Source organism: Pseudoduganella buxea, from assembly GCF_009720835.1.
In the GTDB taxonomy this organism is placed as follows: Bacteria; Pseudomonadota; Gammaproteobacteria; order Burkholderiales; family Burkholderiaceae_D; genus Rugamonas; species Rugamonas buxea.
On record NZ_WNKZ01000014.1, the window covers coordinates 1 to 57,329 of the forward strand.

Below are 57,329 nucleotides of genomic sequence, written 5' to 3' on the forward strand. Positions count from 1 at the left end.
CGCGCCGCTGGCTGCCGACGCCACCGCCGCGCCGGACGTCGTCAAGCTGGCCGGCAGCCCCGACGGCTGGCAGCAGCCGCTGCGTGCCGCCCTGGGCGACCGCCTGCAGCTGCAACTGCAGCGCAACAGCGAACACGCCGTGATCCGGCTCGATCCGCCCAACCTGGGCAGCATCGAAATCTCGATCCGGCACAGCGCCGGCTCGCTGCAGGTGAACCTGTCGGCCAGCAATGGCGAGGTGCTGCGGCAGCTGAACGCCGTGGGTGACAATATGCGCCAGGACCTGTCGACGCGGCAATTCAACGACGTCGCCGTGACGGTCTCGGCATCGAACAGCCGCGGCCTGGCCGACGGCAGCGGTCGCGGCAATGGCGGCGAACGCGAACAACAGCAACGCGGCCCGGGCCGTGCGCTGAGCGAAGGCGACGAAGTGCCGTCCACCTTTGCCATGCAAACCGAGCGGGAGTAAGGAATAAATGAACAAGAAGCTCATCATCGCCTTCGCCGGGGTCGCACTGCTGTGCGCCGGCGGTGCCGGCGGCGCCGTGTGGTATTTCTCGGCCCAGAAGGCCGAGGCAGCGGCGGCCGAGCATGCCACCGAGGGCGATGCGAAGCACGCCAAGGCGGACGGCAAGGCCAAGAAAAAGAAGAAGGAAGACAAGGACGACGAGGAAGCCCAGCCGCTGAAGTACCTCACCGTCGACAAGGTCATCGTCATGCTGCGGCGCGCGCCGGGCGACAACGTGTCGCACTACCTGTCGGCCGACCTGGTCGTGGCCACGCCCGTCAAGCAGGAAAAGGAAGCGAAGGAACACCTGCCGCTGCTGCGCAGCGTGGCCGTGCGCCAGCTGTCGGGCCTGTCGATGGAAAAGGCCCAGGCCATGACGATCGACCAGTTCGCAGAAGAGCTGAACAAGGCCTACGAGACGACCTACGAGGAGGCAGGCCGCGAGCAGCCCTTCACGGAAGTCATGATCGGCAAGCTGATCATTGAGTGATGCGGCGTTACGGACAGTGAGGCAAGCATGGCTTTTGTAGCTACCGAGAACTACACCGAAAGCTATGGCGCAAGCTATGGCGAAAGCTACGGCGAAGCATTCGCCGCAACCAGCGCGACCGCCGAGATGAGCCCGGCGGCCGAGCAGAAACACCTGCTGGCGTATTCGCCCCTGGTGAAGAAGATCGTTCGTCAGCTCAACTCGCAGATCGCCGGTGCGATCGACCGCGAGGACATGGAACAGATCGGCCTGATGGGCCTCCTGGAAGCGCTGCGCCGCTACGGCGAGCCGGACGCTGCCTTCGGCAGCTATGCCAGCCTGCGCATCCGCGGTGCCATCCTGGACGAACTGCGCCGGCAGGACTGGCGCCCCCGCGCCGTGCGCCAGCAAAGCCACAAGCTGCGCGACGGCGTGCGCCAGCTCACCCGCAAGCTGGGCCGTGAACCGTCCGAAGCGGAAGCCATTGCCGGCCTGGGCATCACGGCCGACGAATACATGGCCTACCAGCTCGACGAGAGCGCCGAAGTGCTGGCCAGCTTCGACGACCTGCTGCAGGAGCAGCAGGCGACCGACGGCAGCGGCGGCAGCTCGCCCAGCCCGGAAGACCAGCTGATGCTGCGGCGCAGCCTGGAACAGGCCCTGAACGGCCTGAACGAACGGGAACAGCGTGTCGTGCAGATGTACTACGAGTTCGAGCTGAGCTACAAGGAAATCGCGGCCGTGCTGGACCTGACGGATGCCCGCGTGTGCCAGCTCAACAAGGCGGCCCTCAATAAGATGAAAGCGGTGTTGCAGGCATAGGCCGCGCACGCTAAAAAAAGGATTTCACCATGCAGCAGATTATTGGCTTTCTGATTATTTTCGGCAGCGTCTTCGGCGGTTACACGCTGATGGGCGGCACCTTCGCGGCCATCTGGCACCCGATCGAGATTCTCGTCATCGCCGGCGCCGGCGCGGGCGCCCTCGTGCTGGGCAACCCCGGCCACGTGCTGCACGAGCTGACCCACCAGCTGAAGAAGATCGTCGTACGCAAAAAATACGACTCGGAATTCCAGCGCCAGCTGCTGCTGCTGATGTACGAGCTGCTGCAACTGGCCGCCGGCGGCCTGAAGGCCCTGGACGCCCACGTGGAAGCGCCGAAGGACAGCGCCATCTTCCAGCGCTACCCGCTCGTGCTGGAAGAACAGAAGCTGCTCTCTTTCATCGTCGACAACTTCCGCCTGATGGCGATGGGCAAGATCAACGCCCACGAGCTGGAAGGCGTGCTGGAGCAGGAACTGGAACTGATCCACGAAGAACTGACGCAGCCGGCCAAGTCGCTCAACAAGATCGGCGAAGCCATGCCCGGCTTCGGCATCCTGGCCGCCGTGCTGGGCATCGTCATCACGATGGGTACCGTGGGCGGCGGCGCCTCGTCCGGCGAAATCGCCGAGAAGGTGGGTGCGGCCATGGTCGGTACCTTCATCGGTATTTTCCTGTGCTACGGCCTGATCGATCCGATCTGCAATATGCTCAAGCAGCTGGTGGGCGAGGAAGCGTCGACGATGGAAATCGTCAAGGTCGTGCTGGTCACGCACGTGGCCGGCAAGCCGGCCCTGCTGGCAATCGACTCGGGCCGCCGCCTGGTGCAACTGAACACGAAGCCGAGCTTCGCCCAGCTGGAAAGCTGGATCACGGCAATGGAAGGCGGCGGCGACGATTCCGGCGGCGATGCTTCGCGTCGAGGAGGTGGCCGTGCTAAAGCCGCATGAGAAACACCATGAAACCACCATCGTCAAGCGCGGGGGCGGCAAGCATGCCCACGACGAGCACGGCGGTGCCTGGAAGGTAGCCTTCGCCGACTTCTGTCTGGCCCTGATGTGCCTGTTCCTGGTGCTGTGGCTGATGGCCGCCCGCAACACGGAAAGCCTGGAACAGATCCTGACGGAAGCGGACGGCAACAAGACCAACCAGGGCAAGGGCGTCATGCCCGAGCAGGTGGGCGGTCCCCGCGGCAGCATGATCGACCGCTTCCCGATGCCCCGCACGGGCAATACGGACACGGACGGCAAGGCCGAGAAAAGCACGGAAAACAGCCCTCAGGCGGCACCGTCGAAGGTCAGCTATGAAACGCCGGACGACCTGCAACTGCTGGCCAAGGCCCTGGCCGAAATGAGCAAGGATGCCGGCCTGGCCAGCAATCTGCAGTCGGTGGTGACGCCGTACGGCCTGCGCGTGATGTTGCACGATACTGATCGACAAGGCATGTTTGTCCGGGGCAGCGCAGTGCCGACGGGCAAATTTACGACACTTATGCGCAAGATGGGCCCCCTATTTGCACGCATGGAGAACCAAATGCTGATCGTTGGGCACACGGATTCGTTACAATATGCGGACACCAGCCATTCCGCATTTTCGAACTGGAACCTGTCGTCGAACCGTGCCATGTCGGCCCGGGCCCAGCTGCTGGCCGGCAGCATGCCGACCGGCAGCGTGCTGCAGGTGGTCGGCATGGCCGACCGGGCACCCCTCGATACCAAACATGCCGCCGCCGGCGTCAACCGCCGCATCGAACTGCTGATCCTGACCCGCGGGCAGGCCGGCGCGATCGCCGCGATGTTCGGCATGCCGGGCAACAAGGAAGAACTGGCCCCGGGCATCGACGCGGAAATCCCCGATGTCGGCGCCCTGAAGCAGCTGCGCGACAAGCTGCAGCCGGGGAGTAACTGACATGGCAATTGAAACGAAGTCAAGAGGTCAACGTATGCGTATTTCAAGTGGTGCGCCAGGCAGCATGGCAGTGCAGACCGTGACGGATTCGGCCCCGGCCGACACCGTGCGCGCACCGGCCCGCGTGGCCGGGGAAACCCTGCAGTCGGCGGTCATGCAGCCGGCCCTGCAGGCGATGAAGGAAATGCCCGACATGGACCATGAAAAAGTGGCCATGTTGCGCGATGCGCTGGCCAAGGGCGAGCTGCCGTTCAATGCCAACAAGCTTGCCGGGTTGATCCAGCGCTTTCACGGAGAGCATTGAGTGAAGCCGCTTGGTGCCCCTGCGCCGCTGTCGCGCCAGGAGGCCATGAAGCAGTTGCTGCAAGGCCTGCTTGACGACCGCGACGGCTACGGCCAGCTGCTGGGACTGCTCGACGAGCAGTTCGACGCCGCCATCCGGCACCAGCGCGAACGGCTGGGCGACATCGCCGCAGCCATCGGCACGCTGGTCGATACGCTGGAAAGCCGGCGCGCCCGGCGCGTTGCACTGGCGACAATACTGACCGGCCCCGAGCCGACGATGGAAGCCGCATTCGCCCTGCTCCGGGCCGATGCGCGTGCGCGTGCCCTGTCCGACTGGACGGCACTGGAACAGATGGTGGGAGCGGCCAAGGCGGCCGGCAAGCGCAACGGCGAATTGCTGGCTGAACAATTCACGATCATGCAGCGCGTGCTGCACGGAGATGATCAACTCTATGAACCGGTCTGATTTCACGTTTGCCACCGTGCCGACCCAGGCGACCGCCGCCACGGCATCGAATATGTCGGCGGCCCGCCCCGCCCTGCCCGCCGGCTTTTCCGCCGGCACATCGGCCGGCGCCGGCTTTTCCGCCGCCTTCCGCCAGGTGCAGGGCGACGTCGCCAATTTCATTGACAACGGCGGCGGCAGCTTCACGGGCCAGTCCGACGGCACGCTGACGGCCGACGGCGCCGCACTGCGCGCCCGCCTGGCCGCCAGCGCGCCGGACAGCAGCGGCGTCATCGATGGCGACATGGCCAACAGCGGCATCGACGGCGACCTGCAGCAGCAGTTCCTCGCATCGATCCGGCCGTATGCGGAAGAAGCGGGCCGCAAGCTGGGCGTGTCGCCCGATCTCGTCGCCGCCCACGCTGCGCTGGAATCGGGCTGGGGCCAGCGCCCCTTGCGCAACGGCACGGCCGACAGCAACAACCTGTTCGGCATCAAGGCCGGGGGTTCCTGGCAGGGCGACGTGGCCGCCAACGTCACTACCGAATACGAGCACGGCGCGGCCCTGAAGAAAGTGGAGAAGTTCCGCAGCTACCCGGACCAGGCCAGTGCCTTCCGCGACTACGCCACCCTGCTGGCCGATAATCCCCGCTACAGGAATGCCCTGAACACGGGCGCCGACGCCCATGCCTTTGCCACCGGCCTGGCCAAGGGCGGCTACGCCACCGACCCGGCGTATGCGCAGAAGTTGTCGAAGCTCGCTGCCAGGGTCGCTTCGGGGTCTGTCCCCGTTAAGTGAAGGCCGCAGCGCTCGCCCTCAGCGTAACAAGGGGACTGACCCCATTTTTTTTGCTGGATCAGCCTACCCAGCAGCAAAAGCAAAAAATGGGGACGGTCCCCGTGCGGGGACAGTCCCCTTCCGCCATAACCCCAGCCCCACCAAGCCCGCCAGCAGCATCGCGTACGTGCTCGGCTCGGGCACGGGCGTCATGACGATATCGCGGCCGAACAGGGTGACGTTCGAATAGTCCGGCACATTGCCGCCGCCGTTGACCCACTCGATCTGCCATGTGCCGTCCAGCGTCTGCTTCGCCAGCACGGTCTGGTTGTCGAACAGCCAGGCCCCGCCCGAGCCGCCGGCATGGATGGCAAACACCAGGTCGAGCGTGACGTTCATCGTCGTGCTGGGATTGGTGACGCTCCACAGGCCGCTCGTGCCCGTATCCTGCGTCAGCGTGAAGGTGAGGACGCCCGTGCCGTCGAAACCGTGCGTCGTGTCGGCCCGGTCGATCATCGTCCACGCCCCGGCGCCGTAAGCATCGAAGGCGGTCCCGAAGCCGCTGGTGTCGCCGTTCGGGCCCGCATGGGGGTTCCAGCCGTCGGCGAAGGCAAAAGCATCGGCCGGCTGGCCGGCCAGCGTGACGTCGGAAGAGTCGGCATTGCCGATGGCGGCGTGGGCGGACGCGGCAAGCAGCAGGGAAGCGGCGGTCGCGGCAAGGGCGCGGCCGACGTGGTGCATAAAGCCGGCGTGGTGCATGGTGCGTTGGGCAAGCGTGTACATGGTGGCTCCTCGAGTTAGTGTGGGCGATGCCGGCACCGTACCGGCATACGCCTTCAACTTAGCAGCCGCGGCCACGTCTCACAGGAGCGTGTGGCGTGCCTTTGATTCCCTTCTAAGTGTCTGATTTTTCGACATAAATTGCTTTTCGGCCAGTCCCTATTCGACCGGCTCGACCTGCCCGATGTCCGTCACGCGGGCGCGGATGGTAACGCCGCTGGCGTTCTTGACACGGATGCTGGCGCCGCGCGCGCCCGTGTCCAGCGCCTCGCCGGCCATGCTCACTTCGATCTGGTCGCGCTTGGCGACGATGCGCACCGGCTCGCCGCGCTTGACGAGGGTGGGTGCCACCAGCATGTTCTGGCGCAAGACGGAGCCGGCGCGGATCGTGCGGCGGGTTGCCATGTCCTGCACGGCGGCCAGATCCGAGAAACTGTCGGGCATGCCACTGATATCGTGGCGCTCCAGCAACACGTCTTGCGTGGACAGAGTTTTCCCACTTGACAAGTCACTTGCCGCCACAGCAACTTCGGCGGATATCCGGGCCCGCGTGAGGAATTCATAACGCCAGCCGCCCTGGTCTGGACAGATTGCCACGAAACGCATCCGCGCCGGCGAGCGCGCATCGACCGTCTCCACTCTGGGGGCCGCATTGCACGGGCCGATGGGACGGGTATTTTTGACAACCTCGATTTCGAAGCGCGGCGCGGCCCAATTGGCCAGTTCGGCATGCCGCTTCAGCTCGCCTTGCGCCGCTTGTTGTACCTGGGCGACAAGCCGCTCGGGTGTCACTGTGGCGGCGCCCGAAATTTCAATCGTGCCGACGAGCAACAACACGGGAAACCAAGGTAAAATTCGTTTATTGAACATGGGCAATACCTTTAAAACAGGTGTTCGAGGTCGTAACGTTTGATGCAATCCAGGTCGTGGCCATTTTACATGGGCTGTTCCGCCATGTAGGCGGCCCATTCAGGAGAGAAACAAATGGGAATCAATTTTAAGGAAGCAACCGGCGTGCACGCCAACGCGCTGCAATTGCGCTCGGAGCGCACCCGCATCCTGGCATCCAATATCGCCAACGAGAACACGCCGGGCTACCAGGCCCAGGACATGGACTTCGCGGCATCGATGGCACAGGCACAGTCCAGCGCCGATGGCGGCCTGGCGCTGCTGTCGGACAGCGATCCGCTGTACCGCGTGCCCTTCCACCCGACCGGCGACGGCAACACTGTCGAGATCGGCATCGAGCAAGCGGCGTTCTCGCAGAACGCCACCGATTTCCAGACCAGCTTGACCTTCATCAATATGAAGCTCAAGGGTCTGGCCAAGGCCATCAACGGCCAGTAAGGGAGGTACCGCATGAGTTTCAAGGATATTTCGCAGATCGCCGGTTCGGCAATGGCCGCGCAAACGGTACGGCTGAACACCGTCGCATCGAACCTGGCCAATGCCGACTCCGTGTCCGGCAACGAAAACGACACCTATCGTGCCCGCAAGCCCGTGTTCGCGGCCGTCATGAACGAAGGCCCGAACGCCGAAGCAGGCGGACGGGTGCAGGTGCTGGACGTGGTGCAGAGCGCCGAGCCGCTGCGCAAGGTATACGAGCCGGACAACCCTGTCGCCAACGCCGAGGGCATGGTGTTCTACCCCAACGTCAACCAGGTGGCCGAAATGACGGACATGATGTCCGCCTCGCGCGCCTTTGAAACCAATGTCGAAGTCATGGGCCGGGTACGGTCGATGCAGCAATCTCTGCTGAAACTGGGTGAAATGTAATGGAAACCAATCTCTTCACGAACGCGACCGGCAGCGGCGCCAATTCCACCGGCGCCTCGCCGCTGGCCAACGGTACCAGCGAAAGCAAGGAAATGTTCACCAAGCTGCTGGTGGCGCAGATCCAGAACCAGGACCCGCTGGAGCCGTCCGATCCGTCGCAATTCGTCCAGCAGCTGACCCAGCTGTCCCAGACGGAAGCGTTGCAGAGCCTGGCTTCCCTGACCAGCAACAACGCCAGCGTGCTGCAAAGCATGCAGGTGCTGGCACTGGGCGGCCAGGTCGGTTCCGAAGTGATGGCCAATGTCGGCACCGTCCAGCTCGATGGCGCCAAGGTCAACGGTGCCGTTACCCTGTCGGGCAACAGCAGCAAGACCACCCTGGTGCTGACCGACAGCGGCGGCCAGGACCACGAACTGGCACTCGGTCCGCTGTCCGCGGGCAGCGTGCCGTTCTCGATCGATCCGACGGCAATGGGCTTGCCGGCGGGTTCCTACAAGATGAAGGTCGTCACCAGCTCGGGCGAGCTGCCACCGGTGGATATCGCCGGACGCCTGAACAGTGTTCGACTCAGCTCGACCGGCAGCATTGTGCTGAACATCGCCAACGTGGGCGAAGTCGCACCGAGCAACGTTACCGCTTTCAACGGTAAGCCCAATACCGTCGCCGCTGCCGGCGCCGTCACTTCTACTTTGTAAGGACTTCCCATGAGCTTCAATATCGCACTGTCCGGCATCCAGGCCATCAACGAGCAACTGAACAGCATTTCGAACAATATCGCCAACGCGGGCACCTACGGCTACAAGGCCCAGCGCGCCAACTTCTCGTCGATGTACGCAGGCAGCCAGCCCACCGGCGCCCAGATCGGTTCGACCACGCAGAACATCGCCCTGACCGGCGGCGTGCTCAACACGGGCCGTTCGATGGACGCGTCGATCGACGGCCGTGGCTTCTTCATCAGCAAGACCTCGTCCGGCCAGGAAGTCTACAGCCGCGTCGGCATCTTCACGAAGGACGGTTCCGACTTTCTCGTCGACAGCGCCGGTCGCCGTGTCCAGGGCGCCAAGCTGACCCCGGGCGTGGCCGCACCGGGCCCGAAAGGCGACATCCTCGTGCCGACCACGACCCTGGCAGCCAAGGCATCGACGGCGATCGATTTCGCCGCCAACCTGTCGGCCGACTGGAAGGCACCCGTCGGTACCTTCCCGGCCGCGCCGACGGCGGCCACGCCGCCCGACCCATCGACCTACAATATGTCGAAGACGACGGTTGCATTCGACACCCAGGGCGTGGCCCACACGGTGACGCAGTACTTCGCCCGCACCGGCGACGCTTCCCTCGACGTCACCGTGCACACGCTGGTGGACGGCGCGCCGGCCCTGACGGGTGCCAGCACCACCCTGAAGTTCGACAGCTCGGGCAAGCTCGACACGACGACGGCCACGAATGCCATCACGTTCGCCGCGCCGCCGGCCGCCAACGGCGCCATCACTGTCGACTACACGGGCACCACCTTCCAGGCCGGTGAAGCGACGACGTCGACCAACGTGGCCGACGGCTACACGACGGGCCAGTACGTGGGCGTGGAACTGGGCAGCGACGGCAAGGTCATCGCCAAGTACTCGAACGGCGAGCAGCAGGCCGTCGGCCAGATCCTGATCGCCACGATGTCGAACGAAGATGCGCTGACTCCCGTGAACGACACCAGCTGGAGCGCCAACGGCGACGTCGGTACGATTACCGAGAGCAACCCGGGCGAAAGCGTCGCCGGTGGCCTGGCCATCGCCACCCTGGAAGGCTCGAACGTGGACATCACGTCGGAACTGGTCGGTCTGATGGGTTCGCAGCGCAATTACCAGGCGAACTCGAAGGTCATCACGACCGAGAACCAGATGCTGCAGTCGCTGATGCAGGCACTGTAAGCGGAGCCGGCTCATGGATGCGCTGATCTACACCGCGATGAGCGGCGCCGAGCGGGCCCTGCGGGGCCAGCAGGTGCACGCCAACAATCTCGCCAATGCCGACACCACCGGCTTCCGGGCGAATATGGAACTGGCCACGGCGCAAGCCCTGCCCGGCTACGGCTACGACGACCGCCACATGACGCAGTTGCAGGCCAATGCCGTGTCGACCAAGCAGGGCACGTTGCGCCCCACCGGCCGCGACCTCGACGTGGCCATGTCCGGCCCCGGCATGTTCGCCGTGCAGGGCCCGACGGGCGAAGCCTATACCCGCGCCGGCAATATCACGCTGGACGCGGACGGCACGATGACCGTCAACGGCATGCAGCTGCTGGGTGAAGGCGGTCCCATCACCCTGCCCCAGCACAGCAGGATCGAAATCGGCCAGGACGGCACCGTGTCGATCCAGAGCCCGGGCGGTATCGGTGAAATGCAGGTGATTGACAAGCTGAAACTGGTTCGGGCCGAAGGCAGCGAACTGACCAAGAATGAGGCAGGCCTGCTCGTCGCACGCGACGGCCAGCCCCTGCCCACGGATAACACGGTGGAGGTGCGCGCCGGTCATCTGGAAGGAAGCAATGTGTCGGCCGTCGAAGAGATGGTCGCCACGATGAGCTTGACCCGCACCTTCGAAGTCCAGATGAAACTGTTCAAGGCCGCCGACGACATGACGCAGGCGGGCAACCGCCTGATCGGTGGCGGCTAAGCCACGGCAGGAAGTTTATTTCCTACTGCTGAGTAAAGTTGCCCAGCAGCATGCCGTAAAATGAACTAGCGCAACACTTACACGGAGTAATCGATGAATCCAGCAATGTGGATCAGCAAGACGGGCGTGCAGGCACAAGATGCCAAGCTGCAGGCCATCGCCAATAACCTGGCCAACGCCAACACGGTCGGCTTCAAGAAGGACCGCGTTGTTTTCGAAGACCTGTTCTACTCGGTCGAAGGCCAGCCGGGCGCCCAGCGCGCGGACAACAACACGCTGGCGCCGACCGGCGTACAGCTGGGTAACGGTACCCACGTCGTCGGCACGCAGAAGGTGTTTACGACGGGTAACGCGCAGATCACCAGCAACCAGTATGACGTCATGGTCAGCGGTAACGGTTTCCTGCAGGTGCGCCGCCCGAACGGCGAAGCGGGCTTCACCCGCGCCGGCCAACTGGGCCTGGACGCGAACGGCGTGCTGATCAACGCTCAGGGCCTGCCCCTGGTGCCGCAGATCACCGTACCGAACAATGCCACGTCGATCACGATCGCCGAGAACGGCACCGTGTCGGCCACGATTCCCGGCAACACGACGCCGACGGAACTGGGCCAGCTGACCTTGACGTCGTTCATCAACCCGGCCGGCCTGCAAGCCCTGGGCGAGAACCTGTTCATGGAAACGGCCGCCTCGGGCGCCGCCACGGAAGGCCGCCCCGGCGACGCCCAGTTCGGCAAGATCAAGCAGGGTGCGCTGGAAGCGTCGAACGTGCAGGTCGTGGAAGAAATGGTCGACATGATCGCGGCCCAACGTACGTACGAAATGAACACGAAAGTCTTGTCCGCAGCCGACAATATGCTGCAATACCTCGCCCAGGCAGCCCGATAATGATGAAAGCGCAACTGAGCGCAATGGCCGCGTTGTTGCTGGCCGGTTGCGCCACCCTTCAACCGCCGGCAGTGCGCCCCGGTCCGTTCGACGACGCGCCCACCGTGGCCCGCTCGGCCGCGCCGCGCGGCGTCTCCGGCGGCGTGTTCTCGGCCGACAGCGGCCTGTCGCTGACGTCGGACAGCCGCGCCTTCCGTGTCGGCGACCTCGTCACGGTGATCCTGCAGGAAACCACGCAGGCGTCGAAAAGCGCCGGCACCAAGCTGGGCAAGGACTCCGGGGTCGGCGTCGCCGCCCCTTCCCTGCTGGGCAAGGTGTTCCCGAAAGCCGGCGTGGAGCTGAACTCGACCCACTCGTTCCAGGGCGACGCCACGGCGACGCAACAGAACGCCCTGTCCGGCGCCATCACCGTCATCGTCCAGGAAGTCATGCCGAACGGCCTGTTGAAAGTGGCGGGCGAAAAAGGCCTGACGCTGAACCAGGGCGAGGAATTCGTGCGCCTGCGCGGCTACCTGCGCGCGGCCGATATCGACGCCAACAACCAGGTGTCGTCGCAACGCATCGCCAATGCCCGCATCGCCTATTCGGCGCAGGGCACCCTGGCCGATACCCAGCAGCCGGGCTGGCTGCAGCGCTTCTTCCTCGGCCCGTTGATGCCGTTCTAAGGTGCAGATGAAAAACCGTGCTCTGAAAAACCTCGTTGCCGGCGTCCTCGCCGGCAGCGCCCTGCTGCTGGCCGCCGCGCCGGCCCACGCCGCCCAGGTGCTGCGCAACCTCGTCTCCATCGAGGGCGTGCGCGAGAACCCGCTGGTCGGCTATGGCCTCGTCGTCGGCCTGAACGGCAGCGGCGACTCGACCCAGGTGAAGTTCGCCAGCCAGTCCGTCGTCAACATGTTGAAGCAGTTCGGCGTCAAGATGCCGGACGGCGCCGACGCGAAAAGCAAGAACGTGGCGGCCGTGATGGTGTCGGCCGTGTTCCCGCCCGGCTACCGCCGCGGCCAGCCGATCGACGTGACCGTCTCGTCGCTGGGCGACGCCAAGAGCCTGCGTGGCGGCTCCTTGCTGCTCACGCCACTGCGCGCGGCCGACAATGAAACCTATGCACTGGCCCAGGGCAACGTGGTGGTGGGCGGCCTGTCCGCCGCCGGCAAGAGCGGCTCCTCCGTCACGGTGAACACGCCCACAGCCGGCCGGATTCCGAATGGCGCCATGATCGAACGGGAAATCGCCACCGATTTCTCCACCAGCGCCACCGTGCGCCTGTCGCTCAAGCGCCCTTCGTTCGAGACGGCCACCAATATCGTCGACTCGATCAACAAGAAATTCGGCAATGTCGCCAGCACGGACGACGCCACCAGCATCGCCGTGGTGGCACCGGAAAACCCGACCCAGCGCGTGGCCTTCATGGCCCGCCTGGAAAGCCTGTCGATCGAACAGGGCCAGGAAAATCCCCGCGTCGTGTTCAATTCGCGCACGGGCACCGTCGTCATCGCCGACGGCCTGCGCGTGAAGGCCGCGGCCGTCACGCACGGTTCGCTCAAGGTGGTGATCTCGGAAAGCTCCAAGGTCAGCCAGCCGGGCGCGTTCTCGGGCGGCCAGACGGCCGTCACACCGAACTCGAACGTCAGCGTGGACCAGGGCTCCGGCCAGATGTTCAAGTGGCCGGCCGGCGCCAAGCTGCAGTCGATCATCGACGTCGTCAACAGCCTGGGCGCGACCCCGGACGACATCATGGCGATCCTGCAGGCGCTCGACCAGGCCGGCGCCATCGAAGGCGAACTGGTGGTGATCTGATGGACAACCGCCTGCCCGCCCTCCCCGCCTCCGGCCTCGGCCTGGGCCTCGACAAGGCCGACACCGGGCTGGCGAAAACGGTGGCCCCGGCCGCCGCCTCGCCCCAGGATGCCGCCTTCCTGAAGAAGGCCGACGAGGCCGCCGTCAAGTTCGAAAGCTTCTTCATCGGCCATATGCTCAAGCAGATGCGCAGCTCGACGAAGGAAATGGCGGGCGAGGACAGCATCTACAAGGACTCGATTAACAGCGACATGCTGGACATGGCCGACAACCTCGTGGCCGACCAGCTGGCCGGCCAGCGCGCCTTCGGCGTGGCCGACGCCATCCTGCGCCAGCTGCTGCCGCCGGCCGTCAACAAGGTTGACAACGGCACCAATAAAATTGTCGACGCGAAAAATTCGCCGGCGGTTTAATAAATCCCAAGGCCCTGTCGCCTTATACAAGTAACGGTGCTGACGGGAACGATTCCTGGCCGGCACGCCGAGACCAGGAATTCCGCCATGACCATTATCAACAACGCACTGTCGGGTGCCGTCGCCGCCCAGGCTTCGCTGAACGCCGCCAGCCAGAACATCGCCAACCTGCAGACGCGCGGCTACACCCGCCAGGGCGTGCTGCTGACGGCGGTCACGGCCGGCTACAACGCGCAAGGCGCGGGCTCCGGCGTCGAGGTCAGCTCGATGCTGCGTTTTTCCGATTCGTACAAGACCCAGCAGATGTGGCGCTCCAACGCCGAGCTGGGCCAGCGGACCCAGGTGCAGCCTTACCTGACGCAGCTGGAACAGGTGATGGGCGACGACCAGTCCAGCCTGTCCAACGGCATTGACAACTTCTTCAAGGCCCTGAACGCCGTCGGCGAAGACCCCACGTCCGGTCCCCTGCGCGGCCAGGTCGTCACGGCCGCCCACGCGATGACGGAAAGCTTCAACAGCATCTACGCCGTCACCCGTACCCAGCAGATCTCGGTGCAGCAGCAGCGCGAATCGGTGCTGCCCAAGTTCAATACGCTGACGGCGAACATCGCTTCGCTGAACGAACGCATCACGACGGCCGGCTCGCTGGGCACGAACACGTCGGGCCTGATCGACGAGCGCGACGTCGCCATCGACGAGCTGTCGAAGCTGGCGGCCATCGAAGTGCTCGAGCAGCCGGACGGCTCGCGTACGATCTCGCTGAAGACGGGCCAGCCGCTGGTGGTGGGCAAGCTGGCAGGTTCCCTGAAGATCGACACGACCAGCGGTTCGCCGCAACTGCAGGTGGCCTTCACCAACTCCACCTACGCCGTCGACGATTCGAAGATGGGCGGCCAGTTGGGCGGCCTGGGCAATTTTGAACGCAATACCCTGCTGCCGCTGCAGCAGTCGATCCGCGAACTGGGCGAGCAACTGGCCACGGCCGTGAATACCCAGCTGGCGGCAGGCACGGACCCGGCCGGCAATCCCGGCAAGGCCCTGTTCTCGGCCAGCGGCGGCGGTGCCGGCGGCATCCTGTCCGTGCCGGACGACTTCACGGCGGCCGACCTGGCATTTGCCGAAGCGGGCCAGCCGGCCGGCGACAGCACCAACCTGCAACTGCTGGTGGCGATCAAGCAGTCGACCGTCACGCTCGGTTCCATCGGCACCGTGTCGATCGGCGACGCCGACACCCAGCTGGTGGGCAAGCTGGCCATCGACAGCCAGCAGAACCAGTCGCTGATGAACACGGCCAAGACGATCCGCCAGCAGGCCGAGGACGACTGGGCCGCCACGAGCGGCGTCAACCGCGACGAGGAAGCCATCAACCTGGTGGAGTTCCAGAATATGTACCAGGCCAATATGAAGGTGCTGTCGGTGGCGAACCAGCTGTTCGATTCCACCCTGGCCATGTTCGGTTAAGGAGTCCACCATGCGTATCGCAACCACCCAGTACCAGGCCACGATGAACCGCTCGCTGGAGCTGAACCAGACGATGACGTCGCGCCTGACGCAGCAGATGGCCACCGGCAAATCGATTATCGTGCCGTCGGACGACCCCGTGACGAACGTGCGCATTTCGCGCCTGACGCGCGAGGAAGCCATCGTCGGCCAGTACCGCGAGAATATCGGCGCCGTCAAGATTCGCCTGACGAAGAACGAAAGCTACCTGTCCGGCATGGTTGGCGACCTGGGCGCGGCCCACGACCTGCTCGTATGGGCGGCCGATGGCAGCAACACGCCGGACGACCTGAAGTCGATGGTAAACAGCCTGGAAGCCTTGCGTGACAGCGTGCTGTACAACGCCAACACGCGCGACCAGGAAGGCAAGTACATCTTCTCCGGCACGGAAACGACGAAGCCGCCCATCGTGCTGGACACGGACGGCGTCACCTACAAGTTCGACGGCAACACGAAGGAACAGAAGGTCGTCGTCGGCAATGGCATCACGCAGACCGTCAATGTCGACGTGGGCGGCGTGGAGACCCTGCTGAACGATTTGAACACGGCCATCGACGCGTTGAAGAACACGACGACGGATTCGTCGCACGATCCGCTGAAGAGCATCCTCAGCAACGCCATGGGCAGCGTCGAGGCCACGCAGGAAATGCTGTCGGGCAAAATCGCCAAGTTCGGCGGCGCCCAGAACGTGCTGACGACCCTGGACGGCAACCACGCCAACGTCAGCCTGTCGAACCGCACCGCCATGCACGATTTGGGCGCACTCGACTACGGAGTCGCCTCCAGCGAGCTGGCGGGATACAATATGGCACTCCAGGCCAGTTATCAATCGTACGCAAAAATCAGCAATTTATCGCTGTTCAGCGTGCTGTAACCATGTAGTAATTTCGCACTGACATCGCCATGCAAATCATCCAGCGCTCCAGTACCTCCGGCATCGCCACCGACTCCTCCGGCTCAGCATCCTCGCTGGACCAGGCCGGTGTTGCGAACGCGGGCGCTGCCCAGGACCCCGGTTCCTCGCTCACCGCCAGCACGCCAGCGCCGCTGCGGCGCGGACTGAGCAACTGGGACCAGCCCCTGCAGAACGATATTTCCAGCGCTCAGCAGGCGGTCGATTTCCTGGAACAGAGCGCGGCGCAGTTGCGGGCCCTGAAGTCGGACCTGTCGGCCAAGCTGGCCGCGCGCCAGATGCGCGACGGCCAGGTCGAGCAGCAGGTACGCCAGTTCAACGACACATGGCGCACGCGCCGCGAGGCCACCGGCGGCTCGCTCGACGCACGCCTGAACTTCAACAAGGGCGAGCCCGCCAGCCAGCGCTTCGCCGTGCGCGGCATGAACCTGGCCAACCTGCGCAACGGCGGGCGCGAAACCCTGGCCATCTCGGTGGGCGGCGGCACCCAGGGCATGCGCTCGGTGCACCTGGGCCCGGGCCTGTCGGACAGCGAGATCGTCAGCCGCTTCGACCAGGCCCTGGCGCCGGCCGGCGTGCGCGTGTCGATGGGCCAGGATGGCGAGCTGACCTTCTCCACCGACGAAGCCAACTACCCGGCCGTGCGCGATGCGATTGCCGTGCAAGGCAGCGGCATCCGCTTCCCCACGGGCCAGCTGAACCGGCTGAAGGTGGAAGCGGAAGCGCCGGCCGTGATGCCGGAGAACTGGGGCACGGGCGATATCGAAGCCATGCGCGAGACGCTGCAGCAGGTGATGCAGGCGCTGTCGCACGTGGAAGCGGCGTTGTCGAAGGTGCGCCAGGAGCTGAACGCGGCGACGATGCGCGCCGAGAACAGCATGCCGGAAATCGAAACAGCCGGCGTCGAGGATATCGCCGACAAGTTCGCCACCATCGCCAAGGAACCGGGCTACCAGTCGCTGCAGGCCCTGACGTCGGCCCTGGTGGGCATCAACCGCGAGCGCGTCGTCTCGCTCCTTACGCTGCGCTGACACCGTTGCGGCCGACGCCGCCGTCGGCCGTCAGGGCCGGCACGGCGCCGGCGCGTGCCAGCGCCAGCAGCTCCGACGCGGGTGCCGGCCGGGCATACACATAGCCCTGCGCGTAATCGCAGCCGGCTTCCCGCAGCAAGCCCAGCTGCGCTTCGCTTTCCACCCCTTCGGCCACCACCTCCAGTCCCAGCTTGTGGGCCAGCACGATGATGGCTTCGCACAGGGCCAGGTCGCCGTCGTCGCCCGTCAGGCCGGAGACGAAGCTGCGGTCGATCTTCAGGTAGTCGATTTCCGATTTCTTCAGTTGCGACAGGGCCGCGTGGCCCGTGCCGTAGTCGTCCAGCGCCACCTGCAGGCCCATCGCTCGCAGACGGCGCAGTTGCGCCAGCGCCTCCCCGTTCGGTTCGTTCAGCAGGTCTTCCGGCACGTCGATGACGATGCTGCGCGGCGGCAGGGCCAGGCCCGTCACATGGCCCTGCCAGCGCTGGTTGTCCGTGCGCAGCTGGCCGGGCGACTGGTTGATGCTGATCGAGAACGGCCGGCCCAGCTCCTTCTGCCACGCCTGCACCTGGTCGGCCGCGCTGCGGAAGGCCCAGTCGCCGATTTCCTGCAGCACGCCGGACGATTCGGCGCCCGCGATGAACTCGCCCGGGTTCAGGAGGCCCCGTTCCGGATGGTGCCAGCGCAGCAGGGCCTCGGCCCGCTCGATGACACCGCTTTGCAGGTTGATGATGGGCTGGTAGTACAGTTCGAATTCCTGGCGCGCCACTGCGCGGCGCAGGTCGGCGGCCAGGCGCATGCGCTGCTGGGCCTGGGCCTGCATGTCCGGCGTGAAGTAGCTGTAGCGGTTGCGCCCGCCGTTCTTGGCCGCGTACATGGCCTGGTCCGCGTGGCGCAGCAGTTCCTCGGCATCGGCCGCGTCGGACGGATACAGGGCGATGCCGACGCTGCCGGAGATATGGCCCTGCTGGCCGGACAGGTCGAACGGGCGGTTCAGCACGCCGATGACGTCCTCGGCCACGCGCTCGGCATCCTGCACATGGGCCAGGCCCGGCAGGATGGCGACGAACTCGTCGCCGCCGATGCGGGCCAGCGTGTCCGAGGCGCGCATGCAGTCGCCGATGCGGCGCGTCGCTTCCACCAGCAAGGCATCGCCCTGGTCGTGGCCGAAGCTGTCGTTGATCTGCTTGAACTGGTCCAGGTCGATGAACAGCAGGGCCAGGAAGGCGCCGTCGCGGCGCGCCTTGCGCATTTCATGGCGTAGCCGGTCATGGAACATGTTCCGGTTCGGCAGGCCCGTCAGCGAATCGAAATTGGCCTGGTGCCAGGCCAGGTCGGCCGACTCCTTGTGCTCGGTGATGTCGCTGGCCAGCGCCAGCGCGCCCCGGTAATTGCCGCGGGCGTCGAAGATGGGATTGCTGGCCAGGTGCACCCACAGCTCGGCGCCGTCCTTGCGGATGAACTTGAACTCGCGCCGCTGCGCCATGCCCTGCTGGCGGCGGGCGATATTGCGTTCCAGGATCGAGCGCCCTTCCGTGTCCATGAAATGCACCAGCGGCTGCTCCAGCATTTCCTCGATGCGGTAGCCCAGCATGTCGGCCATGCGCGGGTTGACAAAGGTGGTGCGGGCCGACGTGTCGAGTTCCCAGATGCCTTCGCTGGCCGTCTGCACGATGCGGCGGAAGCGTTCCTCGCTCTGCTCCACCAGGGTCAGGCGCCCTTCGGCCGGTTCCACCGTCAGGCTCAGGTACTGGCTGCCGGCGTGGCCGATCAGGGTAACGGGAATGCCCTGGTCGCCGCGGCGTGCCGTGAGCTGCAGCTGGCAGCGCAGGGGCTTGCTGCTGGAGCGCACGCGCGCCAGCCACGCATCGAAGTCGCCCAGGAAGCGCGGCGCGACGAAACTGCGGAAGCGGTGCCGGTCCGGCGCCAGGCGGTCGATGCCGATCTGGTCGGCGCCGACCAGGTTGGTCTGGAGGATGGTGGTGCTGTCGCCGTCGAGAAGGAAATAGCCGATCGGCGCGAGCAGGTGCAGTTCGCCGAACAGGGCCTGCTCGCGCTCGACGGGCACGCGGCCGGGCACGCCTTCGGGGCGCACCGCGGCGCCGCCGCCGATGGCCATCAGCATGGCCTCGTGCGGCAGCAGGCTGGCCAGGCTGCCGAGGTCGGCCAGGCTGCCGGTCGTGCTGGTGGAGGATGACGACTTGCGTTCGTGATTGTCCATGCGTGCCCTGGAAGTCTAGCGCCCGAATGCCCTCCCGCGCCTGTCGAGAGTGCCGGATCAGACTACCATGCACGATTGAACAAGTCGAGCGCGCGCGGCCCGCGCCTGTCAGAACATGCGGCGGCGGCTGAACGGGTGATCGACCACCAGGGTCGTGCTGGCGATCAGGCTGGACAGGCCCATGATCAGCTGCACCAGCTTGTCGTCCGGCAGTATCCACAGCGAACCCTTGGGCGGTTCGGCGCGGGCAATGGCCGTAATCAACGGCGCCACCCAGTCCGCATCCGGCGTAACATCGAGGACGATGGCATTGTCCACCGTCTGCATGAAGATGTCGCCGCCTTCGGCCAGGGTGAACTTGACGCCGAAACCGGTCTCGTTGGGGCGGATATGCTCCTGCAGGGCCAGGTTGTGTTCGGCAATCCACAACTCCACGTCGGCCGGCGTCTCAAGGCCCGTCCAGGGCACTGGCCGGAAGCGTGGCCGGGCCGTTTCGTCTTGATCGGGAGAGTCGTGCATGGGGCGAACCTGAAAGGATGACAGGCCGGCAGTGTAACCGAAGAAAGGAGGAAAAATGAAGCTGACCCGCTACGTCTCGGAATATGAGCAGTTCCTGGACAGTTATATCGCCGAGCACCCCGCCGTGGTGGAAGACCAGCGCCGGGGCTGGCAGATCTGGTGGGACCGGATCGTCGACCTGGACGCGCAGAAGCGTCAGGCCAAGGACAGCGTGCCGCCCAAGCCCTACTATTATTCTTGAAGGGCCCGGGCCCTTCCTCTATTGCAGGACGGGCGCCAGTCCTTCCACTGTTGCTGAAGGGCCCGGCCCTGCCACTATTGCAGCACGGGCATCAGCCCTTCCACGTGCGCTTCAGGCCCGTGTCGGCATGGATCCAGCCGCCGCGCGGGCCGCCCCGGTAGTAGAAGCCGACGCCGCCCTGGCGGAAGCTTTTCACCAGGCCGCCCAGCACTTCCTCGTTCAGGTTGGCGATGCGCACGTCGGCCGCCTTGCCTTCCATGTGCAGCGACTGGCGCGCGGCGGGAATGCCCTGCTCGCGCAGGCGCTGGTTCGACGCGGGCGTGCGGTAGCCGGACAGGATTTCGACGGGGCTTTCGATGCCGTAGCGGGCCACGAAAGCCTGCGCACCCCACAGCGTTTCCAGCAGTTTCGGGTCGATCGGCGCCGTTTCCTTGCCGTTCACGTCGCGCAGCAGGTGGCACAGCTGCTGATAGGCCGACTCGATCACTTCGCCGTCCTTCCAGTACAGCACGGAGGCCTTTTCGCCGCTTTGCGGACGCGTCACCGTGATGGTGCGGGGCTTGACCCAGAACTCCAGGTCCAGGGCCTGGGCATCGAAGATGTCGGGCGGAGGCGCCAGGCCGCCGTCCTGCTGGGCGGCCCTGGCCGGCGCGAGGCCGACCAGCGGTGCGCCGATGAAGCTTGCGGCCGTCAGGCCGAGGGTTTTGTTCAGAAATTGTCGTCGCGTTGCCATGGCTATCCCGTAAAGCGAAATCGTTCGCCACATTTGTCCGCCACTATAGCCGATCGGGCCCACACTTGAGAAATCACTTTAACTGTGTGGCGACAATTGCATCGCCTTTAAGCCTCGTTTAAGCCGCTTGTACAGCCCATGAGTCGTGATAAACTTGCTAACGTTTAACTTTTTCAAGGCGGATGATGCAGACCGGTAGTACCCCGATGCCCAGGACCACAGGGGCCTTGCTGATTCTCGCCGCCGGCCTGACGCTGGTCGTCGGCCTGTGGCTGGCCTGGCCCGGCGAAATCATCGGCTGGGTGTACGGTAAGGTTCAGGCCAATATTCCGGCAGCCACGCCGCCAGCCGCCGGGGCCGATGCCAAGCCCGGCTCGGCCGGCGGCGACAAGGAGGGCAAGGACGGGACGGAAAAGAAACAAGAGAAGGTCCCGGACGCCGAGCTGTACGCCCGCTATGGCCAGACGGGCGATCTGTTCGGCGGCCTGAACACGCTGCTGGCCGGCATTGCCGGCGCCGCCGTGCTGTGGGCCGGTTATATGCAATATCACACGATGAAGAAGGCGCTGGCCGATTCGGAAGACGAACGGGCCCACCGCTACCAGCAGGAATTCGAGTCGTTCTTCTTCCAGCTGTTGCAATTGAGCGAAGCCACCACATCCAAGCTGGTCTATACGCGTGCCGGCGAGGAAACCCGCAAGGGCTCGCGTGCGCTGGACAAGCATGCCTACGAGATCCACGCTGCCGTCAAGGCCGGGCGCCTGGACGACCCTGCCGCCGTACTGGAAGCGCTCGTCACCCACTTCATGATCGATGCGTATGACCGCCGGCCGTCGCTGTTCGGGCCGCACTACCGGCTGATCGTCCAGACGTTCGAGTATGTGGCCCGCTCGACGTTGGCGCGGGAAGACAAGTGCCGCTATGCCGATATCGCGCGCGGCCAGATCGGCGAAGGTGCCGTGCTGATGCTGGCCCTGTACGGCCTGACCGCCGAGGGCCAGGCGCTGCATCCCCTGATCGAGGAGTTCAACCTGCTTGAACACCTGCACCGGCGCTACCGGCACGCGTACAAGGATGCCTTGTCGCTGGCGTATCGATCGACTGCCTTCGGGCGTACGCCGAACACGGCCGGCGCGACGCCGATGCACTCCCCAAGCCGCAGTGTGAAGCTCGATATCAGGCGCCGTGTGGCCCAGCGCGTGGCCGACGACAAGTATGAGGCGCAGCGCACGACCTCGGGGCTGGGCGGCAACTGACGTTCAGGCGGCGATCCTCGCGGCAGCCTGCCCCAGCGGCGGCAGCACGGCCCGGGGCTGGTCCAGCGCATAGCCCTGCACCAGCGGCACGGCCGCCGCCCCGTCGGCGACGGCATGCAGAGCCGTCAACGTCTCGGGCCGTTCGGCGTGGTGGAACAGCACCTTGCCGCCCGCGTCGGACGCGGCGTTGATCAGGCGGACCAGCGCCGCGCCGTCCTGGCCGTTGCCGGCGCCGCGGGCGTCGATGCGCACGATGTCGGGGCGCACCCGCGCCACCAGCGCCAGGCCCTCGTCGGCCGTGGCGACATTGACGGCGAAACGGAAGCCGTTGCGGCGGTAGTTGTCCGCCACATAGCCCAACAGCCAGGTCTGCTGCGGCACGGTGGCCGGCAGTTGCAGCACCACCCGGGCCAGCGGCAATTCCAGCGCGTCGAGGATGCGACGAAAGGCATGGCCATGATTGGTGCTGACGGCGCTGAGCAGGCGGCCGTGCACGTTCAGGTGCAGGTCCGCGTGGGCGCTCTCCGCCTGGCGGAAAAAGTTAATGGCGTGAAGCATGCGGCACAGCCGGTCCAGCGCCACGGATTCGTCGTCGCTGGCCGCGTGCTCCAGCAGGCGCCACAGCGACAACCCTTCATCTTCGGCCGACACGCCGCGGGCCAGGCCTTCGCAGGCCAGCAGCGACCCGCTGTCGAGCGAGCGCACGGGCTGGAACACACTCGTCATCATGCAGTTGAAGAAGCGGCCCTGGGCCCGACCCGAAGAGTCCAGCCACAGCGAGGACGACGCATCGGCCCGTTGAACGAGCCCCGCCAGATATTGATGAAGGATGGGATAGCGCATTACTGCCTTTCGCAACAAGGATGTCATGCAGGACAGCGTACGCTGCCCGGCCCGAACGCAGAACGAATCAATTCGCCGTTTCTTATGCGCAGGCTGAATAACCGCAGCGCAAACGGAGACAAGCACGGCGCGGCATTGTCTGGCATGCTGGCAGATCCGCTCAGTTTACTTGTCAGCTTTGAATCATCACCTTTGAAAGGACCGCCGCGTCGCTGCCGCCCGCCCCCGCCACCTTCCCCGCCGCCTGGCAACCCATCGTCGACCGCGCCGCCGACGCGCTGCGCGCTCTCGCGCTGGACGAAAGCGCCAAGGCGCGCTTCTGCACCGATCCGGCCCTGCTGCCGTTCATGCACCGCGTGGCCGAACGCTACGTGGCCGGCGCCACGGTGCCGGAGGCGGTGCGGCGCGTGGCGGCCAGCGCCGCCCGGGGCCACCGGGGCTCGGCCGAATACATGGGCGAGAGCGTGCAAGACGAGGCCGTGGCGATGGCCGAGACGGAAGTCTTCCTGGAACTGGTGCGCGCGCTGGACGAAGCCGGGCTGGACTCGTCGATCTCGTTCGACCTGTCCCATATCGGTGCCAGCGTCGATCCGGAACTGGGCTATCGCAATGCCGTGCGGCTGGGCCAGGCGGCGCGAGCATCCGGGCGCGAGCTGATGATCTCGATGGAAAACATCGAACGGGCCGACGCCATTTACGCCACCTATATGCGGCTGCACGACGAAGCGGGACTGGCCAATGTCGGCATCACCGTGCCGGCCAGGCGCCGCCGCTCCGTGCAGGACCTGCCGCGCCTGCTGCGCTATCCGGGCCGCATCCGGCTCGTCAAGGGCGCCTTCCATGAAAGCGCGGCCCATTCGCATGCCCGCAACAGCCCGGAACTGGCCGCCGCCTACCGCGAACATGCCGCCACCTTGTTGGGAAGCGGCCACCTGTGCTCGATCGCCACGCACGACCGCGCCATCCAGCATGACCTGGCCCGCCTGATCGACGACATCGCGCCGGACCCGGCCGCCTTCGACGCATTTGAGTTCGAGTCGCTGATCGGCCTGGGCACGGAGCAGATCGACACCCTGCGGGCGCGGGGCCTGCCGACGCGCGAATATACCGTGTTCGGCCACGAGCATTTCCTGTACGTGCTGAACCGCATCGCCGAGGAGCCCGTGCGACTGTACCAGGCCGTCACTGATGCGCTGGGGCCGTGGTTGTTGCCCGCCGCAGACGGCGCCGGCGGCGATGTAGTTGACGGGCAACAACACACATAAGCATATTGGAAAAGATTCGTTTTCATCCCAGCCGTGCAAGGGTATTGTTACCCTACATCAACGCGCGAGGTCGCCCACAGGGCGCCGCGCACTACACGGATCGGGTGTCCCATGTGCCAGCTTCTCGGATTGAACAGCAGTCTCCCCGCCGCGCTCGGCCCGTTCTTCGACGTCTTCGCCGAACGGGGCGGCCGCACCGACGAGCACAAGGACGGCTGGGGCATCGCTTTCCACAGCGGCAAGCGCTGCCGCCTGTTCACCGACCACCGCGCCGCCATCGATTCGCCGCTGGCGGCCCGCATCCGCCGCCGTCCGCTGCGTGCCCGCAATATCCTGGCCCATATCCGCAAGGCCACGCAGGGCCGCATCGCACTGGAAAACAGCCACCCGTTCGCGCGACGGCTGTGGGACCAGACGTGGAGCTTCGCCCACAACGGTGACCTGAAAACCTTCGCGCCGGCCCCGGGCCTTTACCGTCCCCAGGGCGACACGGACAGCGAAGCGGCGTTCTGCCACCTGCTGTCGCAACTGGCCCGGCGTTTCCCGCACGGCGCGCCGGCAGCGCATCTGCTGCACGCGGCGATGGCCGAAGTGGCGGCGGACATCGCCTCGCACGGCACCTTCAACTTCATCCTGTCCAATGGCGACACCCTGTTCGCCCACTGCTCGACCAACCTGCACTACCGCCTCGATGCCGGCAAGGCCATCATCGCCACCCAGCCCGTCGACACGGCCGAGGGCTGGATCGCCTTCGCCGCGGGCGAACTGAAGGCCTTCGGCCAGGGCCTGCTGCGCGCCTGACGTACCTGCCTGGCATGCCAGGATGGCAAGGCGCGCCGTATAATGGCGTGCCTCCTTCTCCCCATGTCCACATGCCCGACCCACATGATCCGTCCTTCGCCGACCGCGCCGGCGCGCAGTTCCGGCGCCGCCTCCTCACGCTTGCCGTCGTCGCCCTGGCCGGGCTGGCGCTGCTGACCGTCCGCCTGGTCTACCTGCAGGCCTGGCAATGAACGAGGCCGGATGGTGGGCGCGCCTGCGCCCCGTCGTGGCCGTGGACGTACCGCTGCTGCTGTGCATCGCACTGCTGCTGGTCACGGGCCTGGTGACGGTGTATTCCGCCGCCGCCGATTTCCCCGGCCGCTTCGCGGCCCAGCTGCGCAATATCGGCATCGCGCTGGCCATCATGTGGGTGGCCGCGAATGTGCCGCCGCCCCGACTGATGCGTCACGCGCCAGCCGTCTACGCCATCGGCGTGCTGATGCTGCTGGCCGTGCTGGTGGCGGGGGTGAGCAAGAAGGGCGCCACGCGCTGGCTGTACGTGGGCTTCGACTTCCAGCCGTCCGAGATCATGAAGATCGCCATGCCGCTGATGCTGGCCTGGTTCTTCCATCATTTCGGGGCCGCGCGGCGCTGGCAGAACTTCGCCGTCGCCGCCCTGCTGCTGGCCATTCCCGTCGGGCTCGTCATGAAGCAGCCGGACCTGGGCACGGCGCTGCTGGTGCTGGCGGCCGGTTTCTACGTGATCGTGCTGGCCGGCCTGCCGTGGCGGGCCCTGGCGGCACTGGCCGTGGCGGGCATCGTGGCCATGCCGCTGTCCTGGCCCCTGCTGCACGACTACCAGCGCCACCGCGTGATGACCCTCTTGCATCCGGACGCCGACCCGCTTGGCAAGGGCTTCCAGATCAAGCAGGCCGGCATCGCCATCGGCTCCGGTGGCGTCTCCGGCAAGGGCTGGCTGGAAGGCACGCAGGGCCACCTGGGCTTCCTGCCGGAACGCTCGACGGATTTCATCTTTTCCGTCTATGCGGAGGAATTCGGCCTGGCCGGCAATATCGCCCTGCTGGTGCTGTATTTCCTGCTGATCGTGCGGGGGCTGCAGATCACGGGCAGGGCGGCGACGCCCTTCTCGCGCCTGCTGGCCGGGGCCATCACGATGATCCTGTTTACGTATGCCTTCATCAATATCGGCATGGTCAGCGGCATCTTCCCCGTCGTCGGCGTGCCGCTGCCCTTCATCAGCTACGGCGGCACGGCCTTGATGACCCTGGGCCTCGGTTGCGGCATGCTGATGGCGATCGCGCGGGAAAGTGCCGCGCTGGCGCGCGGACGGCTGGGCGGGCTGAAGTAAAATTCAGAAAATTCAGGCCGAGCTGCAATTGCAGAAGCGCTTGCGCTGGCTGTCCGGCGCGCCGGCATGCAGGGCCAGGGGCTTCCAGAACAGCACTGTGTCGACCCCGTACGGCGCCCGCACATTGCCGTCGCGGCGATAGCCGTGGGCGGCGAAGAAGCCTTCGGCCGTGGCGGTGCTGTGCAGGAACAAGGTCTTGATGCCCAGGGCCAGCGCCCGTTCCTCCATCCGTGCCAGCAAGGCCCGGCCGGCGCCCCGGCGCAGCGCGTCGGGATGCAGGTAGCACAGGGCCAGCTTGCCGGCCGCCGTCAGCAGCGCCACGCCGACGACGGCGTCGTCCTGCACGGCCACCAGCGACACATTGGTGGGCGACTCGAACCAGGATGCCACCGTCTGCGGCGTCTTGTTGCCCAGCCAGGCGGACAGCACGGCGGCATCGCCCCGGTGGTCGAGCACGCAGCACTCCGCGATCGAGCGGCGCAGCACTTCACAGGCGGCGGCGGCGTCTTGCGGGACGGCTGGTCGAATATCAAAACTCATCTGCAGAAAATTCCATGACGCGGTTACAGCGGGACTATACACGAAGGCGTCCGCCGCCGTGGCGACACTGGCCAGGGGGCCGTTTTCCGGCGCCATCTAAGCATATTACGAAAATTTAGTATCTTTTTCGCGCGCAATTTCGCACCATTGATATCTGTTTTCCATTTCGGGACTACCATGTCACATAAGAAAATCGCATTTAGCGCCGCCCGCCGGTTGTTGCTGGCCTCCACTTTTGCCGCTGCCGTGGGCCTGCCCGTGGCCGCCTCGGCCGCCGATGTCACCCTGCTGAACGTCTCCTACGACGTGGCGCGCGAACTGTACCAGGACATCAATCCCGCCTTCGAGGCGCAGTTCAAGCGGACGACGGGCAAGACCATCCAGATCAAGCAGTCGCACGGCGGCTCGTCCAAGCAGGCGCGTTCCGTGGCGGACGGACTGGAAGCGTCCGTCGTGACGATGAACCAGGCCAACGATATCGACATGCTGGCCGACCGTGGCCTGGTGGCCAAGGACTGGGCCAGGAAGTTCCCCAACAACGCCGCCCCCGCCTATTCGACAATGGTCTACCTGGTGCGCAAGGGCAATCCGAAAGGCATCAAGGACTGGACCGACCTGGCCAAGCCCGGCACGAAGGTGGTCATCCCGAATCCGAAAACGGCCGGCAACGGCCGCTACACCTACCTGGCGGCCTGGGGCTCGGTGCTGCAGAACGGCGGCACCGACGCGCAGGCGCGCGAGCTGGTGACGAAAATCTTCAGGAACGTGCCGATCCTGGACACGGGCGGCCGTGCCGCCACCACCACGTTCACGCAGCGCCAAATCGGCGACGTGCTGGTGACGTTCGAGAACGAAGTGCAGCTGGTGCGCAAGGAATTCGGCGATAACTTCGACATCGTCTACCCGGCCTCGTCGATCCTGGCCGAGTCGCCCGTGGCAGTCGTCGACAAGGTGGTCGACAAGCGCGGCGTGCGCAATGAGGCAACGGCCTACCTGAACTTCCTGTACAGCGAGCAGGGCCAGGAAATCATCGCCAAGCACTACCTGCGCCCCCGTTCGGCTGCCGTGGCAAAGAAATATGCCGCCACCTTCCGTCCCATCAAGCTGTTCACGGTCGACGAAGTCTTCGGCGGCTGGCGCGCGGCCCAGAAGCGCCACTTCGACGACGGCGGCGAGTTCGACAAGATCTACGGCGGGCAGTAAGAAAAATCGGGGACAGTCCCGGAAAATTCGGGGACAGTCCCCGAATTTCGGAAGTGTGCGTTGGGACTCGTCCCAGAGGCTGACTGTTATTCTTAGGTCAAACTTAAAAGGAGGCTTTGGCCTCCTTTTTTGCATTCTTTGCCCCTGCTATCGAGGCGCGCACTGCTGACATCGTCTGGACTCGGCCGGTGCTTTGATGCTATCTTCTCAGCTTGGAAAATATTGCCGTATAGACAGATGGTCTTCCTGCGTTTGTCGCTGCGCCGCGCCCCGCACCCTTCCCCGAATTCACTTTAAAAAATGATCAAGAAAATTGCCGCCGCCCTGCTGTTGTCGTGCTCCGCGGCCGCCGTGCTGGCCGTGCCGATGGGCTCGCAATCCGTGCTGGTGGTCGAAGACGGCACTGGCAAGATTTTGCTGGAAAAGAATGCCACCGACGTCGTGCCCATCGCGTCGCTGACGAAGCTGATGACGGCCATGGTGGTGCTGGACTCGAAGCTGGACATGAACGAACAGATCAGCATCGACCGGCAGGACGTCGACATGCTCAAGCACAGCACCTCGCGCGTGCCCGTGGGCGCAACGCTGTCGCGCGGAGAAGTGCTGCAGCTGGCGCTGATGTCGTCCGATAACCGCGCCGCCGCGTCATTGGCGCGCACCTTTCCCGGCGGCCCGGAGCGCTTCAAGGCGGCCGTCAACGCCAAGATCCGCGCGCTGGGCATGACCCAGACCCGCATCGACGAGCCCACCGGCCTGTCGCCGAACAATACGTCGACGGCGACGGACCTGGTCAAGATGGCCACGGCCGCTGCCGCCTACCCGACGATCACCCAGTACACCACCGATACCCGCGAAGTCATCAACATCAAGGGCCGGGGTGTGGAATACCACAACACCAACCGCCTGGTGGGCGCCAAGGGCTGGGATATCGGCCTGTCGAAGACGGGCTACACGGAAGAAGCAGGCCGCTGCCTGATCATGCGCATCAAGGCGGCCGGCAAGAACGCCACCATCATCCTGCTCAACGCCCGCGCCAATTCGGCCCGCATCATGGATGCCCTGAATATCCGCCGCCTGATCACGGGCGACGGAGGCCGCGCCACCCTGGCCCGCGCCACCCGCTCGGCGCCGACGTCGCTGATCAAGGCGTCGGCGGGCCGCATGACGAAAGGTAAAAGCGCCGCCAAGGCCAACAACTACCGCAAGAAGGCGGCGCCAACGAAGAAGCCGCGCCGCCGCCGCGCCAACTGATCAGGGCCGCGCCGCCCGCCAGGCGTCGCGCTTGTCGCTGACGGTCGACACCGCGTCGGCGATCGCCACCAGCGCGTCGAGCAATTGGGCGGGCGTGCGCTTGCCGTCCGCCACCTCGCGTGCCTGCGTCACGCCCGCGTGCAGCAATGCCAGCGTCTGGGCCGTGTCAAGGGCCGCCAGGCCGCGGTAAAGGCGCATGTTCGCCACCAGGTCGTCAACGTTGCGGCGCCCGTCCGCCGTACCCAGGCAGTCCGGCCAGCGGCAGTTCTTCAAGGCGCGCTGCTGCGCCAGCAGGGTCTGCGCCACCATCCATCGCCGCAGCGTCACCATCGCGCCCAATGTCGTCTGGTTCATCGCGCAGGCCGCCGGCGCGCTGGCCGGCGCATGCTGGATATACGGTCCGAAGGAACTGCCCGGCGCCTGGCGCAGCACGGCCTCGGCCTGTTCCAGCTTCGGCACCAGCCGCTTCACCGTTTCCGTCACCGCCTCGTCGCGGCTGGTCGCCTCCAGCACGGCCAGGATCGAACGGGCCAGGTCGTCCAGCGCCAGCATGGGCGCGATGCCGGGCAAGGCGGCCGGGCCCACGCCCGGCTGGTACTGGCCGACGACGCCGGCCGCGTCGGCGCTGAACAGTTCGCGGCAACGCTGCTGGGCAGCCGTGGTGCCCGTGCCGGCCGCCGGCAAGTCGGCCTCGCGCCGGTTGGCCGCGTTCAGGCGCAACTGGGCGATATAGCCGGCGTAGCCCACATCATCCGGCGTGGCGCCGACCTGCTGCACCAGGGCCAGCGCGTCGCCGAACACGCCCAGGGCGGCGTCGGCCGCCGCAGGACCGCTGACAGGCACGCACACCTTCCGGCCGAAATCGATTATCTGGTACGGCCCCGCACCCAATACGTACAGCTTTTCCGCGTCGTCGGCGGCCTGCCGTGCCAGCAGCCTTGCTTCTCCGGCGGCAGCGGCCGGTTCCGCCAGGGCCTGCGTGAAGCCCGACCGGCTGGCAGGCGTGGCCGCGCAGCCGGCCAGCAGCAGGGCCAGCACGGGCGCGGCCATTTGCAAGGTTCGTGACAACGGCATCAAGGCAAGCCACATGGGCATCTCCTCCTTCTGGTCGTGACCGGCACGTGCCGGCCCCGTCATTATGACGCCGACCGCCCCGTCCCCGCGCGCAAGTTTCAGGCCAGCAGTGCCTCGCGCAGGCCGCTGGCGCGCCGGGTACGCTCGGCGATGGCCTGGCCGAGCACGGCCCCGTTGGGCGCCACCAGCGTGAAGAATTCGCGCGCCCGCGTGATGCCCGTGTAGACCAGTTCGCGCGCCAGCACGGCATTGGCCTCGCGCGGCAGCACCATGGCCGTGTGCGTGAATTCCGACCCCTGCGACTTGTGCACCGTCATGGCGAACGCCGTCTCCACGTTGCGCAGCCGCGTGGCCAGCACGCTGCGAATGACGTCGCCGTCGGCGAACCACACGCGCAGGGAGCCGGGGCGCAGCGGGTCCGGAAGGGTCAGGCCGATATCGCCGTTGTAGACACCGGTGGCATAGTCGTTGCGGGTCACCATGACGGGCCGCCCCACGTACCACTCGCCGCGCCGCCGGATCAGGCGCAGCTGGTCCAGCCGCGTCTCGATGGCCTCGTTCAGGCCCGCCACGCCCCACTCGCCCGCGCGCACGGCGCACAGCAGGCGGAATTGTTCGAAGCGGCGCAGCACGGCGCGCACCCAGCCCTGGTGATCCATGTCCCAGGCCTCGGGCCCCGCCTTGACGACGGTGAGGTAGTCGCGGTAGCCCTGGCCCGCGCCTTCGCGCCCGTCGATGGCCAGCGCCAGTACGTCGGCAGGCCGGGCCCCTTCGAGCCACAGGAGGCGGGCGCCGTGTTCTTCCGGCCCGGCGCGCAACACGGCGCGGGCAGCTTCCGCGTCGCCCCGGTTCACGGCCAGCGCCAGCGCACCGATCGGGCCGCCGAAGCGGCGGCTGCGGCGCAGCATGACGATACTTTGCGCCAGTACGCCGCCATCGCGTTCGCGGTACGGGGCGGGAATGGTCTCGCCCGTGGCCCGCGCCACGTAGTCGACGGTGCCTTCGGCGTAATGGCCGCTTTCCGCTTCGGCGCACAGGTCGCCCAGCACGGCGCCCGCTTCCACGGACGCCAGCTGGTCCTTGTCGCCCAGCAGGATCAGGCGCGCGTGATCGGGCAACGCTGCCAGCAGCGCCGCCATCATCTCCAGGTGCACCATCGACGCCTCGTCGACGATCAGCACGTCCACGTCCAGCGGATTGCCGGCGTGATAGGCAAAGCTGCGCGTGTCCGGCCGCGCGCCGAGCAGGCTGTGCAAGGTGCGCGCCGCGCCCATGCGCGCCGCCAGTTCACGCAGCGGCAGGGTCTCGCCCAGTTTCTCGGCCAGCTCGTCCAGCGCCGTGTCGATCGACTGCTTCAGCCGCGCCGCCGCCTTGCCCGTCGGTGCCGCCAGAGCGATGCGCAAACCGGCCGCGCCGCCTTCGCCGTCGGCCATGGCGAACAGCAGCGCCAGCAGTCGCGCCACCGTATAGGTCTTGCCGGTGCCAGGGCCGCCCGTGATGACAGCCAGGTCGCTGCGCAGCGCCACGGCGCAGGCGATCTTCTGCCAGTCCGGGCCCGGGTCGGCATCGCGCGTGTCGAGAGGGGCCTCGAACAGCCGGTCCAGCCAGCCCCGGACGGTATCGGCATCGACGGCGCGGGCGCTGCCGGCGCGGCGCCGGATCGAGGACGCCACCGTCATCTCGTCGCGCCAGTAGCGGCGCAGGTACAGGCGCTCGCCATCGAGCACGAGGGGCTGCTTGAAATCGAGGTCGCCCACCGGCCACACCTGCTCGCAGGCCTGCAGCAGCGCGCGCCAGCCGGCGCCGTTCTTCGGCAGCGGGCCCGCGGCCGCGCGCAACGCGGCCCATTCGCCATCGAGCCAGCCCAGTTGCGGCGACGGGTCGCGCGCCAGGTCGGCCAGCACCAGGCAGCTGTGGCCCCGCCCTTCCAGCTCGGACAGCAGCGCGCAGGCCACCAGCAGCGGCGCCGGTGCGTGGCCGAGGGTGCCGACGAAGCGGGCAAAGGCGCCGGCCAGGCGGCGCAGCTTGCCCGCCTCGGTCAGCGCGTCCAGTTGCGCCAGGGTCGCTTCGATGCGCTCCTCAAGGCCGGGGTTCATCGCGGGCTTCATTCATCGTCTTCCAGTGGGACCAAGGCATCCTGGCGCAGCAGCGAATCCAGGCCGTCCAGCAGCGCCGCGTCCGGCGCCAGCACGTAACATCCCCGCGTCACCGGGTTCCCGATACCGCGCAGGAAAAAGAACACGGCGCCACCCAGGTGTTCGGCCGGGTCGTAGGCCTCGCCCAGCCGGCTGGCCAGCAGGCGGTGCAGCGCCAGCATGTAGATGGCACCCTGCACGTCGTAGCGGTGTTCGGCCATGCCGTGCGCCAGTGCCGCCTGGTGATATGCCGCGTCGCCGCCGCCGAGCGCGTTCGATTTGTAGTCCAGCACCCAGTAGCGCCCTTCATGTTCGAACACGAGGTCGGAAAAGCCTTTCAGCATGCCGTGCAGGGCCCGCTGCGGCAGGGCGGGACGGGCATTGCCGCCCAGCAGGTGCTGCCGGCACAGCGTATCGAGCCGGCTCGTGGCCAGGTGCTCGCTGGGGAACCAGAATTCCATCTCCGGCAGCAGCGCGCCGATATCGCGCAGCGCCGCACCCAGCGGCGGCAAGGGCGTGGCCACCAGTTCGCGCAGCCACGCGATGGTGTCGTCCAGCCGGTGGCCCCAGCCGGCCCGTTCGATGCGCCGGCCGATGCGGGCGTCGAAACCGGGGTCGTCGATGCTGTCGAAGCCTTCCTGCGCCAGCCATTCGAGCTGCTCGTGCAGGAAGTTGCCGGGCACGGAGCCGCGCGGGAAGCGGTGCCACGGCGCGTCCTCCACCTTCGCGGCCGGCGTGCCGTCCTCGCCCTCGAGCAGGGTTTCCTCCAGTGCGTCCTTCGGCACGGGCACGGGCACGGCCGCCTGGGTGCCGCGCGTGAGGGACGTGAAGCTGCCGACCGACCAGTTGCGTTCGAACGTGCCGTTGTAGGGTGCCGGATCGACCAGCGGCGGCACTTCCTCGACGCGGGCCAGCATCGTCACCTGCTCCGGCTGGTCCAGGGTGGCGATGCCGATGGCGTCGCAGTCGCCCCGCAGGTGCTGCCACCGTTCCTGCAGGTGCTCGGCCGGCAGCGGCGCGCCGCCCGTCAGCAGGTAGCCCAGCGCCGAGTCGTGCAGCACGTTGCTGCCTTCCTTGCGCGCGGGCAGTGCGGCCACGCCCAGCCACAGGAAGTGGCGCGCCCGCGTCAGCGCCACGTACAACAGGCGCAGGTCTTCCTCGATGCGGGCCGATTCCACCGCGGCCTGGGCCTCGTCGGACAGCGCCATGTCGATGCGCCGCACGCCGTCGGCATCGGTGTATTCGAAGAAGCTGCGGTTGCGCTTGTCCACCTTGCGCGCCGTGACGGCGAACGGCAGGTACACCAGCGGATACTCCAGGCCCTTCGACTTGTGCACCGTGACGACCTTCACCAGCTCCGCGTCCGATTCCAGCCGCAGCACCTGCTCGTCGCTGTTGTCGCCCTCCCCTTCGACCTGTTCGGCCAGCCAGCGGATCAGGGCCTGTTCGCCATCGAGCTGGCGGCTGGCCGACTGCAGCAGCTCGGCCAGGTGCAACAGGTTGGTCAGGCGCCGCTCGCCGCCCGGCTGGGCCAGCAGCGCGGCCGGCAGGCCCAGTTCATGGATGAAGCGGCGCAGCATGGCCAGCACGCCCTGGCGCTGCCAGATCGTGTGCAGGGTCTTCAACTGCTCGACGCGCTGTTCCCACGCCAGCTCGTCGGCCGACAGGCGTGCCAGTTCGGCCAGCGACAGGTTGGCCGTGCGCGTGGCGAAGGCGGCCCGCGCCAGGCTGCCATCGAGGGGATTGGCCAGCGCCGTCAGCCAGCGCAGGATGTCGCGCGCCTCATCGCTGTCGAGCACGGAGTCCTTGTCGGACAGGTAGACGCTGGGCACGCGCCGGCGCCGCAGCGCCAGCCGGATCGCCTGCGCCTCCTTGCGGTCGCGCACGAGGATGGCGATATCGGCCGGTTCCAGCCGCCGCCAGCCGTCCGGGCCGTCGAAGCCCGTGTCCGGGTGGTTCAGCAGGGCCACGATATGCTCGGCGCAGTGATGGGCGAAGAAATCGCGGTAGGCGTCGGCGCGCAGCTCGCCGCTGACGGCGCAGGAAATCGTCAGTGCCTGCAACTGGCCGTCGACGCCGACCAGCCGCTCGCTGCGCCCTTTCGCGTCGACCGCCTCGAACGGCAGCGGATTGACGGAGCCGGAGCGGAAGCGGAACGCGCCCCGGTCGAAGCCCGTGTCGTTGGCCAGCCGCTCCGCGTGGAGGAACACGCGGTTGACGGCGGCCACCACTTCCTGCGTGGAGCGGTAGTTGGTGCCCAGCTGGAAATGACGGCCGAGGGTGGCGCGGCGCGCGGCCAGGTAGCTGTGGATGTCCGCGCCGCGGAAACCGTAGATCGACTGCTTCGGGTCGCCGATCAGGAACAGCCCCAGCGTAGGGTCGTTGTGCGCCACGCGGTACAGCAGGTCGAGGATGCGGTATTGCGACGGCGCCGTGTCCTGGAATTCGTCGACCAGCGCCACCGGGTACTGCTCCGTGATGCGCTGGCGCAGCGCGGCGCCGTTCTCGCCCTCCAGCGCGTGCTGCAGGCGCACCAGCATGTCGGCGAAACCGAACTGGCGCTTCTCGCGCTTGAGCGCTTCCATGCGCGCGGCGATCACTACGGCGGCATGCCGGTACAGCCGGTGGCGCAGCGGTTCGAAGGCACCCAGCGCCGCCTGCAGCGCGTCGAGCGCGGCAAAATCGTCCGGGATGTCCGGGCCGCTGTAGGCATCGGCGATCCCGGCCGGCACCAGGCGCTTCCAGCCGGACTCCGACATGCCCGGATCGACCATGGCCGGATCGAACGCCCACGCGCGCAGGCTGGCGAACCAGCCGGCCAGCCAGTTTGCCTTCATCTTCTGGCCATTGAGCAGTTTGGCGGCCTTCTGCCGCTCGAGCCACTGCTCCATCCGGTCCAGCCGCTCGCCCCAGCCTTCCTTCAGGCCGGCCAGCCATTGCTGCTGCTCGCGCAGCGCCGCGCCGATCATGCTGCCCAGCGGCTCGCCCGGGTCGGCCCCTTGCGTCCAGCCGGCCGTGCCGGCGCGCCGCACCAGCTCCTTCAGGCTCACTTTCAGGCGCCCCACGTCCGGCCAGCATTCCAGCAGCGCGCCCAGGGCCGGCTCGCGCAGCGGGTAGACGTGCTGGCGCCAGTAGTCGTGCGCCGCATCCTCGAACAGCGCCCCTTCGTCGCTGACCAGTTCCTCGTCGAACAGGCTGCCGCTGTCGAAGGCGTGCTCGCGCAGCATGCGCTGGCACCATGCGTCGATGGTGAAGATGGCCGCTTCGTCCATCGTCTCGGCGGCCAGCATCAGCCGGTGCGCCGCCTGCTGGCGGGCGCTGACGTCCGGATACGCTTCCAGCAGCGCGTCCAGGTAGCCGTCGCCGTGGCCGGCCTGGCCCCGGAAATACGCCGCCGCCTCGACCAGGCGCTCGCGCACGCGGTTCGACAGCTCGCGCGTGGCGGCGCGGGTAAAGGTCATGACGAGGATATCGGCCGGCAGCAGGGGCCGCGCGAAGCCTTGCGTGCCGCCGTGGCCCAGCACCAGGCGCACGTACAACGCGGCGATGGTCCACGTCTTGCCCGTGCCGGCGCTGGCCTCGATCAGGCGCGTGCCATGCAGGGGGAAGGTCAAGGGGTCGAGCAGTTGCGCAGCGCCGTCGCTCACGTTGTTGCCGATGTCGTCGCTCATGCCGCCTCCCCGTCGATGGATCGCACGGTCACGTGCTTGTCCAGCCACTCGGCCAGCGGGCCGTACAGGGCGCGGGCGACCCGGGCGTGGTCCGGCTCGGCCGCCAGGGCGCTGTATTCCGGCCACAGGCGCGCCAGGCATTCGTCGTCGCCCTCGCCGCTCACCTCGAAACCGCCGTCATAGGTGGCGCGGGGCTCGCCCCCGGTCACCAGCGCCAGCGCCGCCTTGCAGGCCACGGGCAGCGGCGAGTCCATGCCCTGGCGCCACCACTGCACCAGGCCGGCCAGGGTGGCGCGGGCCGCTTCCTGGTCCAGGGGCGGCATCGTCACGACGGCGTCGCGCGCCACCAGCATGCCCGTGATGGCGGCGCCCTGGGCGCTGGCGGCCAGTTGGCGCAGCCACATGGCGATCAGCTTGTCGCCGCGCGGGTGGCCGGCCTTGTCCAGCGCGCGCGACGACATCTGCAGCAGCCACACGGTGTGCGCACCGGGGCCTTCGCCGTCGCTGCGCAGGCCGTCGATCCAGTCTTCCAGCACGATGCCGTCCAGCGCCAGGCCGACGGGCAGCTTGCCGGCCGCATGCGGATAGGCCGCGCCCAGGCGCAGCCACGCGCGGCGCACGGGAACCAGGGCCTGCACCAGCGCCTCGCGCACGCCGTCGCCGATCAGGCCGATGGGCAGCACGCCTTCGCGCTGCAGGCGCCGGGCCCGCGCCGCCAGGCTTTCCAGCGCGTCGGCCTGGGCTTCCGGCGCCACCAGCGTGTCCTCGAGCAGCGCGTCTTCGAGCAGGTAGCGTTCCAGCGCGTTCAGCGAGAACGGCTCCTCGTCCTCGCCCACCAGGGCCGATTCGGCGAACATGACGCCCAGGCGCTGGCGGAAGAAATAACGCACGGGCTGGCGCAGGAAGGCTGCCAGCATCGACAGCTTCAGGCGAAAGCGCGCGTCGATCTCGAACGGCGGCAGCACCGTGGCCGGGTCGATCTCCCCGCCTTCGTCGCGCGCATCGGCCAGATGCGCGGCACGCCACTCGCCGGCGAACGTCAGCAGGCCGCCCTGCTCGAAGTAGCGGCGCGAGAACGGCTGCAGTGCGTGTTCCGTCGTGCGCGCCTTCAGGTCCGGCAGCTGCCAGCCGGCGCGCAGGTAGTCCATCAGCTGGGCCACCAGCACGGACGGCGGCTGCTCGCTGTTGTCGCGCACGTTGCGGCCGCACCAGCTGATATACAGCGTGTCGCGCGCGGCCAGCACCGCTTCGAGCATCAGGTAGCGGTCGTCGTCGCGGCGCGAACGGTCGCCCGGCCGCGCCATGCCGGGCAAGGCCAGCAGGTCGAAATCGAGCCGGCTGGCGCGGCGGGGGAAGTCGCCTTCGTTCATGCCCAACAGGCACACGACGCGAAACGGCACGGCGCGCATCGGCATCAGGGTGCAGAAGGTGACGCCACCTGAGACGAACTGGTGCTCCAGCGACGGCTCGTCCAGCGCCGACAGCCATGCTTCGCGCAGCACGGACAGGGGCACGGGCTCGTCGAAGCCGGCCATGTCGCACGTCTCCAGCCAGCAGTTCAAGGTCTCGTTCAACTGGTTCAACGTGAGCCGGTCGGCTTCCTCGCGCGCGTCGAAGAACGCGGCGAGCAATTTTCTCGCCTGCTCGCCCCACTCGCCCGGGGTGCGCGCTTCGGCCAGCGTGGCGCGCCAGGCCAGCAACTGCTCGACCAGCTGGGCCAGCGAGCCGGCCAGCGCCGCATCGAGTCCGCCCACTTCGCCATACGGTTCGATCTCGCCGAAGGCGTCGCCGTTGCCGCTGGCATAGCCCAGCAGCATGCGGCGGATGCCGAAGATCCATGCATTCTGTTCGCCGGCCGGGCCCAGGCCCAGGCCTTCGCGGTGGCGCCGGTCCAGGCCCCAGCGCACGCCCGAGCCTTCGATCCACTGGCCCAGCACGGGCAGGTCGTCCGGCGCCAGGCCGAAGCGGCGCGCCACGGCCGGCACGTCCAGCAGGTCGCGCACCTCGCTCTGGCGGCAGCGCTGCTGGGGCAGGCGCAGCAGCCATTCCAGCGCCACCAGCAGCGGGTTGACGCTGCGGTCGTTGACGTCGCCGATCTCGAAGGGGATGTGGCGCGGGTCGCCGGCGGCACCGCCGGTTCTGGCACCGCGCCGGTACTGGCCGAATACGGCATGGATGGCGGCCGTGAAGACGTCGATATCGGGCACCATGACGACGATGTCGCGCGGGCGCAGGCCCGGATCGCGCGCGAACATGGCCAGCAGCTGGTCGTGCAGCACTTCCACTTCGCGCTGCACGCTGTGGGCGACGTGGAAGACGACGGAGCGGTCCTCGCTTCCCGGCGTGGGGAACTGGTGCTCGGCCAGCGGCAGCAGGTCGCGCACGGCGGCTTGCATCTGGTGCAGCAAGGTGTCGCCCGCGTCGTCGCTGAACAGATCCACCCGCAGGTGGTCGCCGTCGCCCGCGGCCGCCGTCGCTTCGTCGAATTCGTCGAGCATGCGGATATAGTCGCGCCCTTGGCGCCCCCAGCTGGCCAGCAGCGGGTGGCTGTGGGCGTGCAGTTCCTCCAGCGGGATGCTGCCCAGGTCCAGGCCGTTGCGGGGATGCTGGCGCCGGCGCGCCGCGCGCAGCAGATCGCGCCCGTCGATGATGTCGCCCCAGTAGAAACGGCAGGGATTGGGCACGGCCACGATGACCTGGGTGAAGCGGGCCAGCGACGCCAGCGCCTGCAAGGTCTGGTACGGCAGCGCGGACACGCCGAACAGCACGACCCTGCGCGGCAGCGGCGTGACGGGCTCGGCGCCCCCGGCCACGGCCTGCACGAATTCGGTATGCACGCCGGCCCGGCCCAGCGCCCGTTCTTCCGCCGGCACGCTGCCGACGATGGCACGCCACAACGCCGCCTGCCAGCGCTGGCCTTCCGGCAGCGGGTACACGACGCCGCGCGGGCAACGGGTCTGGTCGCGCCCCGCCTCCCAGTCGGCCAGCCAGTCGGCCCGGTATACCTGGTACTGGTCGAACAGGTCGGACAGGCGCTCGGACAGCTGCAGCCGGCGTTCCGGGTCGCCGCCGGCGAGGAAGTGACGCAGCGGCGCGAACATGTCGTCGGCCAGCAGGGCCGGCAGCAGGCGCATCAACCGCCACGTCAGGGGGCCCTTGTCGAAGGCGGAGATGCGCGGCACCCGCTCGCGCCCCAGCATGGCCCGGTAGGCCTGCCACAGGAAACGCGCCGGCAATGCCACGCGGGTAGCGGCGCACACGCCCATTTCCTCGGCCAGCGCGATCTTGAGCCACTCGGCCACGCCGTTCGACTGCACCAGCAGCACATCCGTTTCCAGCGGGTCGAGCGGATGGTTGCGCAGCCACTGGAACACGGCGGCACGCAACTGCTCCAGCTGGTTGCCGTGCAGGATCAGCAGGCCGGGGGAAATCGACGATTGGTGCAGCGTGGACATACGAGGGTGGCGACCGACGGGACGGTGGGACAGGGCGCTATTATCGCATCTTGGCCGCCGCGGTAGAGCTGCCGCCTTGCATCGTGCTCCCCGCAACCGGCAGCCGGCCCGTCACGCGCCCGGGATCACGCATCCCCCCCCAGGCGCGCCTCCAGCTCGTCGCCGATATGCTCGTCCAGCTGCTCCAGCAGGGGGCGCATATGGCCGACGATGGCGCGGGCCTCGTCGATGCCGCCGCCCTTGCGCAGCCGTTCCAGGGCCAGGCACAGCTCGGCGAAGCTGTGGGCGCCGACGGCCCGCGCCGACGACTTGATGCGGTGGCCCAGCTCGGCCAGCCGCGCCAGGTCCTGGTGCGCCAGCGCCTCGTCGATCTCTTCCATGCCTTCACGGGCCGAGTCGAGGAACATCAGCGCGTATTTGCGCATCTTGTCGGGCTTGTTGCCGAAGGTCTGGCCCAGCGCCGACACGTCGAACAACCTGGCGTCGGCGGCGGCTGCGGGCAACGGCGGCCTGGGGGGCTTGGCCAGCGCCGTCACGGCAGGCCCCAGTACGGCCGGCGCCAGCGCGGCCGGCGCCGTCGTGCTGCGCACCTGGGGCTGGCGGGCGTGGGCGGCCCGCTGGCTCAACCACTTGGCCAGCACGCCGAACAGCAGGGTTGGGGCAATCGGCTTCGTGATGAATTCATCCATGCCGGCGGCCAGGCAGCGCGCCTCGTCCTCGCGGCCCGCATTGGCCGTCATCGCGATGACGAGGGTGCCGCACAGCGTCGGGTGGGCCCGGATCACCCGCGTTGCCTCGTAGCCGTCCATCACGGGCATCTGCACATCCATCAGCACGCAGTCGAACTGGCCCTTCTGCAGCAGGTCGATGGCTTCCTTGCCGTTATTGGCCACGACAACGGTGGCACCGGCATCCTCCAGCAGTTCCTGGCCCACCTGCTGGCTGAAGATATTGTCTTCCACCAGCAGGATGTTGGCGTCGCGGATGGGTGCCAGCACTTCGTCGGCCAGCGCCTTGCCGGGCGCCGGCGGCGCCAGTTCCGCGCCCTGCTGCAGCCGCGCCGTGAACCAGAACGTGCTGCCCACGCCGGGTGCGCTTTCGACGCCGACGGTGCCGCCCATCAGCTCGGCCAGCTGCTTGCTGATGACCAGGCCCAGGCCCGTCCCGCCGTATTTGCGGGTGGTCGACGCGTCGGCCTGGTGGAAGGACTGGAACAGGTTGCCGACCTGCTCGGCCGACAGGCCGATGCCGCGATCCTGCACTTCGAAGCGCACCAGCAGGGCGCTGTCGCGCGCTTCCTCGGCGCGGGCGCGGATGTAGATGCGGCCGTTCTCGGAAAACTTGATGGCATTGCTGGTGAAATTGAGCAGCACCTGCTCGAGCCGCAGCGGGTCGCCACGCAGCTGGGCCGGCAGGCCGGGCCACGTCTCGAACACCAGCTCCAGCTTGCGCCGGGCCGCTTCCTCGCCCAGCTGGCTGGCCACGTTGGCCAGCAGCGCGTCCAGGCTGAAGTCGAGCACTTCCAGGTCCAGCTTGCCCGCCTCGATCTTCGAGAAGTCCAAAATATGGTTGATAATGCCCAGCAGGTGCTGGCCCGAATGGTAGATCTTCTGCAGGTAGTCGCGCTGGCGCGGGTCGCTGACGGACTTCAGGGCCAGGTGGGCCATGCCGATGACGCTGTTCATCGGCGTGCGGATCTCGTGGCTCATGTTCGACAGGAAGGCGCTCTTTGCCCGGCTGGCCGCCTGCGCCTCGTCCTTCAGGCGGTGCAGCTGCGTGACGTCGGTCGACAGCGCGATGACGGCGCGGCCGCTGTCCAGTTCCACGGGGGCCTTGACGGTCCACAGGTGCCGCACCGTGCCGTCGGCGTCCTGGTACTGGCCTTCGCCGGAGCGCTTGACGCCGCCGGCCAGCACCTGCCGGTCCTCGGCCCATGCCTCCTCGGCCGCCTGGGCCGGCAGCAGCTCGCGGTCCGTGCGGCCGACGATGGAATCGGCCGGGCGCCCCATCACCTCGGCCATGCGGGCGTTGACGTAGACGTAGCGACGCTCGCCGTCCTTCAGGTAGACGTGGGCGTCGACGTTGTCGAGCACGCTGTCGAGCAGGCGGCGCTGTTCCTGCGCCTTGCGCCGCTGCCACGTCAGCAGGAAGAAGTAACTGTAGATCAGCATCGTGCCGACGAAGCCCGTGGCCAGCGCCGCCAGCGGCAGCGAGCGGTCGAAGCCGCCCATCAGGTCGCTCTTGCGGGCATAGAAGCGGGCCTTCCACAGGCTGCCGTTGAAGTCGATCGGCAGCACGACGACGAAATACGCGTCCAGGTTGCCGTGCAAGGCCGGCGGCGCGTCCAGCGAACCGTTGTCGTTGTACAGCAGCCGGTCGTCGCTTTCGATGTCGAGGCGGCGCTTGTCCGGGTCGGTATTCCCGTCGGAGTACAGAATCATGTGGATCTTGCGATCGGCCATCTCGTCGATGGCGCCCTGCACCAGCGCCGCCACGGAAAAGCCGACACCGACCGAGCCCAGGTAGGCCGCGCGGCGGCTGGCCACGTCGTTGACCTGGGCGCCGCGCCGGTACACGGGCAGGCGCATGCCCAGGCCGATATGAGGCGCCACGCTGAAGCCCCGGATGGGCTGGCCCGACGCGCTGATGCGGCCCGTGTCGCGCGATAGGGCCATGGCCCGGTCGATGGCGGGATTGGCCGTGATGTCGACGCCGAACTTGTCCTTCAAAGTGCCCATCGGTTCGAGCCACGTCAGCGGCGCATAGTAGGCACGCTTGCCAGGCGGGCGGATATCGAAGTCGGGATAGCCGCCCGGCGCGACGCTGGTATCGGCCCGCACGGCCGCCACGAAGGCATCGCGCGCCTCGTGCGGCACGTGGGGCGCGTAGGTAATGGCCTCGATGGCGGGGAAATGCTGTTCGATCCCCAGGTTGTGCACATATTGCTGGAATTGCAGCCGCGACAGGCTGTCATTCGTCTGGAACAGTGCGACGAGGCCGCGGATCACGTCCGAATAGGCCTTGACCCGCGCCGAGATGCTGTACTGGGTAGCACGCGTGGCGTTGTCGAAGCGCTGGCGCGCGTCTTCCTCGACACTGCGCGCCGCCAGCATATGGAACGACAGGCCGACCGCCGTCGCCAGCGCCAGGCCGATGCCCCACTGCAGGATGCGGGAGAGTCTGGGTGCTGTCCTATGCATCATTCTCGATGAAAACATATTGCATTACGGCAGGATACTCCGAAAGGCCGCCACAAGCCATCGCCACTGCTACACTGCGCCCGGTGAAAGACATCATAACGCCGACCCTGCAACAGGCCGAGCACGTGACGCCCCTCGGCCACGTGCAGGCCATCGTGCTGCGCCCGCAGCGCGAACGACCGCGCGTTGCCACCCGTTGCGCCCTGGCGCTGGGCGGCATCGGCCTGGAAGGCGACGTCCACGCTGACCCCGCTTCGCCCCGCCACGTGCTGCTGGCCGGGGCGCCCGCCTATGCCCGCCACGGCCTGGCACCGCACAGCTTGCGGGAAAATCTGTTGCTCGATATCGACACCGCGCGCCTTGCATCCGGCACCTTGCTGCAAATCGGCGACACGGCCGTGCTGTGCCTGAGCTTCCAGTGCGAAGCCTGCGGCGCCCTCGACGTGGAACGTCCTGGCCTGGCCCGGGTCATCGGCAACGGACGCGGCATGCTGGCACGGGTGCTGCGAGGCGGCCCGATCCACGTGGGCGACCCGGTGCTGCGGCTGGCCGCCACGCTCCCGCCCTGGCCGGATGACTGGCGCGCCCGCGTGGCCCGCATCCTGGCAGCTGTGCCGGAGGGCATGGTGGTGGAATACGGACAATTCGCACGGCTGGCCGGCGTGCAGGCCAGCTACTGCCGGGCACTGCCGGCCGTGGCACACAAGCTGGGCCTGGCACACCGGAGCGTTGCCAAGGGCCAGCACCCGGACCTGCGGCGCTGGCTGGGGGATGGCGTGTTCGCCGGAGTGCCGGATTAGTCCGCCTGCTGGGCCGCCTTCTTGCGGGCCGCCTTCGGCTTGGCTGCGGCGGTGGCGTGCGGGGCGCCGGCCGCGCGATTCAGGTCCAGCTCGATCCACGTGGGGGCGTGGTCGCTGGGTTTTTCGCGGCCCCGCACGTCGCGGTCGACGCCGGCTGCCACCAGGGCTGGCGCCAGTGCGGGGCTCAGCAGCAGATGGTCGATGCGCAGGCCCGCGTCGCGCCCGTAGGCATTGCGGAAATAATCCCAGAAGGTGTAGATCTTCTCGTCCGGATGCATGGTGCGCAGCGCATCCGTCCAGCCCTGGGCCACCAGGCGGGCAAAGGCGGCACGCGTCTCGGGGCGGAACAGCGCGTCGTCAAGCCACCGTTCCGGCTTGTAGACGTCCAGTTCGGTGGGCATGACGTTGTAGTCGCCGGCGATGACGATCTTCGCGCCGGTGGCCAGCAACTGTTCCGCCCGGATGATCAGGCGCTCGAACCACTTCAACTTGTAGTCGAACTTGGGGCCCGGCGCCGGATTGCCGTTCGGCAGATACAGGCAGACGACGACGACATCGTCCACCACCGCCTCGATATACCGGCTCTGTTCGTCTTCCGGGTCGCCCGGCAGGCCCCGCCCCACTTCCGCTGGCGCCTTGCCGCGCACGAGAATGGCGACGCCGTTCCAGCTTTTCTGGCCGTGCCAGATGGCATGGTAGCCGGCCGCCTCGATGGCCGCGATGGGAAACTTCTCCTGGGGCGCCTTCAACTCCTGCAGGCAGGCCACGTCCGGCTGTTTTTCTTCCAGCCATTGCAGCAGGGCGGGCAGGCGGGCGCCGATGCCGTTGATATTGAAGGTGGCAATACGCATGGAAGCTCCGCGAAAGAATCGATGGGCGCTATTGTGACGGCAGCTGCGCCATCCGTACCACACGAATCGGTGACAACTGTCGGTATTCTTTACACCTGACGCTGTGACAGGCGCGCAAGCCTTTGATATCAAACAATGTCAGAAATCGGTATGAATTTTGCTCCGTTGGCGTTTTTCGTTTGACGAGAGAAAAAACATGAAAAACCTGATGACGGCCGTCGCCTTCGGCGCGGCGTTGTGGGTAGCCGCTGCCACCGTGCATGCCGCCCCGGTGGCGCTGGACCTGGAGGCCAGCGCATCGGCGACGATGCTTGGCAATAACGCCGGTGTGCTGGACCAGACACTGTTTCGTCTGAATTACCTGCCTGTCGCCAACACGGATGACTGGGGCGGCGGCGCCGATTTCCCCGACTGGCAGAACGTCGTGCGCTTCGATACGAGCGCGCTGGCCGCGCTGGCCGGCGCGGGACGCACCGTGGCGATCAACTCGGCCAGGCTCCAGCTCGATTACCTGGGCCAGGGCGGCACCCCCACCGACACCATCCTGCGTGTCGGACTGGGCGAGATCGACGACTGGGACCTGCTGTCGACCAGTTCGAACCTGTGGGGTCAGTACAGCAGGGAGCTGGGCAGTCGGTGGTTCAGCCCGGACATGCCGGCCGGTCTCGTCGAAATCGACCTGTGGGGCCTGTCGGTCCAGGAAATCGGCGACGACGGCCTGCTGTCGCTGCTGCTGCATGCCGATGAAAACGCCAACACCCTCGTCAACCAGCTGCAGTTCGGTGCCGGTCCGCTGGGCCTGGCGCCGCGCCTGCTGCTCGATGTCACGGTCAGCCCCGTGCCGGAACCGGGCACGCCGGCGATGGCCGGTCTCGGTCTGGCCACCCTGCTGCTGTGGCGGCGCCGGCGCAGCTGAGCCGTGCCGTCGCGTTCCACGGGCTGGTGCAGGCGCTCTGGTGCAGGCGCTCTGGTGCAGGCGCTCTGGTGTAGAGTATGGCATTGACTTCCACTGGAGAACCGATGCCTTCCCCCATGTTCCGCCCCCTGCCCCGCCGCAAGCTGGCCGCCGTGACGACCGCGCTGCCGGACGGCGGCCACGGTGCTCCCGCCATTGACCCTTACCTGTGGCTGGAAGACGTGATGGGCGAGGCACCGCTGGCGTGGGTGGCCGCGCAGAACGCGGTGGCGCTGGACGAGCTGCAAGGCAGGCCCGAGTATGCACCCCTGCGCGAACGGCTGGGCACCATCCTCGATTCGAACGAACGCATTCCGCACGTGCGCAGGCATGGGGCGTACTACTATAACTTCTGGCGCGACGCCAACCACGTGCGCGGCATCTGGCGCCGCACCACCTTGGCCAGCTACGCCTTGCCCGAACCGCAATGGGACACTGTGCTGGACCTCGATGCGCTGGCGGCCGACGAAGGCGAAAACTGGGTCTGGCATGGCGTTACGTCGTTGTATCCTGCGGGCGAACGCTGCCTGGTGTCGCTGTCGCGCGGGGGCGGCGACGCGGCCGTCGTGCGCGAATTCGACGTATCGTCGCGGTGCTTTGTCGACGACGGGTTCCAGTTGGCCGAAGCGAAAAGCGACGTGGCGTGGATCGATGCCGACACGATTTTCGTGTCGACCGACTTCGGCCCCGGCTCGCTGACGACGTCCGGCTACCCCCGTATCGTCAAGGAATGGCGGCGCGGCACCCCGCTGGCCGCCGCCCGCACCGTGTTCGAGGCCGCGACGGACGACCTGGGCGTGGGCGCCTGGAAGGACTTCACCCCTGGCCACACGCACCAGTTCATCTCGCGCCAGATCGGCTTCTACAGCAGCGAACTGTTCCTGCGCGACGGCAACGGCCTGACCCGCATCGACAAGCCGCTGGACGCCAACGCCTTCACGGTGCGCGACCAGCTCGTCATCGAACTGCGCTCGGACTGGACGGTTGGCGACAGCACCTATCCGCAGGGCGCCCTGCTCGCCACCGGCCTGCAGGCCTTCCTGGACGGCACGCGCCGCTTCGACGTGCTGTTCGCGCCGACGGCGACGTCCTCGCTGGACGGCGTGGCGGCCACCCGCTCGGCCCTGCTGCTCAACGTGCTGGACAATGTAAAGAACCGTCTCGTCGAGCTGTCGCACGTGGACGGCGCCTGGCAGCGGCGCGACGTCGACGCCCCCGCCTTCGGCACGCTGGAAGTGTCGGCCCTGGACGAGATCGAATCGAGCCAGTACTTTTTGACCGTGACGGATTTCCTCCACCCCACCACCCTGTACCTGGCCGAAGCGGGCACGGATGCGCGCGCGCCCCTGAAATCGCTGCCCGGCTTCTTCGACGCGGCCCCGTACCAGGTAACGCAGTACCACGCCACGTCGCCCGACGGCACCCGGGTACCGTATTTCGTCGTCATGGGCGCCGATGCCAAGCTGGACGGCAGCAATCCCACCGTGCTGTACGGCTATGGCGGCTTCGAGATTTCGCTGAAGCCCTTCTACAGCGGCGTGACGGGGGCGGCGTGGCTGGGCCAGGGCGGCGTGTATGTGCTGGCCAATATCCGCGGCGGCGGCGAATTCGGGCCGCGCTGGCACCAGGCGGCCCTGCAGCAGCACCGCCAGCGCGCGTTCGACGACTTCATCGCCGTGGCCGAGGACCTGGGCCGGCGCGGCATCACGAGCCCGCGTCACCTGGGCATCATGGGCGGCAGCAACGGCGGCCTGCTGGTGGGCGCCGCGCTGACGCAGCGCCCGGAACTGTTCAACGCCGTCGTCTGCCAGGTGCCGCTGCTGGACATGCGCCGCTACCACCGTTTGCTGGCCGGTGCGTCATGGATGGGCGAGTACGGCGATCCGGACGACGCGGCCGCGTGGGACCATATCGCCCGCTATTCGCCCTACCACAACGTGTCGGCGGACCGGCGCTACCCGCGCGTGCTGTTTACCACGTCGACCCGCGACGACCGCGTCCACCCAGGCCACGCCCGCAAGATGGTGGCGCGCATGCGCGAGCAGGGCCACGACGTGCTGTACTGGGAAAACACGGAAGGCGGCCATGCCGGCGCCGCCAACAATGCCCAGCAGGCGCAGATGTGGGCGCTGACGTACACCTTCCTGCTCAACCAGCTGCGCTAGCGGCAACATTGCCGAAAAAATGGGGACAGACCCCATTTTTTCGGCAATACCGCAATCGTGCGCACCGTCGTCCTGCTCTGCAGTATGCTGTTCGATGTTTCCAAGTGGCATTGCATTTAAGATACAATTTCTCCCGCCATCCGGTGAATTTGCTTGACTCGCGCCCGCACAGGCGTATCTTTTACTGCAACTAAACAAGAAGAACAATTGCAACATCCCCTGGATGACGCCCCCGTGCATACGCCCAAAGTGCTTCTTGTAAATGACGATCCGGCCAGCCTGCTGGCGCTGGAAAGCATGCTGACCGGTGACGCCGGCCGGCTTGGCTACGAGCTGGTCAAGGCCAGTTCGGGCGCGGCCGCCCTGCGCCACGTGCTCCGGCACGATTTCGCCGTCATCCTGCTCGATATCGACATGCCCGACATGGACGGCTTCGACGCCGCCGCCGCCATCCACTCCCACCCTCGCAGCGGCGCCGTACCCATCATCTTCGTAACGGCCCATTACGGCGACGAGCTGCACCGGCTGCGTGCCTATCAGCAAGGCGCCGTCGATTACCTGTTCACTCCCTTGATTCCCCAGGTGGTCCAGGCCAAGGTGGCCGTCTTCGTCGAGCTGTCGAAGAAGACCATCCAGCTGCGAGAACAGGCCGAGGCGCTGCAGCGGCTGAACCAGGATCTGCAGGTGCAGCGCCTGCGCGACCTGGAACAGGCCAACCGCGAGCTGGAACTGGAGGTGGCCGAACGCAAGGGCGCCGAGCTGCGCGCCCACGAGCTGTCGATCCGCGACGTGCTGACGGGCCTCGTCAACCGCCGCTCGCTGATCGAGCACCTGGAACACGCCGTCGCCTCGGCCGACCGGCGCCACAGCGAATTCGCCCTGCTGTTCCTCGACCTGGACAAGTTCAAGCAGATCAACGACAGCTTCGGCCACGACGTCGGCGACGAGCTGCTGCGCCAGGTGGCGGCGCGGCTGTCGGCTGCCGTGCGCGCGGCCGACGTGGTGGCGCGCCTGGGCGGCGACGAATTCGTCGTCCTGATCGAAAGCAAGGATTCGGCTGGCAACGCGGCCCGGGTGGCGCGCAAGATCGCCAGCGCCCACGCCCGGCCGTTCGCCATCGCGTCGCACCGCATCCACACGTCGACCAGCATCGGCATCGCCATCTACCCACAGGACGGCGGCAACGCCAGGGCGCTGATGAAAAGCGCCGACCTGGCCATGTACCAGGCCAAGGCCGAACGGGGCAAGTCCGGCAGCCAGGGCGCGCAGATCCGTTTCTTCCACGCCGAGATGAACGCGCGGGAGCAGGAACGCGAACAGTGGACGACAGAGCTGCGCCACGCCCTGATCGGCGGCCAGTTGTCCCTGCTGTACCAGCCCGTGCTGGACCTGGCGGACGAGCGTGTGCGCGCCGTCGAGGCCCAGGTGGTGTGGCGCCATCCCCGCCTGGGGCCGATCGACGCGGCCAGCTTCGTGCCGGGCGTGCAGGACCGCGGCCTGCTCGAACGCATGGACGCCTGGACTATCGCCAATGCCTGCGCCCAGGCAGCGCAGTGGCGCGCCGGCAGCTCGCCGCTTGCCACCGCCAGTGTGGCGCTGAACCTGGCCACGCCGGCGCTGGGCGCGGACCTGCCGCCACGCCTGCTGGCCGAAATGCGCAAGCACCACCTGCCACCGGGCAGCATCACCCTGGAGCTGGACGAAGCGCTGCTGGCGGCCAGCCCCCAGGGCATCGAACCGCTGCTGCGCCAGTTGCAGGCCGGCGGGGTACTGCTGGCACTGGATAATTTCGGCCATGCCGGCAGCTCGCTGGCGGCCTGCAAGAAGCTGGGCCTGGACATCCTGAAAATCGACCGCCGCTTCGTGCGCAATATCGGCGACAATGCCGGCGGCACGGACCTGGTGGCCGCTATCGTCCACCTGGCCCGGGCCATCGCGGCGCGGGTCTGCGCCATCGGCGTGGACCGGCCCGACCAGCTGGCCGTGCTGGCATCGCTGGGCTGCGACCACTATCAGGGCCAGCTGTGCTGTGCGCCGCTGCCTGCCCCCCATTTGCTGGACAACCTTGCCGGACGAGCTGCCGACGCATCCGAACAAACTGCTGCAAACGCCGGCGTCCACCGCGATGCCGGCGCACACCTACCTGAGTGAATGAGGAACCGTCAATGAACGACATGACCGAACTGCCGGAAGAACTGGACCTGAAACTGATCCTGTCCACCCTGATGGCGTTGAAAAAAGGCGATTTCTCGGCGCGCATGCCGTCCGACTGGACCGGCGTGTCGGGCAAGATCGCCGATACCCTGAACGACATCATCGAAACGAATGAACGCATCGTCCGCTCGGTCACGGAAACGAGCCGCGTCGTGGGCCGCGAAGGCCGCCTGACGCAACGCGCGCCGGTGACGAACGTATCCGGCGGCTGGGCCACCATCATCAGCGCCGTCAACACGCTGATCGACGACCTGGTGCGCCCCACCACGGAAATGGCGCGCGTCATCGGCGCCGTGGCCAAGGGCGACCTGTCGCAGACGATGGCGCTGGAAGTGGACGGTCATCCGCTGAAGGGCCAGTACCTGCGCGCGGCCACCACGGCCAACACGATGGTCGAGCAGCTGCTGTCGTTCTCGTCGGAAGTGACGCGGGTGGCCCGCGAAGTGGGTACCGAAGGCAAGCTCGGTGGCCAGGCCCAGGTCAAGGGCGTGGCCGGCACGTGGAAGGACTTGACGGACTCGGTCAACTCGATGGCGGGTAACCTCACGTCCCAGGTGCGTAACATCGCCGAGGTGACGACCGCCGTGGCAAACGGCGACCTGTCGAAGAAGATCACGGTGGACGTGCGCGGCGAGATCCTGCAGCTGAAGGACACCATCAACGTCATGGTGGACCAGCTGCGCTCCTTCGCGTCGGAAGTGACGCGGGTGGCGCGCGAGGTGGGTACCGAGGGCAAGCTCGGTGGCCAGGCCTATGTGCCGGGCGTGGGCGGTACGTGGAAGGACCTGACGGACAACGTCAACTTCATGGCGTCGAACCTGACGGGCCAGGTGCGAAACATCGCGGCCGTGACGACGGCCGTGGCCAACGGCGACCTGTCGAAGAAGATCACGGTGGACGTCAAGGGCGAGATTCTCGAACTGAAGAACACCATCAACGTGATGGTGGACCAGCTGTCTTCGTTCGCCTCGGAGGTGACGCGCGTGGCGCGCGAGGTGGGCACGGAAGGCAAGCTCGGTGGCCAGGCCCAGGTCAAGGGCGTGGCCGGCACGTGGAAGGACTTGACCGACTCGGTCAACTCGATGGCCGGCAACCTGACGGGCCAGGTGCGTAACATCGCAGACGTGACCACGGCCGTGGCGAACGGCGACTTGTCGAAGAAGATCACGGTCGACGTGAAAGGCGAGATTCTCGAGCTGAAGAACACCATCAACGTGATGGTCGACCAGCTGAACTCCTTCGCTTCGGAAGTGACGCGGGTGGCGCGCGAGGTGGGTACGGAAGGCAAGCTGGGTGGCCAGGCCAACGTGCCGGGCGTGGCCGGTACGTGGAAGGACTTGACGGAAAACGTCAACCAGCTGGCCGGCAACCTGACGGGCCAGGTGCGCAACATCGCCGAGGTGACGACCGCCGTGGCCAACGGCGACCTGTCGAAGAAGATCACGGTCGACGTCAAGGGCGAGATTCTCGAGCTGAAGAACACCATCAACGTGATGGTCGACCAGCTGTCCTCGTTCGCCTCGGAAGTGACGCGCGTGGCGCGCGAAGTGGGTACCGAAGGCAAGCTGGGTGGCCAGGCCTATGTGCCGGGCGTGGGCGGCACGTGGAAGGACTTGACGGACAATGTCAACTTCATGGCGTCGAACCTGACGGGCCAGGTGCGAAACATCGCGGCCGTGACGACCGCCGTGGCGCGGGGCGACCTGTCGAAGAAGATCACGGTGGACGTGAAAGGCGAGATTCTCGAGCTGAAGGACACCATCAACGTGATGGTCGACCAGTTGTCCTCGTTCGCGTCGGAAGTGACGCGAGTGGCACGCGAGGTGGGTACGGAAGGTAAATTGGGCGGCCAGGCCAACGTGCCTGGCGTGGCGGGCACGTGGAAGGACTTGACGGAGAACGTCAACCAGCTGGCGGCCAACCTGACCAACCAGATGCGAGCCATCGGCGAAGTGGCGACGGCGGTGACGCGGGGCGACCTGTCCCGTTCGATCCAGGTCGAGGCGCGCGGCGAGGTGTCCTACCTGAAGGACAACATCAACGAGATGATCCGCAACCTGAAGGAAACCACGCAGAAGAACGCGCAGCAGGATTGGCTCAAGACCAACCTGGCGCGCTTCACCCGCCTGCTGCAGGGCCAGCGCGACCTGCAGGCCGTGACGAAACTGATCCTGTCCGAGCTGGCACCGCTGGTGTCGGCCCACCACGGCGTGTTCTACATGATGGACTCGCAGCTGGACGACGCGCGCCTGCGCATGATCGCCAGCTACGGCTACCGCTCGAACCGCAAGCTGCCCACCTCCTTCCTGCCGGGCGAAGGCCTGGTGGGCCAGTGCGCGCTGGAGAAGGTGCGCATCTGGCTGACCGACGTGCCACGCGACTACATCGTCGTCTCGTCCGGCCTGGGCGCGGCGCCTCCGACGAATATCGTCGTGCTGCCGATCCTGTTCGAGCAGCAGGTCAAAGCCGTGATCGAGATTGCGTCGCTGGACCGCTTTACGGAAACCCACCTGTCCTTCCTGGACCAGCTGATGGAATCGATCGGCGTGGTCCTGAACACGATCGAGGCGAACAGCCGCACCGAGTCGCTGCTGACGCAGTCGCAGTCGCTGGCGCAGGAACTGCAGCAGACCAACCAGGAGCTGGCCGAGAAGGCGCGCCTGCTGTCCGAGCAGAACATCGAGGTGGAGCGCAAGAACCGCGAGGTGGAACAGGCCAAGCTGGCGCTGGAGGAAAAGGCCACGCAGCTGGCCCTGTCGTCGAAATACAAGTCCGAGTTCCTGGCCAATATGTCGCACGAGCTGCGCACGCCGCTGAACTCCCTGCTGATCCTGGCGCAGCAGCTGGGCGACAACCCGGAAGGCAACCTGTCGTCGAAACAGGTGGAATTCGCCAAGACCATCCACGGCTCCGGCTCCGACCTGCTGACCCTCATCAACGACATCCTCGACCTGTCGAAGATCGAATCGGGCACCGTCACCCTGGACGTATCCGAATACCGCTTCGGCAACCTGCGCAATTACGTTGACCGCACCTTCCGCCACATGGCCGAGGCCAAGCACCTGGGCTTCACGGTGTCGCTGGCCGACAGCCTGCCGCAGTCCCTGATGACGGATACGACGCGCCTGCAGCAGGTGCTGAAAAACCTGCTGTCGAATGCCTTCAAGTTCACCTCCCACGGCCAGGTCTCGCTGGAGATCGGCGTCGTCGGTGGCGGCTGGAGCGCGGACAATCCGAACCTGGCCAATGCCGACGCCGTGCTGGCCTTCTCCGTGTCCGACACGGGGGTCGGTATCGCCTCGGACAAGCTGCAGCTGATCTTCGAGGCCTTCCAGCAGGCCGACGGCTCGACCGCCCGCAAGTACGGCGGCACGGGCCTGGGCCTGTCGATCTCGCGCGAGCTGGCACGCCTGCTGGGCGGCGAGATCCGGGTCGAATCGACCGTGGGCAGCGGCTCCACCTTCACCCTGTTCCTGCCGTACAACCGGGCCGGCTTCGTCAACTACGAGCAGCCCCGCCCTGCCCCGCAGCGCCTGGCGCCGCAGCCGCCGAAAGTCATCTACAGCCAGCCCATCACGGACGTGCAGATCCACGAGCGCACGCCGGAGGAAGGCGAGAGCTACAGCTCCACCATCGACGACCGGGGCCTGACGGCGCCGGGCGACCCGTCCGTGCTGATCATCGAGGACGACGAACGCTTCGCCAAAATCGTGCTGGACTTCGCCCGCGAGAAGAACTTCAAGGGCATCGTCATCCACCAGGGCGATTCGGCCCTGTCGCTGGCGCGCGACTACCTGCCGTCGGCGATCCTGCTGGACCTGGATTTGCCGGACATCGACGGCTTCACGGTGCTGGACCGCCTGAAGCGCGACCCCAGCACGCGCCACATTCCCGTGCACGTGATGTCGGCCTCGCGCGAGCGCGAACGCGCCCTGCGCAGCGGCGCCATTTCGTTCATGAACAAGCCGGTCGACAAGGAAGCGCTGCAGGAGCAGTTCACGCGCATCCAGAAGTTCCTGATGGGCGGCAAGCGCAGCCTGCTGATCGTCGACGACGAACAGAACCAGCGCGATTCCATCGTCGCCCTGATCGGCGAGACGGACGTCGACATACAGGCCGTCGGCACCGGCGAGGAAGCGCTGGCGGCACTGCGCACCAGCCACTTCGACTGCATGGTGCTGGACCTGACCCTGCCTGACATCTCCGGCTTCGAACTGCTCGACATCATCGGCAAGGACATCAAGCTGCGCGACCTGCCCGTGGTGATCAACACGGCCAAGGAACTGAATAAGAAGGAAGTGGCGAAACTGAAGCGCTACGCCAAGACCATCGTCATCAAGGATGCCCGCTCGCCGGAGCGGCTGCTGGACGAAACGGCGCTGTTCCTGCACCGCTCGCAGGCCAACCTGCCGGAAGCGCAGCGGCGCATGCTGGAACAGGTGCACGCGGCCGATTCCGGCCTGGCCGGGCGCAAGGTACTGATCGTCGACGACGACCTGCGCAATATCTTCGCCCTGTCCTCGCTGCTGGAACGCCAGCAGATGCACGTCTCGTTTGCCGAGAACGGCCGTGACGGCATCGAGGTGCTGGAACGCGATCCCACCATCGAGATCGTCCTGATGGACATCATGATGCCGGAGATGGACGGCTACGACACGATGCGGGCGATCCGCCGCATCCCGAAATTCCGTTCGCTGCCCATCATTACCCTGACGGCGAAGGCGATGAAGGGCGACCGCGACAAGTGTATCGCCGCGGGCGCTTCCGATTACATCACCAAACCGGTGGACGTGGCCCAGCTGCTGTCGCTGATGCGCGTCTGGCTGCATTGAGCGGCGCCGCGATGGGTTCGGCCATGATGCGGGCCACGCCGGACGAGCCGGCGCCGTCCGGCGTGCCGGCCGTCGAGGAACTCGAGCTGGAGCTGCTGCTGGAAGCCCTGGTGCAGCGCTTCGGCTTCGACTTCCGCACCCACGACCGCGCCCCGTTGAAGCGCAAGCTGTTCGCGCTGATGCAGCGGCGCGGCCTGCGCACCCTGTCGCAGTTGCAGGACCGGGTGCTGCATGACGTGGCGACATCGTCGGCGCTGCTGCGGGCACTGTCGGTGCCGGCGGCGCGCATGTTCGACGATCCGGCCGAGGCAAAAGAGCTGCTGCTGGTGGCCGAGCAGTGCCTGCCCGGCGCGCCCCTGCCCAAGGTCTGGCTGGCCGACTGCGCCGGGGCCGAGCAGGCCTGGACCGTGGCCGTGCTGCTGGCCGAGCGCCAGCTGCTGTGGCGCACTGAGATCTATGCCACCGTGGCCAGCGACGAACTGCTCGACGAGGCCCGCAGCGCCGCGATCGCGCCGGAACGCCTGCAGGCCTGCCAGCGCGCCTACGAGCAGGCCGGCGGCAGCGGCGTGCTGGCCGACTATTTCGAGCTGGCGGACGGCGCCCTGGTGCCGAAGGCGCAGCTGCGCAGCCGCATCACGTGGGCCCAGTACAACCTTGTCACGGATGCATCGTTCAACGAGTTCCAGCTGATCGTCTGCCGCCGCGCGCTGCCGGACTTCGGCCCGCTGCTGCGCCACCGCGTGATGCAGCTGTTCCACGACAGCCTGGCCGTCTTCGGCGTGCTGGGCATCGACCGCGAGCTGGACGAGCGGGAACGGCAGGCGGTGAATTACCAGCAACTCCTGACGCACCAGCCCTGGTACAAGCGTCTGGGCTGAGTTCGCGTCACTTCGGCCCGACTATTGCCGGAAAAATGGGGTCTGTCCCCATTTTTCCGGCAACTTGCTTCGGAACAGGGGACTGTCCCCGGTTTTACGGTTGCCGCCTCAGGCGCCCGCGCTGGCGCTGGGCCGGGTGGCGATGCGGTCGCGCCAGGCTTGCACGTGGGCGAAGCCTTCGTGGCCCGGGCGCAGCTTCATCAGGCCGCGGGCGAATTCAAGGGCACAAAAGGCCGTGATGTCGGCAATGGTGAAGCGCTCGCCCGCGACGAAGGGCTGGCCGGCCAGCACGCCGTCGAGCCAGCGCAGCGTGTCGCGTACCCGTTCCCCCTGTACGGCGCCGAAGTCGGGAAACTGGGGGCTTTCCAGCACGGCCAGGCCCGGGTGCGTGTGCCGCACGCAGTTGGCGATTCCCATCAACAGGTGCAACTCGATGCGGCGGTCCGCCATTTCGACAAAGGCGCGCTCCGTCGCGTCCACGCCCATCAGGTTCGGTTCCGGGCACACTCCTTCGAGGTAGGTGCAGATGGCCCGCGTTTCTGTCAGCACGCGGCCGTCGTCCAGCGCCAGCGCCGGCACCCGGCCGAACGGATTGATGGCAAGGAAGGCCTCGCTACGGTGCTCGCTTCTACCCAGGTCGATCGTTTCGGTGGCGATGTCCAAGCCCTTCTCGGCCAAGAACATGGCGACCCTGCGGGGATTCGGCGCGCGTGCGCTCATATACAGTTTCATTGGCCGAGCCCTCGGCCAAAGCATTCCCGCCTATTCGCCGGCACCGCCGTGGAATTTAAAACAAACATGTTATCTCCTTATTAATTATGTAAACGGCAAAGCCTGCCGCCATTTTGTACCGACTGTATTTTTGGTGCAACGGATTAATAAACCGCGATACAAAAAAAAGGCAAAAAAAGACCGGCCGCAATCTGAGGAGGGGACCGGTCAAAACGCTTTCTATTATGAGAGCGCGGGGATTTCACAAGGATCCAGCTGCTGAGCCGAAAGAAAACCGTGCCGGATTTGAGGAATCCGGCAACCTGCCGCCCAACAATTATTGCGCGGTACGGGTTACACTTTGCCAGTTTTCATTCAAAAGAGGCTTAGGACTTCATTAAGGAAAGAATGAAAACGTTTCAAAACCGGCATGGCATGAACCGGATCGGGAAGCGAAGCGCTTCCACGACCGCAGGACCGCTTCCAACGCCGGCTCTGGCAACACCGTTTTGAAGCGACAAAACTTAGGATTATTACATGAAAAAATATTCACTCAATCCCGCAAGCTGGAGCGTGGGTACGCGTATCACCTTGCTGACATTCGGCCTGATCAGTGTTGTATTAAGCTGCCTGATCGTCGTTATCAGTTTCGGCACGACGCGCCTGCTGGAAGAACGGGCCACCGACAGCGTGCGCCAGGAACTGACCGGCGTCGTCAATATGGTCGACCTGTTCAATACCGCCGTCACCAGCGAAGCCAACAGCTTCGCGCGCATCCTGGCCGCCTCGTTCGAAAATCAGTACACGCTCGATACGGCCACCACGGTCGAGGTAGGCGGCAAGCCGGCGCCGACCCTGAAAGACGGCGACCGGGTCCTGAATAACGACTTCACGATTCCCGACCGTTTCACGACCCAGAGCGGCGCGACGGCAACGATCTTCGCCGCCACGGGCGAGGACTTCATCCGCGTGTCGACGTCGGTCAAGAAGGAAGACGGCAGCCGCGCCGTCGGCACGATGCTCGACCGCGCCCACCCCGGCTATGCCCTGCTGCGCGCGGGCCAGAGCTACACGGGCCTGGCGACCCTGTTCGGCAAGCAGTTCATCACCCGCTACGATCCGATCCGCGATGCCGCCGGCAAGGTGGTGGGCGTGCTGTACGTGGGCGTGGACGTGTCCAACGAGATTGCTTCGCTGAAACAGCGCATCAAGTC

General features: G+C 66.7%; 50 protein-coding genes (1 of these 50 running past the window's edge). 36 read left to right on the plus strand and 14 right to left on the minus strand.

The genetic code is table 11. The features are described 5' to 3' along the window. The 8 genes from GM672_RS07315 to GM672_RS07350 form a co-directional block, all read left to right on the plus strand. Positions 1-469 (plus strand): flagellar hook-length control protein FliK (locus tag GM672_RS07315; RefSeq protein WP_170299967.1); only part of this gene is annotated, 469 nt, incomplete at its 5' end. 7 nt (positions 470-476) lie between these two features. Further along, positions 477-998: a flagellar basal body-associated FliL family protein gene (locus GM672_RS07320; RefSeq protein WP_155469875.1), complete on the plus strand. Its 522-nt coding sequence runs from the start codon at positions 477-479 to the stop codon at positions 996-998. Between the two features lie 27 nt (positions 999-1,025). Beyond that, the gene (locus GM672_RS07325; protein ID WP_155469876.1) at positions 1,026-1,799 is read left to right on the plus strand and encodes a FliA/WhiG family RNA polymerase sigma factor; all 774 of its coding nucleotides are present in this window, start codon (positions 1,026-1,028) and stop codon (positions 1,797-1,799) included. A gap of 29 nt (positions 1,800-1,828) precedes the next feature. After that, positions 1,829-2,749, plus strand: coding sequence for a flagellar motor stator protein MotA (gene motA / locus GM672_RS07330; protein ID WP_155469877.1), 921 nt, complete (start codon positions 1,829-1,831; stop codon positions 2,747-2,749). Continuing rightward, positions 2,733-3,707 carry a flagellar motor protein MotB gene (locus GM672_RS07335; protein ID WP_229427666.1) on the plus strand — a complete coding sequence of 325 codons (975 nt, stop codon included), beginning with the start codon at positions 2,733-2,735 and terminating at the stop codon, positions 3,705-3,707. Before motA ends, GM672_RS07335 begins: the two co-directional genes overlap by 17 nt. 1 nt (position 3,708) lies before the next feature. Beyond that, positions 3,709-4,011, plus strand: coding sequence for a flagellar biosynthesis anti-sigma factor FlgM (gene flgM / locus GM672_RS07340; RefSeq protein WP_155469879.1), 303 nt, complete (start codon positions 3,709-3,711; stop codon positions 4,009-4,011). Continuing rightward, positions 4,012-4,458 carry a flagellar export chaperone FlgN gene (gene flgN, locus GM672_RS07345; protein WP_229427667.1) on the plus strand — a complete coding sequence of 149 codons (447 nt, stop codon included), beginning with the start codon at positions 4,012-4,014 and terminating at the stop codon, positions 4,456-4,458. After that, a complete protein-coding gene (locus GM672_RS07350) occupies positions 4,445-5,236 on the plus strand; it encodes a glycoside hydrolase family 73 protein (protein ID WP_155469880.1) in 792 nt (263 codons plus the stop codon). Before flgN ends, GM672_RS07350 begins: the two co-directional genes overlap by 14 nt. A 63-nt stretch (positions 5,237-5,299) precedes the next feature. On the opposite strand, the gene GM672_RS07355 is transcribed toward GM672_RS07350, so the two are convergent. Then, positions 5,300-5,998 carry a PEP-CTERM sorting domain-containing protein gene (locus GM672_RS07355; protein ID WP_155469881.1) on the minus strand — a complete coding sequence of 233 codons (699 nt, stop codon included), beginning with the start codon at positions 5,996-5,998 and terminating at the stop codon, positions 5,300-5,302. A 156-nt stretch (positions 5,999-6,154) separates the two neighbouring features. After that, on the minus strand, positions 6,155-6,865 hold the full coding sequence (flgA, locus tag GM672_RS07360) for a flagellar basal body P-ring formation chaperone FlgA (protein ID WP_155469882.1): 711 nt from the start codon (positions 6,863-6,865) through the stop codon (positions 6,155-6,157). A gap of 114 nt (positions 6,866-6,979) precedes the next feature. Between flgA and flgB the strand changes: the two genes are divergently transcribed. From flgB to GM672_RS07420, 12 genes are all read left to right on the plus strand, one after another. Next, positions 6,980-7,342, plus strand: coding sequence for a flagellar basal body rod protein FlgB (flgB, locus tag GM672_RS07365; protein ID WP_155469883.1), 363 nt, complete (start codon positions 6,980-6,982; stop codon positions 7,340-7,342). Positions 7,343-7,354: 12 nt separating this feature from the next. Next, a complete protein-coding gene (gene flgC, locus GM672_RS07370) occupies positions 7,355-7,771 on the plus strand; it encodes a flagellar basal body rod protein FlgC (RefSeq protein ID WP_155469884.1) in 417 nt (138 codons plus the stop codon). Beyond that, on the plus strand, positions 7,771-8,466 hold the full coding sequence (locus GM672_RS07375; protein ID WP_155469885.1) for a flagellar hook capping FlgD N-terminal domain-containing protein: 696 nt from the start codon (positions 7,771-7,773) through the stop codon (positions 8,464-8,466). Before flgC ends, GM672_RS07375 begins: the two co-directional genes overlap by 1 nt. A 9-nt stretch (positions 8,467-8,475) precedes the next feature. Then, positions 8,476-9,690, plus strand: coding sequence for a flagellar hook protein FlgE (locus tag GM672_RS07380; RefSeq protein ID WP_155469886.1), 1,215 nt, complete (start codon positions 8,476-8,478; stop codon positions 9,688-9,690). A 13-nt stretch (positions 9,691-9,703) separates the two neighbouring features. Then, positions 9,704-10,435: a flagellar basal body rod protein FlgF gene (locus tag GM672_RS07385; protein ID WP_155469887.1), complete on the plus strand. Its 732-nt coding sequence runs from the start codon at positions 9,704-9,706 to the stop codon at positions 10,433-10,435. Positions 10,436-10,528: 93 nt separating this feature from the next. Beyond that, positions 10,529-11,320: a flagellar basal-body rod protein FlgG gene (gene flgG, locus GM672_RS07390; protein WP_188915879.1), complete on the plus strand. Its 792-nt coding sequence runs from the start codon at positions 10,529-10,531 to the stop codon at positions 11,318-11,320. A 2-nt stretch (positions 11,321-11,322) separates the two neighbouring features. Beyond that, on the plus strand, positions 11,323-11,985 hold the full coding sequence (flgH, locus tag GM672_RS07395) for a flagellar basal body L-ring protein FlgH (protein WP_155469939.1): 663 nt from the start codon (positions 11,323-11,325) through the stop codon (positions 11,983-11,985). A 7-nt stretch (positions 11,986-11,992) separates the two neighbouring features. After that, entirely contained in the window at positions 11,993-13,114 is a 1,122-nt protein-coding gene (locus GM672_RS07400) for a flagellar basal body P-ring protein FlgI (protein WP_155469888.1), read from the plus strand. After that, on the plus strand, positions 13,114-13,527 hold the full coding sequence (locus GM672_RS07405; protein WP_155469889.1) for a rod-binding protein: 414 nt from the start codon (positions 13,114-13,116) through the stop codon (positions 13,525-13,527). The genes GM672_RS07400 and GM672_RS07405 overlap by 1 nt, the downstream gene beginning before the upstream one ends. A gap of 87 nt (positions 13,528-13,614) precedes the next feature. Beyond that, positions 13,615-14,988: a flagellar hook-associated protein FlgK gene (gene flgK, locus GM672_RS07410; RefSeq protein ID WP_155469890.1), complete on the plus strand. Its 1,374-nt coding sequence runs from the start codon at positions 13,615-13,617 to the stop codon at positions 14,986-14,988. A gap of 10 nt (positions 14,989-14,998) precedes the next feature. Further along, the gene (gene flgL, locus GM672_RS07415) at positions 14,999-15,901 is read left to right on the plus strand and encodes a flagellar hook-associated protein FlgL (protein WP_155469891.1); all 903 of its coding nucleotides are present in this window, start codon (positions 14,999-15,001) and stop codon (positions 15,899-15,901) included. 29 nt (positions 15,902-15,930) lie between these two features. Beyond that, positions 15,931-16,971 (plus strand): hypothetical protein, encoded by a 1,041-nt coding sequence (locus tag GM672_RS07420; RefSeq protein ID WP_155469892.1) that lies wholly within the window; start codon positions 15,931-15,933, stop codon positions 16,969-16,971. On the opposite strand, the gene GM672_RS07425 is transcribed toward GM672_RS07420, so the two are convergent. Next, positions 16,958-19,192 carry a putative bifunctional diguanylate cyclase/phosphodiesterase gene (locus GM672_RS07425; RefSeq protein ID WP_229417600.1) on the minus strand — a complete coding sequence of 745 codons (2,235 nt, stop codon included), beginning with the start codon at positions 19,190-19,192 and terminating at the stop codon, positions 16,958-16,960. The genes GM672_RS07420 and GM672_RS07425 overlap by 14 nt on opposite strands. A 108-nt stretch (positions 19,193-19,300) precedes the next feature. Beyond that, positions 19,301-19,711 (minus strand): hypothetical protein, encoded by a 411-nt coding sequence (locus tag GM672_RS07430; RefSeq protein ID WP_155469893.1) that lies wholly within the window; start codon positions 19,709-19,711, stop codon positions 19,301-19,303. 55 nt (positions 19,712-19,766) lie between these two features. Between GM672_RS07430 and GM672_RS07435 the strand changes: the two genes are divergently transcribed. Beyond that, positions 19,767-19,952 (plus strand): DUF3460 family protein, encoded by a 186-nt coding sequence (locus tag GM672_RS07435; RefSeq protein ID WP_155469894.1) that lies wholly within the window; start codon positions 19,767-19,769, stop codon positions 19,950-19,952. A gap of 91 nt (positions 19,953-20,043) precedes the next feature. Here GM672_RS07435 and GM672_RS07440 read toward each other — a convergent pair whose 3' ends face one another. Next, entirely contained in the window at positions 20,044-20,685 is a 642-nt protein-coding gene (locus GM672_RS07440; protein WP_155469895.1) for a YcbK family protein, read from the minus strand. Positions 20,686-20,912: 227 nt separating this feature from the next. On the opposite strand from GM672_RS07440, the gene GM672_RS07445 reads away from it, so the two are divergent. Further along, on the plus strand, positions 20,913-21,941 hold the full coding sequence (locus GM672_RS07445; RefSeq protein WP_170299968.1) for a putative phage abortive infection protein: 1,029 nt from the start codon (positions 20,913-20,915) through the stop codon (positions 21,939-21,941). Positions 21,942-21,944: 3 nt separating this feature from the next. Here GM672_RS07445 and GM672_RS07450 read toward each other — a convergent pair whose 3' ends face one another. Beyond that, positions 21,945-22,784 carry an EAL domain-containing protein gene (locus GM672_RS07450; RefSeq protein ID WP_155469897.1) on the minus strand — a complete coding sequence of 280 codons (840 nt, stop codon included), beginning with the start codon at positions 22,782-22,784 and terminating at the stop codon, positions 21,945-21,947. Between the two features lie 347 nt (positions 22,785-23,131). On the opposite strand from GM672_RS07450, the gene GM672_RS07455 reads away from it, so the two are divergent. From GM672_RS07455 to rodA, 4 genes are all read left to right on the plus strand, one after another. Further along, complete coding sequence (locus GM672_RS07455) at positions 23,132-24,049, plus strand: proline dehydrogenase family protein (RefSeq protein WP_155469898.1); 918 nt, start codon at positions 23,132-23,134, stop codon at positions 24,047-24,049. 111 nt (positions 24,050-24,160) lie between these two features. Further along, complete coding sequence (locus GM672_RS07460; RefSeq protein ID WP_155469899.1) at positions 24,161-24,850, plus strand: class II glutamine amidotransferase; 690 nt, start codon at positions 24,161-24,163, stop codon at positions 24,848-24,850. Between the two features lie 71 nt (positions 24,851-24,921). Then, on the plus strand, positions 24,922-25,062 hold the full coding sequence (locus GM672_RS07465; protein WP_155469900.1) for a hypothetical protein: 141 nt from the start codon (positions 24,922-24,924) through the stop codon (positions 25,060-25,062). Next, complete coding sequence (rodA, locus tag GM672_RS07470; RefSeq protein WP_155469901.1) at positions 25,059-26,180, plus strand: rod shape-determining protein RodA; 1,122 nt, start codon at positions 25,059-25,061, stop codon at positions 26,178-26,180. The genes GM672_RS07465 and rodA overlap by 4 nt, the downstream gene beginning before the upstream one ends. Before the next feature lie 12 nt (positions 26,181-26,192). Here the strand turns inward: rodA and GM672_RS07475 are convergent, their stop codons facing one another. After that, on the minus strand, positions 26,193-26,720 hold the full coding sequence (locus GM672_RS07475) for a GNAT family N-acetyltransferase (protein ID WP_155469902.1): 528 nt from the start codon (positions 26,718-26,720) through the stop codon (positions 26,193-26,195). A 177-nt stretch (positions 26,721-26,897) separates the two neighbouring features. Between GM672_RS07475 and GM672_RS07480 the strand changes: the two genes are divergently transcribed. Continuing rightward, entirely contained in the window at positions 26,898-27,923 is a 1,026-nt protein-coding gene (locus GM672_RS07480) for a sulfate ABC transporter substrate-binding protein (RefSeq protein WP_155469903.1), read from the plus strand. 300 nt (positions 27,924-28,223) lie between these two features. Continuing rightward, complete coding sequence (locus GM672_RS07485; RefSeq protein ID WP_155469904.1) at positions 28,224-29,174, plus strand: serine hydrolase; 951 nt, start codon at positions 28,224-28,226, stop codon at positions 29,172-29,174. On the opposite strand, the gene GM672_RS07490 is transcribed toward GM672_RS07485, so the two are convergent. The 5 genes from GM672_RS07490 to GM672_RS07510 all read right to left on the minus strand — a co-directional run bounded on the left by GM672_RS07490 (position 29,175) and on the right by GM672_RS07510 (position 42,709). Beyond that, positions 29,175-30,263 (minus strand): hypothetical protein, encoded by a 1,089-nt coding sequence (locus tag GM672_RS07490; protein ID WP_155469905.1) that lies wholly within the window; start codon positions 30,261-30,263, stop codon positions 29,175-29,177. An 83-nt stretch (positions 30,264-30,346) separates the two neighbouring features. After that, positions 30,347-32,344 (minus strand): exodeoxyribonuclease V subunit alpha, encoded by a 1,998-nt coding sequence (recD, locus tag GM672_RS07495; RefSeq protein ID WP_155469906.1) that lies wholly within the window; start codon positions 32,342-32,344, stop codon positions 30,347-30,349. Positions 32,345-32,352: 8 nt separating this feature from the next. Next, on the minus strand, positions 32,353-36,054 hold the full coding sequence (recB, locus tag GM672_RS07500) for an exodeoxyribonuclease V subunit beta (protein WP_155469907.1): 3,702 nt from the start codon (positions 36,052-36,054) through the stop codon (positions 32,353-32,355). Then, complete coding sequence (recC, locus tag GM672_RS07505) at positions 36,051-39,509, minus strand: exodeoxyribonuclease V subunit gamma (RefSeq protein WP_211517337.1); 3,459 nt, start codon at positions 39,507-39,509, stop codon at positions 36,051-36,053. The genes recB and recC overlap by 4 nt, the downstream gene beginning before the upstream one ends. Positions 39,510-39,634: 125 nt before the next feature. After that, complete coding sequence (locus GM672_RS07510) at positions 39,635-42,709, minus strand: CHASE domain-containing hybrid sensor histidine kinase/response regulator family protein (protein WP_229417602.1); 3,075 nt, start codon at positions 42,707-42,709, stop codon at positions 39,635-39,637. Positions 42,710-42,792: 83 nt separating this feature from the next. On the opposite strand from GM672_RS07510, the gene GM672_RS07515 reads away from it, so the two are divergent. Then, positions 42,793-43,509: an MOSC domain-containing protein gene (locus GM672_RS07515; protein WP_155469909.1), complete on the plus strand. Its 717-nt coding sequence runs from the start codon at positions 42,793-42,795 to the stop codon at positions 43,507-43,509. Here the strand turns inward: GM672_RS07515 and xth are convergent. Next, positions 43,506-44,360: an exodeoxyribonuclease III gene (gene xth, locus GM672_RS07520; protein WP_155469910.1), complete on the minus strand. Its 855-nt coding sequence runs from the start codon at positions 44,358-44,360 to the stop codon at positions 43,506-43,508. The genes GM672_RS07515 and xth overlap by 4 nt on opposite strands. 196 nt (positions 44,361-44,556) lie before the next feature. On the opposite strand from xth, the gene GM672_RS07525 reads away from it, so the two are divergent. The 5 genes from GM672_RS07525 to GM672_RS07545 all read left to right on the plus strand — a co-directional run bounded on the left by GM672_RS07525 (position 44,557) and on the right by GM672_RS07545 (position 55,404). After that, entirely contained in the window at positions 44,557-45,276 is a 720-nt protein-coding gene (locus tag GM672_RS07525; protein WP_155469911.1) for a PEP-CTERM sorting domain-containing protein, read from the plus strand. Between the two features lie 104 nt (positions 45,277-45,380). Continuing rightward, positions 45,381-47,480: a prolyl oligopeptidase family serine peptidase gene (locus tag GM672_RS07530; RefSeq protein WP_260098576.1), complete on the plus strand. Its 2,100-nt coding sequence runs from the start codon at positions 45,381-45,383 to the stop codon at positions 47,478-47,480. A 207-nt stretch (positions 47,481-47,687) separates the two neighbouring features. Next, positions 47,688-49,631: a putative bifunctional diguanylate cyclase/phosphodiesterase gene (locus GM672_RS07535; protein WP_229417603.1), complete on the plus strand. Its 1,944-nt coding sequence runs from the start codon at positions 47,688-47,690 to the stop codon at positions 49,629-49,631. A 14-nt stretch (positions 49,632-49,645) separates the two neighbouring features. Next, the gene (locus GM672_RS07540; RefSeq protein ID WP_155469912.1) at positions 49,646-54,526 is read left to right on the plus strand and encodes a HAMP domain-containing protein; all 4,881 of its coding nucleotides are present in this window, start codon (positions 49,646-49,648) and stop codon (positions 54,524-54,526) included. An 11-nt stretch (positions 54,527-54,537) separates the two neighbouring features. After that, positions 54,538-55,404 (plus strand): CheR family methyltransferase, encoded by an 867-nt coding sequence (locus GM672_RS07545; protein ID WP_229417604.1) that lies wholly within the window; start codon positions 54,538-54,540, stop codon positions 55,402-55,404. 108 nt (positions 55,405-55,512) lie between these two features. On the opposite strand, the gene GM672_RS07550 is transcribed toward GM672_RS07545, so the two are convergent. Further along, positions 55,513-56,136 (minus strand): glutathione S-transferase family protein, encoded by a 624-nt coding sequence (locus GM672_RS07550; RefSeq protein WP_155469913.1) that lies wholly within the window; start codon positions 56,134-56,136, stop codon positions 55,513-55,515. Here GM672_RS07550 and GM672_RS28265 point away from each other — a divergent pair. Further along, the gene (locus tag GM672_RS28265) at positions 56,060-56,398 is read left to right on the plus strand and encodes a hypothetical protein (RefSeq protein WP_170299966.1); all 339 of its coding nucleotides are present in this window, start codon (positions 56,060-56,062) and stop codon (positions 56,396-56,398) included. The genes GM672_RS07550 and GM672_RS28265 overlap by 77 nt on opposite strands. 254 nt (positions 56,399-56,652) lie before the next feature. Further along, positions 56,653-57,329, plus strand: partial view of a methyl-accepting chemotaxis protein gene (locus GM672_RS07555; protein WP_155469914.1) — the beginning only. The gene runs 1,396 nt beyond the window's last position; the window shows 677 of its 2,073 coding nt (coding positions 1-677); its start codon is at positions 56,653-56,655; its stop codon lies off the right edge, out of view.

What these genes read in the sequence shown, in the direction of transcription:
- GM672_RS07320 (WP_155469875.1), top strand. Translation starts at nt 477, where the DNA reads ATGAACAAGAAGCTCATCATCGCCTTCGCCGGGGTCGCACTGCTGTGC.
- GM672_RS07325 (WP_155469876.1), top strand. Translation starts at nt 1,026, where the DNA reads ATGGCTTTTGTAGCTACCGAGAACTACACCGAAAGCTATGGCGCAAGC.
- motA (WP_155469877.1), top strand. Translation starts at nt 1,829, where the DNA reads ATGCAGCAGATTATTGGCTTTCTGATTATTTTCGGCAGCGTCTTCGGC.
- flgM (WP_155469879.1), top strand. Translation starts at nt 3,709, where the DNA reads ATGGCAATTGAAACGAAGTCAAGAGGTCAACGTATGCGTATTTCAAGT.
- GM672_RS07350 (WP_155469880.1), top strand. Translation starts at nt 4,445, where the DNA reads ATGAACCGGTCTGATTTCACGTTTGCCACCGTGCCGACCCAGGCGACC.
- GM672_RS07355 (WP_155469881.1), bottom strand. Translation starts at nt 5,998, where the DNA reads ATGTACACGCTTGCCCAACGCACCATGCACCACGCCGGCTTTATGCAC.
- flgA (WP_155469882.1), bottom strand. Translation starts at nt 6,865, where the DNA reads ATGTTCAATAAACGAATTTTACCTTGGTTTCCCGTGTTGTTGCTCGTC.
- flgB (WP_155469883.1), top strand. Translation starts at nt 6,980, where the DNA reads ATGGGAATCAATTTTAAGGAAGCAACCGGCGTGCACGCCAACGCGCTG.
- flgC (WP_155469884.1), top strand. Translation starts at nt 7,355, where the DNA reads ATGAGTTTCAAGGATATTTCGCAGATCGCCGGTTCGGCAATGGCCGCG.
- GM672_RS07375 (WP_155469885.1), top strand. Translation starts at nt 7,771, where the DNA reads ATGGAAACCAATCTCTTCACGAACGCGACCGGCAGCGGCGCCAATTCC.
- GM672_RS07380 (WP_155469886.1), top strand. Translation starts at nt 8,476, where the DNA reads ATGAGCTTCAATATCGCACTGTCCGGCATCCAGGCCATCAACGAGCAA.
- GM672_RS07385 (WP_155469887.1), top strand. Translation starts at nt 9,704, where the DNA reads ATGGATGCGCTGATCTACACCGCGATGAGCGGCGCCGAGCGGGCCCTG.
- flgG (WP_188915879.1), top strand. Translation starts at nt 10,529, where the DNA reads ATGAATCCAGCAATGTGGATCAGCAAGACGGGCGTGCAGGCACAAGAT.
- flgH (WP_155469939.1), top strand. Translation starts at nt 11,323, where the DNA reads ATGAAAGCGCAACTGAGCGCAATGGCCGCGTTGTTGCTGGCCGGTTGC.
- GM672_RS07400 (WP_155469888.1), top strand. Translation starts at nt 11,993, where the DNA reads ATGAAAAACCGTGCTCTGAAAAACCTCGTTGCCGGCGTCCTCGCCGGC.
- GM672_RS07405 (WP_155469889.1), top strand. Translation starts at nt 13,114, where the DNA reads ATGGACAACCGCCTGCCCGCCCTCCCCGCCTCCGGCCTCGGCCTGGGC.
- flgK (WP_155469890.1), top strand. Translation starts at nt 13,615, where the DNA reads ATGACCATTATCAACAACGCACTGTCGGGTGCCGTCGCCGCCCAGGCT.
- flgL (WP_155469891.1), top strand. Translation starts at nt 14,999, where the DNA reads ATGCGTATCGCAACCACCCAGTACCAGGCCACGATGAACCGCTCGCTG.
- GM672_RS07420 (WP_155469892.1), top strand. Translation starts at nt 15,931, where the DNA reads ATGCAAATCATCCAGCGCTCCAGTACCTCCGGCATCGCCACCGACTCC.
- GM672_RS07425 (WP_229417600.1), bottom strand. Translation starts at nt 19,192, where the DNA reads ATGGACAATCACGAACGCAAGTCGTCATCCTCCACCAGCACGACCGGC.
- GM672_RS07430 (WP_155469893.1), bottom strand. Translation starts at nt 19,711, where the DNA reads ATGCACGACTCTCCCGATCAAGACGAAACGGCCCGGCCACGCTTCCGG.
- GM672_RS07435 (WP_155469894.1), top strand. Translation starts at nt 19,767, where the DNA reads ATGAAGCTGACCCGCTACGTCTCGGAATATGAGCAGTTCCTGGACAGT.
- GM672_RS07440 (WP_155469895.1), bottom strand. Translation starts at nt 20,685, where the DNA reads ATGGCAACGCGACGACAATTTCTGAACAAAACCCTCGGCCTGACGGCC.
- GM672_RS07450 (WP_155469897.1), bottom strand. Translation starts at nt 22,784, where the DNA reads ATGCGCTATCCCATCCTTCATCAATATCTGGCGGGGCTCGTTCAACGG.
- GM672_RS07455 (WP_155469898.1), top strand. Translation starts at nt 23,132, where the DNA reads ATGCACCGCGTGGCCGAACGCTACGTGGCCGGCGCCACGGTGCCGGAG.
- GM672_RS07460 (WP_155469899.1), top strand. Translation starts at nt 24,161, where the DNA reads ATGTGCCAGCTTCTCGGATTGAACAGCAGTCTCCCCGCCGCGCTCGGC.
- GM672_RS07465 (WP_155469900.1), top strand. Translation starts at nt 24,922, where the DNA reads ATGCCCGACCCACATGATCCGTCCTTCGCCGACCGCGCCGGCGCGCAG.
- rodA (WP_155469901.1), top strand. Translation starts at nt 25,059, where the DNA reads ATGAACGAGGCCGGATGGTGGGCGCGCCTGCGCCCCGTCGTGGCCGTG.
- GM672_RS07475 (WP_155469902.1), bottom strand. Translation starts at nt 26,720, where the DNA reads ATGAGTTTTGATATTCGACCAGCCGTCCCGCAAGACGCCGCCGCCGCC.
- GM672_RS07480 (WP_155469903.1), top strand. Translation starts at nt 26,898, where the DNA reads ATGTCACATAAGAAAATCGCATTTAGCGCCGCCCGCCGGTTGTTGCTG.
- GM672_RS07485 (WP_155469904.1), top strand. Translation starts at nt 28,224, where the DNA reads ATGATCAAGAAAATTGCCGCCGCCCTGCTGTTGTCGTGCTCCGCGGCC.
- GM672_RS07490 (WP_155469905.1), bottom strand. Translation starts at nt 30,263, where the DNA reads ATGTGGCTTGCCTTGATGCCGTTGTCACGAACCTTGCAAATGGCCGCG.
- recD (WP_155469906.1), bottom strand. Translation starts at nt 32,344, where the DNA reads ATGAACCCCGGCCTTGAGGAGCGCATCGAAGCGACCCTGGCGCAACTG.
- recB (WP_155469907.1), bottom strand. Translation starts at nt 36,054, where the DNA reads ATGAGCGACGACATCGGCAACAACGTGAGCGACGGCGCTGCGCAACTG.
- recC (WP_211517337.1), bottom strand. Translation starts at nt 39,509, where the DNA reads ATGTCCACGCTGCACCAATCGTCGATTTCCCCCGGCCTGCTGATCCTG.
- GM672_RS07510 (WP_229417602.1), bottom strand. Translation starts at nt 42,709, where the DNA reads ATGCATAGGACAGCACCCAGACTCTCCCGCATCCTGCAGTGGGGCATC.
- xth (WP_155469910.1), bottom strand. Translation starts at nt 44,360, where the DNA reads ATGCGTATTGCCACCTTCAATATCAACGGCATCGGCGCCCGCCTGCCC.
- GM672_RS07525 (WP_155469911.1), top strand. Translation starts at nt 44,557, where the DNA reads ATGAAAAACCTGATGACGGCCGTCGCCTTCGGCGCGGCGTTGTGGGTA.
- GM672_RS07530 (WP_260098576.1), top strand. Translation starts at nt 45,381, where the DNA reads ATGCCTTCCCCCATGTTCCGCCCCCTGCCCCGCCGCAAGCTGGCCGCC.
- GM672_RS07540 (WP_155469912.1), top strand. Translation starts at nt 49,646, where the DNA reads ATGAACGACATGACCGAACTGCCGGAAGAACTGGACCTGAAACTGATC.
- GM672_RS07545 (WP_229417604.1), top strand. Translation starts at nt 54,538, where the DNA reads ATGGGTTCGGCCATGATGCGGGCCACGCCGGACGAGCCGGCGCCGTCC.
- GM672_RS28265 (WP_170299966.1), top strand. Translation starts at nt 56,060, where the DNA reads ATGTCCAAGCCCTTCTCGGCCAAGAACATGGCGACCCTGCGGGGATTC.
- GM672_RS07550 (WP_155469913.1), bottom strand. Translation starts at nt 56,136, where the DNA reads ATGAAACTGTATATGAGCGCACGCGCGCCGAATCCCCGCAGGGTCGCC.